Raw genomic sequence first — 57,671 nt, 5'->3', positions numbered from 1 at the left:
TCAAAAGGATATGATGTTAAATTCCTGTATGGTGGATACAGTTATTTCGATAATATGCAGGACTTCTTCGGAGGAAATGGCTATGGAATTGTAGACAGAAATAACTTTAAGCCGGAGGAAATCACTTTCGCCAACGTTTGGGGAGTTGCTGATGAAGATATGGCCAGAAAAGCAATTCAGGTGATGAATGCTGAAGCAAAATCCGGCAAACCGTTCTTTAACCACTGGATGACTGTTTCCAATCACAGACCTTTCACCTATCCGGATGGAAGAATTGATATCCCGGGAACCGCAAAATCCCGTGAAGGAGGTGTAAAGTATACAGACTACTCTCTAAAACTGTTTTTTGACATGGCAAAAAAGCAGGATTGGTATAAAAACACAGTCTTTGTAATCATTGCAGACCATTGTGCATCCAGTGCAGGAAAAACAGAGCTTCCAATGGATAAATATAGAATCCCTGCTATGATCTTTTCGGAAGGATTTATCCAGCCTCAAAAGTTTGATGCATTGATGTCACAGATTGATGTAATGCCTACTCTTTTTGGATTATTGAACTTCAATTATCAGTCTAAATTCTTAGGTCAGGATGTTTTCAAAAAAGAATTCCAGCCTAAGGCTTATATTGCTACTTATCAGGATTTAGGATTTGTAAAGGATGGTCGATTAACAATCATTTCACCAGTAAAAAAGGCAAAACAATACTCTCTAGAGCTGGAAAAAAGCACTCTGGCTCCTGAATTTAAGCTTTATTATGACGAAAAGCTATTAAAAAATACAGATCAAAAGCTGGTAGATGATGCCATTTCAGCATATCAATCTACATCTTATTGGCTGAAAACCAAACAACTTAACCGATAAAAATCTAGATATTTTACTCTAATAATTTTTACAGATTAACTTAAAATATTTAAATTCACAAAAAAAGATATTACTATGAGATGGACAGACGACAGAGGCGGAAACGTTGAAGATCGCAGAGGCTCCGGAGGCGGAGGTGGCGGTATGATTGTAGGCGGTGGTCTCGGAACTTTAATTATAGCTGCAATTGTTTTCTTTTTGGGAGGTGATCCCTCCGGTATATTGAATTCCGGCAGCATACAAACCTCAGGAGGCTCTGGTGAAAAAAGAGAACTTACTGCCGATGAGAAAAAGATCGGTGATATGGTAGACATGATGACCACATGGAATGACCAAACCTGGAACCAAGTCTTTAAGGAAAATGGCATGACTTATACAAGGCCCGCTGTAGTCCTTTTTGAAGAGACTACACAATCAGCTTGTGGAACTGCTCAGTCTGCAATGGGACCTTTTTATTGCCCTGCTGACCAGAAAGTTTATATGGATATGAGCTTCTTCAATGAACTTCAACAGAGATTCGGAGCCAAAGTCACTGAATTTACAGTAGCCTATGTCCTTGCTCATGAAATAGGACACCATGTGCAGACCCTCCTGGGGACTACGCAAAAGGTAGATGGCCTTAGAAGAAGCGGAAGATATTCTGAAGCAGAAATGAACAAAGTATCTGTTGCTACAGAATTACAGGCAGATTTTTATGCCGGAGTTTGGGCCAGACGTACAAATGATTCCAAACAGATTCTTGAACCCGGAGATATTCAGTCTGCAATAGACGCAGCAGAAGCTGTAGGAGACGACAATATTCAAAAAAGAGCACAGGGATATGTTAATCAGGAAAGCTTTACCCATGGATCTTCAGCACAACGTAAGGAATGGTTCATGAAAGGATATAATACCGGAGATATCAGACAAGGTGATACTTTCAACCAGCTTTTAAAATAATTAGTCTTAAAAATCTTTACAAATACAAAAAATTGGCTGTCTCAAAAGTGAGACAGCCTATTTTTATTTATTGTAATTCAATTGGATTCGTATTCTTCTTAGCCTCTTCTTTCACCCTCTCCTCCATTCGTTTTCTCATCTCAGCAGGATCTTGATTTCCTCCTCCTTGACCTCTTCCTCCACCAATTCTTGTAATAGCAGCCATTCCACCAGGCCCACCACCGCTTTGATTCATAAATGACATTGGATCAGTTTTAAATTTTTGCTGTTGCTTAACAAAATCTGTTCTTTTTACTTTCAAAGTATTTCCAAACTGATTTAATGTTGGAAGCTCCGCAATCTTGTAATTCTTCATTAGATCAAAAGAATAATCTCCTTTATCATCTTCCACTTTTACAATTAAACCCGGCAATCCTCCAAATTTATAAGGTCCATCCTGATAAGGCAGGTCTGTAGTAAACCAGGCCGTCCATTTTCTTCCTGCAAAATCCGTTTCAGCTTTTTGAACCTTGTACTCTCCTATTTTAGTTGTTTCTGAGGAAATTTTCCACGCCAATGGTCTATCCTCTTCATAAGAATAGATGTCACGTCCTATTCTATCTTTAAAATAAGTCTTTTGATTCGTCTTATCTTTTTCCACAGAATAATTGATGTTGGTTCTTAAACTTTCCATCTGATCCCTGTTGATATTTCCTCTTCCACCACCACCTTGAAAGGCTTTCTGCATAATAGAATCACGCTTAATTCTGTTTTCAGAGTAAAAAATTGATTTCTCCTGAGAAATATCAAGATATGTATTTTCTGTTTTAATATCAGTTTTATTTTCAGCATCCGGCTTCATTGTTACCTGATATACAAATCTGTTCGTCTGTGCCGAAACATGCTGTATAAAGAGCGCCAGTGCGATAATACTTAATTTTTTCATTCTAAGTCTATTTATGTTTTGGATTTCAAAACATTACCAAGGTTAAACTCATCAATGATAAAAATCGATAAAATAAAAATGCTGATTTTTATATCCTGATTTTTGTTCGTATTTTTGCATCATTAAATCATTCTAAATAAATACAATGATAAAAGTATCAGACTATGCAAAGGAGAAAGCCATCCAACTTATGACGGAAGATGGTTTTAACCCTGCTGAAGATTATATAAGAGTTGGGGTAAAAAGCGGCGGATGCTCTGGTTTAGAGTATGTTTTAAAGTTTGATAACCAAAAAACAGACACAGATCAGATTTTTGAAGATAATAACATTAAAATTATTATAGATAAAAAATCCATCCTCTATTTAGCTGGAACTACTCTTGAATACTCAGGAGGATTGAACGGAAAAGGGTTTATTTTCAACAACCCGAACGCATCTAGAACATGTGGATGTGGAGAGTCATTTAGTCTTTAGAGAAAAGACATAAGATACCAGATTCCTGGATTCAGACTTATTTCTGAGCCTTGAAATCTAAAATCTGAAATCTAAAAAATAATAATGAGTAAATATACTGAAGACGATTTAAGAGTCGATCTAGAAAATAAAAAATATGAATTCGGTTGGGAAACTAAGATTGATTACGAAGATTTTCCAATTGGTTTAAATGAGGATATCGTCCGTGCCATCTCTGCTAAAAAAGAAGAGCCGGAATGGATGACTGAATGGCGTTTGGAATCTTTCAAAATCTGGTTAAAGATGGTTGAGCCTAATTGGGCAAATATCAAGTATGAAAAACCAGATTTTCAAGCTATCCGTTACTACGCAGCACCAAAGTCAAAACCTGAATTAGAAAGCCTAGATCAGGTAGATCCGGAATTATTGAAAACTTTCGAAAAGCTAGGGATTAATATTGAGGAACAAAAAAGACTTTCAGGGGTAGCGGTAGATATCGTAATAGACTCAGTTTCTGTGAAAACAACTTTCCAGGATACATTGGCAGAAAAAGGAATTATTTTCTGTTCAATCTCTGAAGCTATTAAGAATCACCCAGATTTAGTAAGAAAACATCTTGGAAAAGTAGTTCCAAGAGGAGACAATTTCTATGCAGCATTGAATTCCGCAGTATTTTCTGACGGAAGCTTCTGCTATATTCCAAAAGGGGTAAAATGCCCAATGGAACTTTCTACTTACTTCCGTATCAACCAAGCAGGAACTGGACAGTTTGAAAGAACTCTTGTAATTGCAGATGAGGGAAGTTATGTTTCTTATCTTGAAGGATGTACAGCACCATCAAGAGATGAAAACCAGCTTCACGCAGCAGTGGTGGAACTGATTGCTATGGATAATGCAGAAATTAAATATTCAACTGTACAGAACTGGTACCCGGGTAATGAAGAAGGAAAAGGAGGTGTATTCAACTTTGTGACGAAAAGAGGCCTTTGCGAAAAAAATGCAAAAATCTCATGGACTCAGGTTGAAACAGGTTCTGCAGTAACATGGAAATATCCATCTTGTATCCTTAAAGGTGACGGAGCTATCGGAGAGTTCTACTCTATCGCAGTAACCAACAATCATCAATATGCAGATACAGGTACTAAAATGATTCACATTGGAAAAAACACCAAGTCAACGATCATTTCAAAAGGTATTTCTGCAGGAAAATCACAAAACTCATACAGAGGACTGGTAAAAGTAATGCCTTCTGCAAAAGGAGCCAGAAACTTCTCCCAGTGTGACTCTTTATTGATGGGTAACGAGTGTGGTGCACACACATTCCCGTACATTGAAATCAAAGATCCTACTGCACAATTAGAACATGAAGCAACTACTTCAAAAATTGGAGAAGATCAGATTTTCTACTGTAACCAAAGAGGTATCGATACGGAAAGAGCAATTGCTTTGATCGTAAATGGTTTCAGTAAAGAAGTTTTAAATAAACTTCCGATGGAATTTGCTATTGAAGCACAAAAACTATTGGAAATTTCATTAGAAGGCTCAGTAGGGTAAGACAATATGATAGCTACGGAAAGACTAATTTTAAGGAAACCTACAAAAGAAGATTTTGAAAGATTCTTTGAAATTAATCATGACCCTCAAACCAATATTCATAATCCAGGCGGACCAATGAGTTTTGAAAAAGCAGAAAGCACATTTGCAAGAATGCTTGATCATTGGAAAAAGCATAATTTTGGAAGCTGGGCAATTGCTGAAAAGAACAGTCCAGAAAATATAATAGGTTTTGGAGGAGTGAGCTATAAATTCTACGGAGAAGAAGAAAAATTGAATTTAGGCTACCGTTTTGCTTCCCAGGCATGGGGGAAAGGATACGCCACAGAATTCACAAAGAAAACTATAGATTTTGGGTTTAATGAAGACAATAAAGATGAAATATTCGCCATTGTCCGTCCCAGCAATATAGCTTCTGTTAAAGTTTTGGAAAAGGCAGGCATGACACAAATTGGGACACTTGATGATGTTCCTGGTCAACCTGAAAGTTTAGTATATAGAATTCAAAAATAATTTGTTTAAGCAAATAAAATGTTAGAAATTAAAAACCTTCACGCCAAAATTGAAGATGGCGCAGAAATATTAAAGGGTATTAATCTTGAAATAAAGCCAGGCGAAGTTCATGCTATCATGGGGCCGAACGGAGCAGGAAAATCCACTCTTTCTTCTGTTATCGCAGGAAAAGAAGATTACGAAGTGACTGATGGGGAGATCCTTTTCGAAGGAAAAGACATCAGCGAAGATGCTCCAGAAGACAGAGCACACAAAGGAATCTTCCTTTCTTTCCAGTATCCAGTGGAAATTCCGGGAGTTTCTGTAACGAACTTTATTAAAGCTGCTTTAAACGAAACAAGAAAAGCAAACGGATTAGCAGAAATGCCCGCAAAAGAAATGCTTGCATTAATCCGTGAGAAGTCTGAAAAACTAGGAATCAAAAAAGATTTCCTTTCAAGATCATTGAACGAGGGATTCTCAGGAGGTGAAAAGAAAAGAAATGAGATCTTCCAGATGATGATGCTTAATCCTAAATTGGCGATCCTTGATGAAACAGATTCAGGATTAGATATTGACGCTTTAAGAATTGTTGCAGATGGGGTAAACCACTTTAAAAATGAAGGAAATGCAGTTCTTTTGATTACCCACTATCAAAGATTGCTTAACTATATCCAGCCTGACTTCGTTCACGTTCTTGCCAACGGAAAAATCATCAAAACAGGTGATAAATCTTTAGCATTAGAGCTTGAAGAAAAAGGGTACGACTGGCTTCTTAACTAAGAAGGAAATCGATTATTTCGGAGATCAAAAATTTTTCGCTGTCATTCTGAGTGAAGCGGGGGAAAATGAAGAATCTCTATTATTAAAAATTTGGATTCCTTGTTCCTTGGAATGACAATATTTTAGTTCAAATAAAAAGAAAAAATGGTGCAAACCACAGATATACCAGTAATGGCATTAAAAGAACAAATTATAGAAAACCATAATGAGTTTTTGGAGAGTCTTCGTCACAGATTTCTGGATGATGATAGAAAAACTGCTCTTCAAAAATTTGAGAATCTTGGTTTTCCGACAAAGAAAGACGAAGAATATAAATATACCAATCTAAAGGAGATCACGGAGAAAAACTATAATTTCTTTCCGAATGAGCACCATAACATCACCAAAGAGCAGTTCGATCAATTGCACCTAGGTGAGGAAAATTTCGATTGGATTGTTTTTGTAAACGGCAAGCTTCACAAAGAACTTTCAAAGGTTTCTATTGAAAATGTAGAATTCCTTTCATTCAATTATGCATTGAATGATGATAAGCATAAAGAAGTTTTTGAAAAATATTTCAATACAATTGCTTCCAAAGAACAAGCTTTCACTAATTTAAACCTTGCATATTGCAAATATGGTTTCTTCTTGAAAGTTCCTAAAAATGTGGTGATTGAAAAGCCAATCCATGTTTTCTATATTTCTCAAAATCAAGAGGAAAATACGTTCTACAACACGAGAAATTTATTAATCGTAGAGGAAGGAGCAAAAGTAGAAGTGATTGAAAGCCACCATAACTTTGACAGTACGTATGTGTTGACAAACTCTGTAACGGAGATCTTCACTTATCCTAATGCAAAGGCTGACTGGCATAAGCTTCAGAATGATAACAATACATCATATCTTATCGACAGTACTTTTGCAAGACAGGAGAAAGACAGCTTAGCCACTGTAAATACATTCTCTTTCGGAGGTAAACTGGTAAGAAACAATCTGGATTTCATTCATAATGGATCAAATATCAATTCATTTATGAATGGTATTACCATTATCGGAAAAGATCAGTTGGTTGACCATCATACAGCTGTTCACCACAACTTCCCGAACTGTGAAAGTTACCAAAACTATAAAGGAATCTTTGACGGAAATGCACATGGTGTATTCAACGGAAAAGTTTTTGTTGATAAAATTGCTCAAAAAACGAACGCATATCAGCAGAATAACAACGTTTTACTAAGTGAAGGGGCAAGCATTGATACAAAACCTCAATTGGAGATTTTTGCTGATGATGTAAAGTGTTCTCATGGATGTACCGTAGGGCAACTGAATGAAGATGCTTTGTTCTATCTGAGAGCTAGAGGAATTTCTAAGAAAAAAGCTCAGGCATTGCTTTTATATGCATTTGCTAATGACGCGATGCAGAATATCGACATTGAGCCTTTAAAAGAAAAAATTTCGAAGCTATTAGCTGAGAAATTAGAAGTAGATATAGAGTTTTAAAAATTATATATATTGATACACAAAAGCACTTCAAAATGAAGTGCTTTTTTATTTTTATGATATTCAATTTATTTTTTTAACCAGCTTTGGTTATCCTTATTCTCGGAACGTTTCTTTCCGTTATCAAAGTTATAAGCCAAACCTACTCCCAGCGTTTGTTTCAACTGTGTTTTCCAGATCTGGTTGTGATCGTATAGCAAATCCAGAGTTACATTCGTAGAAATATATTTATTGATCTTCATGCTTAAAACTCCGCTATATCCAAGAACCAATCTATCAGGATGATCCAGATAGTTTGAGAAGACAGAAGCAGTATTAAGTAGGCTGATATTCTCCATGATCTTCAACTTATACATGGCTGTTCCCAAGAAACCGAACTGGAAAAGAGAAGAATCACCATCATTTTTAAGTCCATAAGTCCCTGCTTTCTGAAGATCCTTATCCAAAACAAAAGTCCATCTGGCATTTGCAGGACGCATAGTCACTGTAAAATTATCATTTGGACGATAAGTAACCCCTACCCCTACATTTAGATATCCCGGAGCCATAAAGTTTGAGATTTTCTTCGCATCAGGATTATTACCATCTTCATATCCCGGAGCAAACTGGGTTTGAAAACCTACTCCTCCAGAGAGATACCAGTTTTTAGCAAATTCTCTACCATAGTTTGTAGAAAGATTAATTACATCCTGCGTTTTTCTTACTCCTGTTCCTTGTGTGTTGTTTTGCCCATACCCTAGAATAATGATATTTTCCCAAAGATCCTTATTCTTTTCATAAGTCAGGTTATAATTAACACCGGCAAGCCATCCTACGTTGTTGGCTCCACCTCCTACCCAATTGGAAAAAGCCGCCTGATTAAGCATTAATGTGTTTTGTCCTTGAATAGACCAAGCTTTAACGGTATCTGTTGCGGGAGCATCAGTTTTAGTCTCTTGAGCCATTGCAAAAGCTCCAAAAGAAATGGAAGCGATCAATAAAACTTTTTTCATAATTAACGATTTCCTACAAATGTATAAATAATAATTTATGCCTGATGAAAATTCACTTTAAAATGAATTTAATAATAGAAAAATATTCTTTATAACACAATGAAATTTAGCCGTTTAAAAAGGGGGTTTTTCACCTCCAAACTTAAACCAACTTAAAATAAAAATAAAAAGTGCCCCATTAGTGAAGCACTTTTTTAGTTAAATATAGTATTTGTAACCTTATTTATTTTTTTATCCACCATTGGCTGTCTTTTCGCTCAGACCGCTTTACACCATTGTCCAGGGTATAAGCAAAACCAATTCCTAATGTTTGCTTTAACTGGGTTTTTGCAATTTGATTATGATCATATAGCAGATCCAACGTGATATTAGAAGAAATATACTTATTCACTTTTAAATTCAAAATAGCTCCATAGGCAAGAACCAGCCTGTCCGGACGATCCAGATAATTTGAAAAGACCGAAGCTGTATTTGTCAAATGAATATCTTCCATTATTTTCAGCTTATACATTGCCGTTCCCAAAAAACCGAACTGTAGTAATGACGAATCTCCATCATTTTTCAGACCATAGCTTCCTGCAAATTGAAGCCCCTTATCCATTACAAAAGTCCATCTGGCGTTGGTAGGGCGAAGAGTCACCGTCAAATCATCATTAGGCCTATAAGTGATACCCAGACCGACGTTAACGTAACCGGGGGCCATAAAGTTTGAAATTTTCTTTGCTTCCGGATTATTTCCGTCTTCATATCCTGCTGCAAACTGAGACTGTAATCCCGCACCTAAAGACAAATACCAACTTTTGGAAAATTTTCTCCCGTAATTGGTAGAAACATTAATAACGTCCTGGGTTTTTCTTATCCCCAGGCCTTTGGTATCATTTTGACCATATCCAAGAAGAATAATGTTTTCCCAAAGATCATTATCTTTCTCATAAGTAATATTGTAATTGATACCGGCAAGCCAACCTACATTATTGGCTCCACCACCTACCCAATTCGAAAAGGCAGCCTGGTTTATCATTAAGGTATTTTTCCCTAATACCGACCAGTATTTTACCGTGTCTACTTTCACGGAATCTTTTTTTAATTCTTCTTGCGCACTCGCATAAATCCCCATAAAAGAGGAAAGAATCAGTAAAAACTTCTTCATTACTCTAAATAATTTTCAATGCAAAAATATTAATATAATTTTTTTTAAAAGACAAATTCAGCCTTAAAGTATCTAATTTCATTAAATAATCTGATAACAATAAGATATTTCAATAAAATTGATGCCAAATAATAAGCTTAAAAGTTAAAATTGATACCTTTTGTCTTAAAATCAGGGAGGTAGAAACCTATTCATCGACAAATTTTCCGAAATTTATCGTTGGCTTTTGATTTGACGTACAACTCTCATGTTTAAAAATGTAATTTCCAAAAAAGCAATTATATACCCTTTGCTGATGCTTTCTGCAATGTGGTTCGGATATTTTTTACAAATGCAAGGCTTTTTTGGAAGTTGCTTCGGAGCCATTATTCCCCTCGTTCCCGAAGGGCTTCTTGGGATATTTACATCCCCCCTATTGCATGGTAATATTGATCATATCATTGGAAACTCCATTCCAATTGCTGTTCTGATGTTTCTCTTGTATCAATTCTATCCATTGGTGGCTAATAAGGTTTTCATTACCGGATGGATCGCAACAGGGTTTTTGGTATGGCTTCTTCCTCCTATTGACATCATGACTGGACAGTATATGTACACCTGCACCATTGGAGCCAGCGGTGTAGTTTACGTTCTTGCTTTCTTTCTTTTTTTTAGTGGTGTATTTAAGTGGAATACGAAGCTGCTCACCATTTCAATGCTTGTTGTATTGTATTATGGTAGTTTGGTTTGGGGAATGCTTCCTGAAGAGCTTTTCTACAATATGCAGGAGCCAAGTAAAATTTCATGGCAAGCTCACCTTTCCGGAGCATTAGTAGGAAGTATTATCGCTTTTATTTTCAAGAATGTGGGTGAAAAAAAGAAGAAATTTATTTGGGAATTTCCTAATTATTATAGTGAAAAAGACGATAAACTATGGCAGGAATACAAGGAAAATCATCCCGACGATTTTCTAGAATTACCCTATAAAAAAAGAGATGATATTTGGGATCATTTGGATGAATTAAGGAGAAAATAGAACTTAATTCATTACATTTGATAAAAAACACACATGATTTCCGAAGAACATTTTTACGCAATCGCCCTACGCGAATGCAGCCAAATTGGTGATATCAATTTCCATAAACTTATTCGAAACTTTGGAAGTGCTCAGGAAGCATGGAAAAGAGGTAAGAAAGAGTATAAAAAACTGGATGGAATGGGCCTTAAAACTGTTTCTGATATTGGCAATGAAGAACATCTGAAGTTTGCAGAAAGAGAATTGAAATTCTGCGAAAAGAATACCATTCAGATAAAACTAAAACATCTTGGCGAAACTCCTACTCTTCTTAATGAATGTATAGATGCTCCGGCTATCTTATATCAAAAAGGAAACATCAATGATTCACTTCGAAGATTAAGTATTGTAGGCACACGGAATATGACAACTTATGGCCAGCAGTTTATCGAAGATTTTTTCGGGGCTACTCAATCCTCAAAATATGTATCTGTAAGTGGTTTAACTTTAGGGATAGACAAGGAAGTTCATGAGCTGTCTATTCGTTACCAAAAGCCAACCATCGCAGTTCTGGCCCATGGGTTTCATTTTTTATATCCAGCAAAAAACAGAAAACTTTCTGAAAAAATAGTACAGGAAGGAGGTTCTTTATTAACAGAATTCAGTTCATCCAGAAAGCCAGACCGGGAAAACTTTATACAGAGAAACAGAATTGTGGCAGGACTTTCCCTGTCTACTATTGTTGTAGAGACTGGTTTTGGAGGAGGATCCGTGAGTACTGCAGCCTTTGCCAATGATTACAACAGAGATGTTTTTGCTCTTCCGGGAAAAATTACTGATGTCTGCAGCCAAGGTTGTAATCAATTGATTTTCCATAACAAAGCGACAGCCATTTCAACAGTAAAAGATCTAATCAATATGCTTGATCTTAATAATCCTCAGGAAAAAATTGAAGAGTTGTTTCCCTACAGCGAGACTTTAATACAATTAACTGAAAATCAAAATTTTATTTATCAAAGTATTAAAGAGAATCCACAGATTACTTTGGATGATTTGGTACAGAAAATCGACATTCCTTCTCATAAAATTTTACCAATAATTTTGGAATTGGAACTTTTGGGGAAAGTAAAATCATTTTCCGGGAGGCAATTTATTGCAATTTAAGAATTAACGATTTCTTAATATTGCATTATTTCATACATAACATTTCATTTTTAATAAAATTTGATCATAAATTATCAATTTAATAATATTCCGAAACATTATTATTTAATTTTTAACAATGTTGAAATAGAGTGTTGTGAATCTTGAAAAAAAAATTAAATTTGTTGACAATAATATTCAACCTTAATATATGGAACAATATAATATTGACCAGAAAATCCAAGAGTTTATTGCAAAAATTGAAGCAAAAAATCCTAATGAACCGGAGTTCTTACAGGCAGTAAAAGAAGTTGCCGTAACTGTAATTCCATTCATTGCTACGAGAAAAGAATATACAGGAATGAAGCTGCTTGAAAGAATGGCTGAAGCTGAAAGAATTATTATTTTCAGAGTTCCATGGGTTGATGATAAAGGTGAGATTCAGGTTAACAGAGGTTTCAGAATTCAAATGAACTCTGCTATTGGTCCATACAAAGGAGGAATCCGTTTCCATCCTACGGTAAACTTGTCAGTTCTTAAGTTCTTAGCTTTCGAACAAGTGTTTAAAAACTCTTTAACTACTCTTCCAATGGGTGGTGGTAAAGGAGGTTCAGATTTCGATCCACAAGGAAAATCTGATATGGAAGTAATGCGTTTCTGCCAGGCTTTCATGACAGAATTATGTAAGCACATCGGTCCTGAAACAGACGTACCTGCAGGAGATATCGGTGTAGGAGCAAGAGAAATCGGATATTTATTCGGACAGTACAAGAAAATCAGAAATGAATTTACCGGAGTTCTTACAGGAAAAGGTCTTGCTTACGGAGGTTCATTAATCCGTCCTGAAGCTACAGGATACGGAGTAGTATACTTCGCTGAGCAAATGCTTAAAACAATCGGAGAGAATTTCCAAGGGAAAACAGTAACAGTATCAGGTTTCGGAAACGTAGCTTGGGGAGTTATCAAAAAGGCAACTGAGCTTGGAGCTAAAGTTGTAACTCTTTCTGGTCCTGATGGATATATCTATGATAAAGATGGTATCAGCGGAGAAAAGATTGATTATTTATTAGAACTTAGAGCTTCTGGAAACAACAGAGCTGAGGACTATGCTAAAAAATATCCATCTGCTGAATTCCACGCTGGAAAACGTCCTTGGGAAGTGAAATGTGATGTAGCATTCCCATCTGCGACTCAAAACGAATTAGATTTAGATGACGCAAGAAAATTAGTTGAAAACGGATGTGTTTGTGTAACTGAAGCTGCTAATATGCCTTCTACACTAGACGCTATCAACTATTTCTTAGATAATAAAGTATTATTCTCTCCTGGTAAGGCTTCCAATGCTGGAGGTGTTGCAACATCAGGTTTAGAGATGACGCAAAACTCTATCCGTCTTAACTGGACTTCTGAAGAGGTTGATGCAAGATTAAAGGAAATCATGATCGGTATCCACAAAGCTTGTAGAGACTACGGAAAAGATGAAGACGGTTATGTAAACTACGTAAAAGGTGCGAATATCGCTGGCTTCGTAAAAGTAGCAGAGGCAATGTTAGCTCAGGGAGTTGTATAACACGAAAAAAAACAAAGGTTGGGATAAACTCCCGACCTTTTTTGATACAGCCTGTTCCCGGGATAATGGGAAAAAAGTAAAAAGTGAAAGGAGAAAGTGCTGCTATATGCAGCACTTTTTTTATTTTTATAATAATGAAAAACACCTTTAAAAACATTGACGAATATATCCTTATGTTCCCGATAGATGTTCAGGAAAAACTTCTTGAACTGAGAAAGGCCATTCACGCTCAGGTATCAGATCTTGAGGAATATATTGGATATCAAATGCCTGCTTTCAAATATATGGGAAGACCTCTGGTCTATTTTGCAGGGTATAAAAAACATATTGGCTTCTATCCCGGAGCCGAGGGAATCAGAAATTTTGAAAAGGATTTTAAGGAAAAAAACTACAAATTCTCGAAAGGTGCTGTACAGTTTCCTATCGGTGAAAATATTCCACTGGATCTTGTTAATAAAATTGTAGAATTCAGAAAGGGGGAAATCATGCAAAAAAAATCCTGAAATACAAGATTTCAGGATTCCAACTAGAGTTTACTAAAGTACGATCACTTTTTCTTTTTAGATTTCTTTTCTTGTTTTGTAGCTTCTGCAGGTGTAGTTGGTTCCGTTGCTGTTCCTGTGCTTGTAGTGGCTTCAGCTACCGGACTTGCTGTGGAAGATCCCGTTGTTGTATTTTGCCCACTCGTAGTAGAAGATGTATTCCATTCTGTTGTGGCTTCAGCTTTCTGAGGTGGATTTTGGGTTGTTGTTTGGGTATTAGTCGTGGTTTCAGTAGGCTTTTTCGTGTCTGTTTGGGCTGATACTGCGATTACTCCGACTAATGTAAATGCCGCCGTTAAAAATAACTTTTTCATAATGTAATATTTAAATGATTGTTTAAAGTAAACGGGTCATCATTTATAAAATTATGTGTAAGTATTTTATTTAACGGACTTTATAATTATTTAAGAGGATTTTGCAAAACAATATTGAGTCCTGGATTTTACTACTAAGTGTAAAAACATATCCTATCAAAACACAATTAATAGACCTTTATTTGGCTATATTTTTCATCATTTTCTCTACAAATACAAAGGCAGCCGGACAGATTACTGTATTCTTCAGCATCAAATGATTGATCTGATAAATCTTTTTACGATCTGTATGCGGATATTCTCTGCAAGCCTTTGGTCTTACTTCATAGATAGAACAGGTATTGTCATTATTCAGGAAAAAACAGGGAAGGTTCTGCAATACTTTGTCATCATCTTCATCTACCCTTAAAAACTTAGCTTCAAAATCAGCGGACTTCATACGAAGATGCTTGGAGATTCGTTCAATATCCTTTTCCGTATAAAGAGGACCTGTTGTTTTACAGCAATTCGCACACTGCAAGCAGTCTATTTCTTCAAAAACTTCGTCATGGGTCTCCTGCACCACATAATCAAGATTCTTGGGTGGTTTTTTCTTTAATCCATCCAAAAACTTTTTATGTTCTTTCTGCTTTTGTAAAGCCTGCTTTTTATAAAAATCTAAATTCATTTATTCTTTATTTCCTGCCTGAACAGGAAGTTCTGCTTTCTGATGTTCGTTGATCTTATCCAAATCTAAAATTGTGGCAAGATTACCTTTATTAGGATAATACATCGGGACAAATTTTGCTCCATAAATAATCTCACCCGTAACATAGGATGATCTTTGAACTACCGTATTTGAAAAAACTTCATCAAATGCACGTATCTGTACAATAATTTCAATATCAATGTTATTAAAATCATTCTCTGAAAATCCATAAAACGGTGAGTTTTCATCAATTTTATGAACAACTGTCCAGTTCAGAGCCAGGGTATTTATTTTACTCAAATGAGTATCCAGTCTGTAAAAATTACTCTTGGGAACATCATTTTCAATCACTTCAATAGCTGTAGACACAATGACATCGGCGTCCGTAAGTGCATTATTTTTATAAGGAGCTAATCTGAACATTAAAGCTGTAGAATCCTGAAAAGGGGCTATCACCGCGATATCAGAAAACCTTAAATAAGCCCTTGGCCTTGAAAATCTCCCATAGAAAAGACCCGTTGCAATGGCAAAGGTAAGCAATCCTAAAAAAGCCTCAAAAGTAGCAACCAGACTAGCCATGAAACCAACTGGGGCAATTCTTCCGTATCCAACTGTAGTAAAGGTCTGAGAACTGAAAAAGAATACATCAATAAATTCATTTAGCGGATCACTCTTGTCTATTCCTGTAAGATGCTCTACCCCGATCAGGTAATAGATCATTGCAAATACAAGATTAATCAGGATATAAGCCACTACTAGATAAGAAATAAAGCGAAATGAAGACAAATTCAACATGGTATGATACCAACTCAACCTGTTGAAAACATTAACTCCTGTTCTCCTCACATTCGGCAGCCCATCTTTATTGATGAATCTTCCTGAGGCATTGCTTCCAAACCCGCTGTTCTCAGTATTTTTCTGACGGATTTTTTTTCTGAATCCTCTTGCCATCTTTATATCATTTGTTTTTTAATCGTTTAATCAGAACAGATTATTTTGTCATCGATTTTTTTTCTATTCTCAAATGCAAAGATAAAATATTGTTTTCATGAATTTTATCAATTGAATCATTACTTATTCAATTTGATTTTGCTGTACATTTGAATTATGAAAAAGCTGGAATCAAGAGAGGACATTGAACATCTTGTCAATTCATTTTATAAAAAGGTAGTAAAGGATGAAACCATTGGTTTCTTTTTTAATGATGTAGCCAAGGTAGATTGGGACAAACATCTTCCCAAAATGTATTCTTTTTGGGAGTCTATTCTTTTTGGCCAGATGAGTTATAAAGGCAATCCTATGGGCGTTCATTTTCCAATCAATGAAATTCAGGCGATGGAGCAAAAGCACTTCGACAGATGGCTGGACCTATGGAGAACTACCATTGAAGAGAATTTTGTAGGTGAAAATGCAGACATGGCAATCTATAAATCTGAAAATATTGCTAAACTGATGGCTTTTAAAATGGAATTAGCGAGAAGACTTTAGCAGAAATTATACTATTTGGAGATACAAACAGGTTTTCTATTATAATCTCTATTACATTCATTAATATCTCCTTTTCAAAGAATTATCCCTTAAGTTTATTTGAAAATCAAATTTATTCATCTCTTCATTTTTAATTTTGAAGCTTTTTTTGATTACTAAACACAGGCTCATTTTTAATTAAAAGTTGGAAAAGGCCATCAATAATCAAAAAAAATAAAATATTTCACCATTTCGTTAATTTTATAAGTAGCTGATTTTTAAGTATTTCTACTGATGCGAGAGCTGTTTTTAATCTCTACCTTTACCTTATCAAAATTATTACAGACGTCTTAAAACAACATTTTGATTGCGGTATCCGAAAAGCAATTAGAGTAGGAAACTAAAAAACTCAGAAATCATGGAACTTATCAAAGAAAACGTAAAAACAGCTACAGTAGTATTATTACAAGCTCAAGGAAAAGAAAAAGGAAAATTCTTAAGTCATGGGAATGGAAATGTATTCCTTCAAAACGGCATTCAGGGATTAGGAGAAGTCTTTATTCTTGAAGAATTATCAAATAATAGAGTTGCTCTACGATGCATTAGTAAGGAAAGTGGATTATACTTAAGCCATGCTTTTGATAAATTATGGCTTCAGAAAGGCATCCAGGGAGAAGGAGAAGAATGGGAAATGAAAGTACACAGCCCGAATAAAGTTTCTTTTAACTGCTATGGTAAAGAAGTAGGTAAAACACTTAGCCATGCATTTGATAAAATGTGGTTACAAAATGGCTATCAGGGAGAAGGAGAACTTTGGGAAATACAAGATTAATAGTGATATACAGTCAATAAAAAAGGGGCTTACAATCGGAATAAAGATTGTAGGTCTTTTTTTGTTACTTAAACATCTGAAAAGTGCGATAAAGCAGTATTAAATAGCATTACCCTTAGACTTTAAATTCTTTGTGAAATCAGTTTTTAAGGAACAATCACTGTAAATATATAGGCAGCTAAGTTCACCAATAAAACTGTACCGTAAAGGATATTGGTTTTTCCACGGCTCAAGGAAAGCATTACAATAAATACAGATAAGGAAAGCAGAATTACATCTTTTTTATCTAATCCTAAAACCAAAGGAATATCATACATGATGCAAACGGTAGATACTGCAGGAATGGTAAGTCCAATACTTGCAAGCGCTGATCCTAGTGCCAGATTTAAGCTAGACTGAATTTGATTACTTCTTGCTGCTCTAATGGCTGCAACTCCCTCCGGAAGAAGAACTACAGCAGCAATAATAACTCCTACCAAGGATTTTGGTGCCCCAAGGCTTCTAACCATATTTTCAATTGTTCCAGATAAACTTTTTGCCATAAGAACGACAATAACCAAACAAACCACCAAGAAAGCAAAGCTTATAAGGGTTTTTGTTAATGATGGGATATAATGTTCTTCAGGATGCTCGTCAGGAACTATAAAGTAACTTCTGTGACGCAGTGTTTGTACCATCAGGAAAACACCATAGATTACAAGACAGGCAATGGATATAAAAATAAGCTGAGCCTCATTATAAAAAGGTCCATTAACGCTTGATGTAAAATTAGGAAGGACCAGAGTAAGAATCAGAATTGAAACAATACTCACCAGATAAGTTGTAGCAGAGGTTCTTGCAAAGAACTGCTCATGATATTTAACGCCACCTACCAGAATACAGATTCCCAAGATTCCGTTAAGAATAAGCATGACGGCTGCAAAAACGGTATCTCTGGCCAGCGTGATCGCCTGATCTCCGCCAGCCACCATCAGTGAGATGATAAGCGCTACTTCAATAATGGTGATACAAAGGGCTAAAATAATTGTACCGAAAGGCTCCCCTACTTTATGAGCAACGACTTCTGCATGATGCACTGCCGATAAAACGCTTCCAATAAGTAAAATCCCAGCAACAACGTCATGAATAACGTCGCTTCCCATCAGTCCGGAAAAGTAGTAACCTACCGCAAGGACAGGAAAAATATAGGTGTAATGTAAAAGTTCTCTAAGTCTCATAAAGTGACTACAAAATACAAAAAATCTATAACTTTTGAAATATTAAAAGAAAATATTAATAATATTTTAATGAGGCCAGAAGTTAAAGTCCTGATAATCTGTGAACATATGAAACAAAAGCCCAATTCCTATAATTCTTATATTTCCTTTAAAGAACAGCAGCAAAAAATACACCGCAATGGCATAATAGGAATGTAAAAAATGAAAACCTATACTTCCTCTTGATGGATCAAAGATCGGATTGGCAAAAAGATGGTCCAGATCTACCAGCATTGTGGCAAGAAGAATGAAATATGCCTTTTTCCAATTCTTACGATAAAAAATCAATGCAATAAAGACAGGAAAAACAAGATGTAAAAAATAATGAGTAAAGGTTTTGAGCAATGCGATGTCTGATGGAGCCATTAACAATAATTTTATTCGGTTTTTAAACTTACCATCGTAAAATTAAGGGTAATTCTCCATTTTTTGCTTTTATTTTCACCCAATAATCTTTTGATTTATTCCCATACAGCACGTAATCGATGTCCGAAATGATCTTTTTCTCGGTGTTACTCAGTGTTTTCAAAGAAGAATACAACAAAGTACTATTTCTGATGAGGATGTAGTTTTCTTTTAGCTGGGGAGATAGTGATACGGGTTTTCGGGTTGATTTTATGATAATCCCTTTGCTGTTTCGGCGGATTTCGTTTGGCAAGAAAGGAATTGCCGTGAATTGATTTTCTTCATTGATCCATTTTTTAGACTGGAAATATTCCCATATTTTATTGGGATCATCACTTTTGATATCAATGGTGTAATTCGGTTGAGTAATTTTTTGAAAGCTCTTTTTTTCAACTTCATTGAAATTATCATCATATTCATAGCTGATAATGGTGTCATTGACTTGCTCGAGATTTGAGGTAACCATTAAGGAAGTGGATTGTAAGGAGTCCTCAATATTTTTATTGAAAAAACGAGTAAAGTTCCTGATGTTTTCCTTGTCTAGTTCCAGCTCCAGAAATTGATTTCCTTTTTGAAGTTTTGAAGCAATCGTATTTAAAAATTGCAGGTTTGAGTTGTTTTTTATTTCAATTTCATCATCTTTTAACTCAATAGAAAAATTTTGGATTTTCTGCCCGGAAAGAAAAGAAATACTCCCTGTCGTGCTTTGAATAAACTGATCTGCATTTAAAATATTTTTTGGGGAACCTTGAAAAATCTCTTTGTTTATGACTTTAAAACCCGAATCGGAAGTCCCTACAATACATTTATCACCTACTATACTAAGAAAAACATGATCCTTTTGAAAAAGATTCTTCCCTTTATCGGTAAACTTTTGCTGTTTTAAAAATGCAATAAATCTCTGAGGATCTTTAAGTTCTATGGCGCTGTACCATTCTGAAGCCCCCGTCCCTTTAAGGTGGAAAACCTGTAAAAAATCCGGGATTATAATTCCCGATTCCCTCAGGGAAACCGCATTTTTCCCTTTTGTTTTACTACCCCATTGTGAAGGGTTGGTGATCAGGCCGAAAATATATTGCCTCGTCAGATTCTTCACGTCTATTAAAACAACTGTATCAGCACTTTCAGGAATGAATCTAAGCTTCTTATCTTTATAAAAAAGCACAAAATAAGCCATAACAGCCAGTAACAGAATTAACGAGGCAATAACTTTCTTTTTATTCATCTACAATATCTGTGGTTTTTTTTCCGAATCTTTTATTTTAAAAATCTCATTAAACAGATCAAAGAAATACATCAGACTGTTTTCAGAAGAATTTTTAATATTGTAATTCATTTCTGTTTGTATGCTCTCTCCTTTTACTTCAGTTTTATAATACAGTTCACCTACATTTTTTCTAAACAGATCCAATGTTTTTCTTTCCGAAGGACTTTTGAACTCTTTATCTAAACCGATTAAAAGTTTCTGTAGATCCAATCTTCCGGATAAAGGATATTTGGATGAATCTTTTGCCCATTTTTTAGAAATATCAGATTGAGTTGTAGGAAGAATATTTTCTGTAGAGCTCATTACATATACAATACCGTCTTTTATTGTAAAGAACAATTGATCAAGGTATCCTGCTGCCTTTTCATTGTCTTTAAAAGAATAAAACTCTCCTGTTTTTGTAAATTTCTTAGCCAGCTTTTTATTTGTTATCAATAGATTAAAAATACGTTTCCAGTAGCCTTCATTCTCCGTTGCAAAAGCGAACGTAAAGTTAGGAACCGCTACATCTTTGATTTTCTTTACTTCTTTTTCATTATAATCCTCATCGTATTCGTAATCCGTATATTCTACTTTTTTGGATTTCAGCTCATTTAAAACAAAGATTCCGTTTCCGGGTGCAATTTTAGCAATAGCTTCTTCATCCAGAATAATTTTCATGGTCTCCATGATCAGTTCCATCTCTTTTTTGTACTTACTGTCACTCTCTCCTGAATCCTGAAGAAGACTGTACATCAAATCAAAACACTTCCCTCCACTTACATTGACTGCATAGTAACCAACGCTTTTTTCATTGATGAGTTCCAGCAGCTTTTTATTTTTCTTGCCTTTGTAAATTGAAGCGATATTTTTCTGAATCTCGGTATTCTTGTGCTGATAATTATTGATCAGCTTTACTTTGTCTTTATCAAAATACAGGTTATATGCAGAATTTGAATTGTACATGTTCTGGAAAACCTGTCCAAAATCGTAGCGATTGATCATTTTACCGTAGATTCCGTCATTAACGATTCTTCCATAATCTGTATAAATGAAAACGTCAGAATTCGCATCTCTGAAAGTCAGCATTTCTTTAGAGGCTTCCACTTCGAGATTAGAACTGAAATATCTGTCAAAGTGATCTTCAGCATATTTTTTTACAATCTTGAAGTTCTCTTTGCGAATAGAATCCTGCTCTTTTTGATAAGCTTTTTCTGATTCGGCGTCATCATATTCAGAGCCATAGTTCTCCTCTCCCTCTTCTTCCGGAGTTAAAACATTTTCCTTTTCTTTAGGATATTTATGATGTTTCTGCAGGTATTTGATATCTTTCTGAATTCTTGCGATCTCCCGATTGTTATCTTTGATGCTTTCTTTCAAGTATTGAATATCTTCTTTCAGACTCTTTATTTCATCTTTATAATCAAACGGTTTTTCCAATGCTTCGGCATATGCTTCGTCAACAGCAACAGTATCAACCACCATAGCAGTACTGTCTGCAACCGTTGCAGCTTCATCTTTCCAAAGGTCTTTATAAGTCTTCGTATAACTTATCAGGCTAAGAACTGCACGGCTTCCATTCCATGCAACAAAAGTATCATCATCTATATCAACGTAAGAATAGTTATTCTTTCTGGAAGTTTCCTGTCCCTCTTTCTTTACGGAATTAATGAATTCCTGAAACTTCTCTTTATTATCGATGATAAAATGAGTATTATAATTCTTTATGGAATCATTAAAACTGGCGTAATGATACTGGACAGCATCATATTTAATTCCCGTTTTAGAATAATCAGTCCATGAAAGTTTTTCTTTGCTCTTTTTAGTTAGTTCATGCAACAAAGGGTTAAGTTTATTCCAATCTATTTTGTTATTAATCTGTTTCCCATTGACTTCCATATAAAATATAGCATCATTGGGAACTTTCATACTATTTTGAGCTAAAGCGATGGTAAAGCCAAAGAGTAATACAATAATTTTTTGTGTTTTTAAAAATATAGATTTCATGGTTGATTGTTAGAAATTTATTGGAAAAGAATTGTGTTTTGTAATTGTTTTTTCTGAAGAATTACATCTAAAATGTCAGCGTCCATTTTTACAGCTTTTTTATTTGGAGAAAGCTGATAGGCATTATTAGTCTGAGATTTTACAACATTTTCAAACTGCATTACAGAAGTATATGTGGCCCCATTAAAAACCTCTTTGTCGGCCTTACTCATCTTATCGTAATCTGTTTTGAATGTACTCACCTTATTTCTTGTTAATACCTTTTTTTCAAGATTCTGACTGTAGATCTGTGTAGGAATCATTTTACCCAGTATATTTTGGGCTTTCAGCTTCTCTAGTCCGGCATTGATATTTTCAAGTTTCTTAAAGTTACAGCTCAGCTTGATGATATAATTATCAAAGTCCATAGAGGTTTTAACATTACTGATTCCAGGTGTTCCTTTGAAAATTTTAGAGGCTTCATTGATTTTATTTTCAATTTCTGACTTCTTAGGAACCTTTTTTCCATTAATGGTTTCCATTTTAGAAATTGAAGCGAGTCTTGTTTTGCTTTTACTCGCATTAAGAATAACAGTATATTCTCCCGTTCCGTCAGCTTTTAGATTAATCTTGTCCAGAATATCAAAACAGCTTGTCAGCAATAGTAAGGGTAGAAACAGAAGGCATAACTTAAGAATATTTTTCATGATTGGGCTTAAGGCAGCAAAATTACTCAATTTCGGTCTTAAACCTTTACAATCTTTGATTTTTTGGATATAAATAGCTGTTTTCAGGTAGTTTTTCAAGAAGTGAAATGATACTACTGTGGCTTTTATTTTTAAATACGCCCTTTTAAATAATCCTGCCTTACTTCTTCATCCAGCTTTTCGATAGCATATCGCAGGCAGGTTCTCGGCATTTCTTTATAATATGTATTCAGATAACCAATTAATTCTTTTTCATTTTTGTTTCCCATTTCCCGAAGCAACCAGCCATTGGCTTTATGCATCAGATCGTGGGAATGCTTTAGATTTCTGGTTACAAATTCTTTGGTAAGATCATAAGATCCCTTTTTTACGTAATGCATTGTTCCTACCACAGCAATTCTTTTATACCACATCTCTTCTGCTTCTGAAAGTTCTCTCAAAAGACTTTCTTTCTTATTTTCAAAGGCATATCTCCCTAAAATTTTATAGCAGCTGGAATCTACTAAATCCCAATTGTTAACATATTTAAGGTGATTAAGATAAAATTTTACAACTTCATCTTTTATAGCATTGTCTTTTGTTTTCTCAAACTTCGAGATGAGCATGAAAAGAGCCGTCAGCCTATGTTCATGGTATTTTGAAGAAAGCAGTTCGCTCAATTCTTCTAAATTGAGCCTTGAGTAGTATTCTTTGGCTACGGATCTCTGATCAGGAACTTTCACTCCCAGAAACAAGTCTCCCTCACCGTATTCTCCTTTTCCTGTTTTGAAAAATCTCGGAAAGAATTCTGCTTTTTCAGGAATGGATAAAACGGCTAATGCTTCCTTTATTTCTTTAACAATGCTGCTCATTTTGAATTATTGTTAATTTTCTATTATCAACATTATGCCTTTTCTTCCAGAGCAATGCTTTCCTGCTCCTCCTCTTCCTTGGCAATTTTATTGGGGTTTGCCACCTTAGCAATGGTAAGCCCCTGAACAATGATTGAGAATACAACTACACAATAAGTAATACTTAGAATAATTTCACTGTACTCACTCTTAGGAATAGACATAGCCAGTGCTATGGAAACACCTCCACGAATTCCTCCCCAAACCAGTACTTTTACAGTTTGTGGGCTAAAACTTCTTCTTAAGGATGTAAACTTCGTAGGTCCCCAGATTGAAATAAACCTTGCAAATAGAACTACAGCAATGGCTAATACTCCAGGAATCATAAAGTGTTTCAGATCTTTAATCATCAAAAGTTCAAATCCTATAAACAGGAATAACACAGCATTCAGAATTTCGTCAATCAGTTCCCAGAATTTAATCAGATAATCTTGGGTTACAGACTTCATTTTGAAGCTTCTATTGAAATTCCCCATGAATAGTCCTGCCGCCACCATCGTTAGTGGCCCAGAAATATGCATCTGTCTTGCAATAAGGTAACCACCCATCACAACAGAAAGTGTAACTAACACAGAGATAATATAATCATCCACTTCACGCATAAGCCTTGAAGTAACCCAACCCAGTAAAACTCCTAGTAGAATACCTCCACCAGCTTCTTTAAGTAAAAGTAATCCAATACTTTCAACACCCAGATCCACTTCTTTTCCTACTGCCAATTGAAGAACAACTGTAAAGACCACAACTGCCATACCATCATTGAAAAGAGATTCTCCGGCAACCTTTGTTTCCAAGGATTTAGATACCTTAGCCTGCTTCAGTACACTTAATACCGCCACCGGATCAGTAGGCGAAATTAAGGCTCCAAAGACCAAACAGTAGATAAAAGGAAGATTCACTCCTAAATAAGGCAGCAAATAAAACATCCCAAAACCTACCACAAATGTGGAAATTACAACTCCTACAGTGGAAAATATCAGTACCGGTCTAAACTGTTCTTTAAGGTCATTAATATTAATATGAATTCCTCCTGCAAAGAGAAGGAAGTTCAACATGGCCCCCATCAGAATCTCTGTGAAATCAATACTTTCCATCAGATTATTAAGATGTCCGAATGTTCTTGGAAGTACCGCTTCTCCAAACATAACCAGGAAGATGGAAACCACAATGGCAATCACCATAATTCCGATGGTACTGGGAAGTTTTAAGAATCTGTAATTAAGATAGGCAAATATGGATGCTAATACGATTAATGCTGAAAATGAATAATATAATTCCACTAAGTGTTTTTTTAATTAATTTGTAGTTCTAAATATCTAAATAAAGGACCTTAATATAGATTTTCTGCCCCTCCTTTTCCCAAACATCAAACATTCCGTCTTTAGATGGTTTTGATCCTCTTGTATAATCCTTTCCTATATTCAGAATATTCAGCAAGATATATTCATCTCCTACAGAATTAACCAAATAGGCTGTCTTTTCAGATTTCCCGTCTCCCGAACTCTTCATGCCGTCAGCAAGTGATCGAAACTGACTCAGATGGTGCATAAAATTACTTCCATCCTTTACAGAATCATATGCTCTGAGAAGAATCAGCAGGAGATCCAGATTGGTAGGGTCTTTATCATACAAAGCCTTTCCCTGCTTGATACATTCTTCGAAATTATTTTGCTTAAAGGCTTCCGCCAGACTCTTGAAAGCTTCATCTGAGGTAGTTACCTTATCATTTCTGAAATTTCTTCCATAATAAAGATATTGAGATTCTATACTATCCAGAGACTTTGGATAACCTTTATATTTAAAAAGAAGCTTCTCATACTTGTATGGAGAATCAGAATTTTTGAAACTTTTCTCAATAGCTTTAAAATCCACTTTTGATTTCTGGCTGAACCCAAAAACCGAAAACATAATGAATAAAAGGAAAAAGTAATATTTCATTAATTGTTGTTTTCTTCTTCCTCTTCGTTATCAAAATACTCGAAAAGGAAATCATTGTAAGGAAATCTTGAAATATGGATTTTCATGACCTCATCATAGATCATCTTTTTCATTTCCGGAAAGTTCTCCTTTGTAAGTGCAGAGATGAAAACCGTTGGATACTTGGATTTTGCCATCCATGTTTTTTTCCATTCTTCAAGAGAAATATTTTTCTTTGAACTTGGGGTCAAATCATCTTCATCTTTCTTCTCATAGCTGAAATCGTCAATTTTATTGAACACCATGATCATCGGTTTCTGATGAGCGTTGATATCCATTAAAATCTGATTAACAGAAGCAATGTGGTCTTCAAAACTTTCATGGGAAATATCTACCACATGAATAAGAAGATCTGCTTCACGAACCTCATCCAATGTAGATTTAAATGACTCTACCAACTGAGTAGGTAATTTTCTGATGAATCCTACAGTATCGGTAAGCAGAAACGGTAGGTTTCCAATCACCACTTTTCGTACAGTCGTATCCAGTGTTGCAAATAATTTATTTTCTGCAAAAACCTCAGATTTTGAAAGAGAATTCATCAAAGTAGATTTTCCAACATTGGTATACCCTACCAAAGCCGCACGAACAACCTTTCCGCGATTGTTACGCTGAGTGGCCATTTGCTTGTCAATAGTCTTTAATTTATCTTTCAATAAAGTGATTCTGTCACGAATAATACGACGGTCAGTTTCAATTTCTGTTTCCCCGGGACCTCTCATTCCAATACCTCCTTTTTGACGCTCCAAGTGAGTCCACATTCTGGTCAGTCGAGGCAAAAGATATTGATATTGAGCCAATTCTACCTGAGTTCTTGCATAAGAAGTTTGTGCTCTCTGTGCAAAAATATCAAGAATAAGATTGGTACGGTCCAAAATTTTAACTTCCATTTCTCTTTCCAGGTTTTTAAGCTGTGAAGGAGAAAGCTCATCATCAAAAATTACCGTTCCTATTTCATTTTCTTTTACATATTCTTTTATTTCGAGTGCTTTTCCGCTCCCAATAAAGGTTTTGGAATCAGGCTGTGTTAATTTTTGAGTGAAGCGTTTTTCTACAGTTGCTCCAGCAGTGAAAGCCAAAAATTCCAGTTCATCCATGTACTCAACCAGTTTTTCTTCGTCTTGATTTTGGGTAATAATACCCACCAAGACTGCTTTCTCATAATTATGTTCTTTCTTTTCTAACATTAAGTTCTGTCTATGTTTATGATTTTTACAAGATAATATTTTTCAGAAAAAAAACAAAATCAATTTTTATTTAATAACACTTTTTAATATAAATTTAAGATTACCTCTTTATTATTGTATAAAAATCAATAACTTTATATAGCAATTTTCTGATTTTTAAATATTTAAATTAATATCCAGAAGATCATGATTACCCATATTAGATGTATGATTATTGATGATGATGAACTGGACAGACTGGTTCTTCAGCGTTATATCAAACAGTACGAGAACATAGAAATTGTCGCATCTTTCGATTCGGCCGAAAAAGCAATACCCTATCTTGAACTCCCCATTGATCTTCTTATCACTGAAACCAATTTAAAAGGAATGAATGGCTTGGAACTCAGAAAACTAGCCCATAAAATACCCGCTTGCATCTTCGTAAGCTCACATCCCGAACTGGCAGCCTGTGTTTTTGAAATGAATACTCTTGATTTTATTACAAAACCCTTAACCACGGAACGGTTTCATTATTCCATGGAAAAGCTTTTTGATTTTTTTAAAGTTAAAGAAAAATGTGAATGTTATGATGCCATTCTTGGACAGGATTTCATTAATCTAAAGGAAAGCGGAAATATTTTTCAGGTCAGAAAGACAGATATCCTCTATCTGGAAGCACTAAAGGATTATACCCGAATCATTACCCTTGAAAAAAAACACTGTATTCTCGACTCTTTAGGTAATCTTCTTCATAAAAGCTTTTTTGATTCTTTTGTGAGAATACATAGAAGCTACGCTGTACCTCGGCACCTCATCCGTGGAAAAAATTGTCATGAAATAGAATTGACACACCAGATCAAGCTTCCTATCGGCAGAGCCTATAAGGACAATCTCTCTTTTTTTAAGCCTTAACATCCCACTGAATTTCTATAATAATTCACAAATCGACATTGGTCGATTATTTCTGTCGTTGGTCTATTTTTCTATTATTCGATCATGATAGGGAGTAATTTAGTCTTCCCAAATTCAACATGGAAAATGACTTCCAATTAATAATTTAAAAACTGTTATCCATGAAAAAAATATTTATTTATTGTCTCACCCTGCCTCTCTTTTCCCTCTCTTTTCTGCAGGCTCAGTCAGCAGTATTGGCAACCGGAATGGATGCTTCAGGCGGAAATGGTTCAACTTCTTACAGCGTAGGCCAGATAGCTTATCTTTATAAAGGAGCCGGAGACCAAGTTCTGGAAGGCGTACAACAGCCTTACGAAATCATTGCACTTAACACCCGTGAAACATCATCAAATTTGGAGGGTATCTTAATTTACCCTAACCCTTTCAAAGACTTTTTGTATCTGGATTTTACCACCGGTAACTATAAAGACGCCGAATATCAACTATTTGATGCCCAAGGCAAACTCATCAAAAAGGATGTGATTGTACAGTCGAAATCTGAACTTAACTTCTCTTCCCTACCCTCTGCCATGTATATCATTAGGATTACTCAGCATGGAGGAAACCTCAAAACATTTAAAATCATCAAAAAATAAACACCATGAAAAAAATATTATTATTGTTTGGAATCTTGTCTGGTCTCTTTATGGGACTTTCACAAGCTCCAGAAAAAATGAGCTATCAGGCCGTTGTAAGAAATGGTTCCGGACAGATATTAAGCAATCAGGCTATTGCTATAAGATTAAGCATATTACAAGGATCAGCAGCCGGACCCTCTGTTTATTCTGAAAGACTTACAGGAAACACCAATGCCAATGGGCTTGTTACTTTGGAAATAGGAACAGGAACAGTTCTTTCAGGTACATTTTCTACCATCGACTGGCCTTCAGGAAACTATTATTTAAAAACAGAAACTGACCCTTCCGGAGGAACCACTTACACTATAACAGGAACCTCTCAATTATTGAGTGTGCCTTATGCCATGTATGCAAAATCTGCAGGAAGTAGCGGTGGAACCTTTACAATCCCCTACGCAAATACAGTAAATAATGCCTCTACTTTATTTTCATTAACCAATGATGGTGATGGAACATCTTTAGAGGGAAATAATAATTCAGCAACTTCAAGTATTGCAGCCGTAAGAGGTGTTGTTACCAGCACGGCTCCCGGTGGATTTTCTTCTGGGGTACGTGGGATCAATAACGGAACCGGTGGACTTGGTATAGGAGTCTGGGGAAGCCAGAACGGAAGCGGATGGGGAGTTTACGGTGTAACCCCCAACGGATTAGGAGTATATGGAAACTCCAGCGCCAGTGGAACCGGAGTTTATGCCAACAGTAACACAGGTACCGGTCTTACAGCAACCAGTAACAATGGAATTCCTGCCAGTATTTCTATTTTGAATAATGCCAATGCTAACAATGTTCTTAATGCTTCTACTGTAGGAAATGGAGTTGTTGTAAACGTTACGACTTCTGGAAGCGGAAATGGAGTAGCAAGTTCAACAGGAGCAGGTATTGCCCTTCGTGGAACAACCACTGCTCAATCCTCTGCTGGGGTTCTGGGTAGCAATACAGGAAACGGAGAAGCCGTAGTAGGATTAACAACCAGTGATATTGCCGGAGCTGTAGTAGGACGTAATGATGGTGGCGGATATGGTGTGAGAGGATTCATTTCAACCAATACATCCGGAACAGGTATCGGCGTTTTTGGACAAGTTGGATTAAATAGTAGTACAGGACGTGCAGGAAGATTTGAAAATTCTAATCAAACCAATACTGTCGCAAATATTTTGGAGGTAGAAACCAATGGGAATGGAAATATCCCCGACAATACTCAAGGTAATGCAGCCTCTTTTCTTGTTGATAATACCAACAGCGTTGGAGCAGCAGTAAGAGGAGAAGTAAATACTATTTTCGGAAACTTTGGTGCCGCTGCTATTTTCGGGGTTTCTTCCGGAACAGGAGGACGCGCAGGTTTGTTCTATGCATCAAATCCATCCGGAAACGGGGCTTCATTAATAGCTTTAACTGATGGAAATGGGAATGCAATAACAGCCAATGCAGGTAAAGACGGAAATGGTGTTGAAACCAATATTGATGGCAACGGAAATGCCCTTTATGCATGGGTTCCTACTTTTTCAACCGGACGTGCAGGAAGATTTAATATTTTCAACGAAGACAATACAAGTGATGCTATAACAGTAACAACTGTAGGAAATGGTATTGCAGGAAATTTTAAAGTAGATAAAACTCAGGGAACCTCTGCTGCTGTAAAGGGTGAAGTTAATTCAATCTTTGCTAATTTCGGAACAGCGGGTATTTATGGTGTATCATCTGGAACAGGAGGATTTGCAGGTTTATTTCATGCCAGCAACCCTTCCGGAAACGGTCCTGCAGTGGTTGCTATTGCAGACGGAAATGGAAATGGGATCACTGCTAATGCTTCAAATGGAGGCGATGGTGTTGAAACTACTGTAGACGGAACAGGAACAGCCATCTTTGCCTGGGTACCTAATTTCAGTAACGGACGTGCGGCAAGATTTATCAATTTTAATACGGCTAATACCAATCCCGCTCTTACTGTAGAAACCCATAGTACAGGATCTTTAGCTTTGTTCAAATCCGGAAATCCCAGTACTGCAAATGTTGCGCGTATAGACAATACCGGAAGAGGATTCTTTAACGGAGGAACTCAGAATAGCGGAGCAGACGTTGCTGAAGCATTTGATGTAGAGGGATCTATTTCCGAATATGAATCCGGTGATATCCTTGTGATATCCACCAGTTCTGACAGAACAGTAGAAAAATCCTCCAAACCCTATTCTAATCTAGTTGCAGGAGTATATGCTACCAAACCGGGAGTACTTCTTACTGAGGAACATATTGACACGGATCTTTCTGGCAAAGTACCCATGGGGGTAATTGGCGTTATACCTACCAAAGTATGTTTGGAAAACGGTAAAATAAAACGAGGAGATCTTTTGGTAACTTCATCTAAATCCGGGATTGCGATGAAAGCTGATCTCAAAAAGGTAAGAATAGGACAGGTTATCGGAAAAGCACTTCAGGATTATGACCAAAAAGAGAGTGGAAAAATTCAAGTATTAGTCAACATAAAATAAACCGTCATGAAAATAGCATATATCATCCCATTATTGTTTTTAAGCACCATTATCTATGCTCAGGAAAGCAAAAAGGCAACTCCGGTGGAAGATCAGACCCTGGCTGTAAAACAAATTAAAGAACAGGAAGCAAAAAGCCTGAAAGAAACTCAGGAAAATGTAGAGAAAAAAACCACTCAGACAGGACTTGTTTCTGATCATGGACTGGAGGTGAAAGAGCAGGCTTCAAAGTCTAAAACTACAGCTAATAGTAACTCAGGTCAGCTGCTTCCCAATACAGCTAGTCTTGAAGACATAAAAAAAACTATTCCCAATAGACAGGCAAATCATAGTATAAAAAATTCTAGGAACACAAATAATACAATGATTGGGTTACCCAATACAGCAACCCTCGAGGAAATAAAAAAAACAATTCCCAAAAACTAATGACCCCTCAAAAACTAATAGCCCAAAAAGCTGATAACCAAACCAGATTTTTCAAACCAAAAAGAAGTCCGCTACACAGCGGACTTTTATATTTCGATCTCGGAACATTAGTCCCAATCTGCGGCAACAAACTTCATGGAGTTTCCGCTATCATCAGACAGGGTGAGAAGATGTCCTTCAATTGTATATTTTGTCATGGTTTCAAATTTCTTCTGAAAAGAGGTTTCCAGACTCATATCCTGACAGGCTTTCATGGTGCTTGCTCCTTGAGAAATTTTTACTTTTCCGGCTTTTTTAAATTCGGAAGTAAATGACATTTGGTTACATCCCATAGAAGCGCTTCCTTGAATTTTACCGTTTTCCATCTTAGCAGTCAAATTAATTTCAGCTCTATTGGCAACTAATTGTTCTTTGGAAAATCCGTCGAAAGAAATCATCATCCATTGTCTTTGGAGATAAGGATTTTTATCGGGTACTGCGGAACAATTTAAAGCAAGCCCTAAAAATAAAACTGCAAAAAGGGATAATAGTATCTTTTTCATGCGGATTATCATCCCATTTTCATACCAATCTGAGACAGAATCTCGTAAAAATTAGTAAATTAGCGACACAAAAATTTTTTTATAAAATGAAAAGACTATTTCTACTATTCACTTTCTTATTGGGCTTTGCTCAAATGAGGGCGGATGAGGGGATGTGGCTGCTAATGCTCATCAAAAGACTTAACGGTGTTGATATGCAAAAAGAGGGTCTACACCTAACGCCTGAGGAAATTTATTCAGTAAATAATTCTAGCTTAAAGGATGCTATCGTAAGCTTCGGTGGTTTCTGTACGGGTGAAATTGTTTCTGATAAAGGACTTTTATTCACGAACCACCACTGCGGTTATGGTGCAGTTGCTGCTGCTTCTACTCCAGAGAAAGACTATTTAAAAAATGGTTTCTGGGCAACGAAACAGAAAGACGAATTCAACGCAAAAGATCTTTATGTAAGATTTTTAGTGAGAATGGATGATGCTACTCAAAGAATCTCTTCCAAGCTAAACAACAATATGACGGGAGCAGAGAGAAAAGCTATTATTGATGCTGAAACAAGTGCAATTCAAAAAGAAAACTCTGAGAACGGAAAATACACTGTAGTTGTAAAAGATTTCTTTAACGGAAACGAGTTTTATTATTTCGTATACCAAGACTACAAAGATATCAGATTAGTAGGTGCTCCACCTTCCTCTTTAGGAAAATTCGGTGGTGATACCGATAACTGGGAATGGCCAAGACATACTGCAGATTTCACAGTATTCAGAGTATATGCTGACGCTGCAGGAAACCCGGCGGAATATTCTCCTAGCAACACTCCTTTGAAGCCTAAGCACTTCCTGCCGGTTTCTCTTAAAGGAATTAAGCCTGGTGATTTCTCAATGATCTTAGGATATCCTGGTAGAACAAACCGTTACCTGACTTCTTACGGAATTCAGCAAATGGTAAACAAGGACTACCCGGCTTGGGTTGAGGCTTCTAAGACTGCTATGGATGTTATGAAGAAATATATGGATAAGGATAAGGCAACTCAACTTAACTATGCTTCTCAATATGCTTCTGTAGCTAACTATTGGAAAAACAGACAAGGAACGATTGATGCCGTAGATAAAAACGGAACAATTACTGATAAGAAAAAAATAGAGGAAACCTTCAAAGCATGGGCAGCAATGCCAGAAAACACTATGTATGATGGTGTTTTAGAAGAAATTGGAGCTTACTACAAGCAAACTTCTGACAGAAATGTAGAAAAAAACTATGCTTCTCAATTCTCAAGAAATGCAAAGTATACTTCTCTAGCTCTAAATGTAGGTTCTGTGCTTAAGGCTTATGCTGCTCAGGATCTGCAGGGAAGATTGGCCATGAAAGCAAAAACAGAAGCTGCTATTAAAGCTGCTTACGAAACTTTCAGCCCATCTTTAGAGGGAGAAATGCTTGCTGCAATGACCAGCCTTTATCAGGCAAGAGTAAACAAAGATGTGGCTTCTGCTACTATTTTAGGTTTAGATGCAAAAACTGTTTCTAACCTTGCTTATTCTTCAATTTTTGCTAATAAGACTTCTGCTACTAACTTTTTATTGAATCCTGATGCATTAAAGCTTGACGCTGATCCACTTTGGAAAGCGGCTAACGGTATTGCAGCAGACCAGAAAATGAGCAATGAAAGATTCGTTAAAGTAGATGATAATTTTGCTAAAAATAGCCGTCTATTCTTAGCGGGTCTAGTGAAAGCTATGCCTGAAAAGAAATTCTATCCGGATGCTAACTCTACTATGAGATTAACTTATGGTACTGTAGATAAACTTCCTATCAGAACTGATAGAAACTACTTCGGAGTTACTGATAACTATTATACTGATATGTCTGGTCTTGTTGGAAAATACAAGAAAGGTGACGAAGAGTTCGATCTTCCTCAAAGAGTGATTGACCTTTACAACCTTAAAGATTTCGGACAATATGCTGATGCTAAAGGTTATATGCCTGTAAATTTCCTTTCTAACAATGATATTACAGGTGGAAACTCTGGTTCTCCGGTAATTGATGGAGATGGAAACCTTATCGGTATTGCATTTGACGGAAACAGCGAAGCATTAAGCGGAGATATCGTATTCGAGCCTGAGTGGCAGAAAACAATCAACGTGGATGTTCGTTTTGTTCTTTGGACAATTGACAAATACGCGGGTGCAAGAAGATTAGTTGATGAATTGAAGCTTGTAAGAGATGAAAATACTCCGGCTGATACAAAAACTAAAAACTCAGGTACTACAGCAACACCTAAGAAAACAAAGAAAAAATAATCTCCTTAGATATATTTTTAAAACCGTGAAAGTAAATTTCACGGTTTTTTTATTTTTATAGCAAAATATTGATCATGAATTCACCTATAAAATTCACTGCTGTTATTAAGCAAAATGGAGAAATGAATGCTGCATTTGTAGAATTTCCTTTCTCTACGGAAGAACTATTTCATACAAAGGGACAAGTAAAGATTAAGGCTACATTTGACAATAAGATTGAATACCGTGGAAGTTTGGTCAAAATGAAGTCTGATTTCCATATTCTGGGACTAACGCAGGAAGTCAGAAAGCAACTCGGAAAAACTTTTGGAGATGAGGTTTCTGTTTCCCTTATTGAAGATAAAGAAGAGCGTGTGGTTGAAATAGCCAGTGATATTACCTTAATCTTTAATGAAAATCCCCAAGCAAAAGAATTATTCGATAAAATGAGCTATACCCACAAAAAGGAATATATCCGATGGATTGAGGAGGCAAAAAAAATCGAAACCAGGGAAGCCCGAAAAATTAAAATGATTCAGATGATTTTGGATGGAAAAAAAGGAATTTAATCTTTTATTCATCATTATTATATTAAAAATTCAGCTTCTAAATATTGTCCACCTCCACCATTTGTAACGGTTATGAATCCGTCGTAGTGGGCTATTTTTACTCCAAGATCATTCATTACTTCTTTAAAATAACCTTTCTTTTCTACATCGTTAGATTGCCAGAGGAACTTTGCCAGTTGCCCTGTTTTATTTTGAAAGACTAACTTACTTCCAAACCCAAATGGTTTAATGTCTACCACTGCACTTTCATTAGCCACAAAATCCTTTGCTAATACAATAAAATCATTCATTTAATATTCCGATTATTGATTTAATAAAAAATGACTTATCTCTTTTTTATTCTGAAGCAAATATCTCTCGATACGACGACAAAACTCGACGTATTATTTACAAAATAAAACCTCCTTGAACAATCTGGGTTTCATTATTTTAAAAAGTATTTAATCTTTTTTGTCAGGATTTTTAAAAGCGTGCGACTATACTTTCAACTATAAAAAATTATTTTTATGAAAAAGACCTTTTTTAAAATGACAGTATGTGCAGCTGGAATTATGACAGCATTTACTCTTTTATCCTGCAATGATTCGGATAATAACATGATGGACATGTCTTCCCAAAGAACCATCAGTTTTGAAAATGTTGTTACTCCTAAAGATTTTGTAGAAAGCGGAAGTTTTCAGGGAACAGGAACCGCTCCCGTCATTATGCCAGGCCAGTCAGTATCCATTAATTTCAGTGCAGGAAAAGCTCAATCTTTGATGTTTGCTACCATGTACGGACTTTCCAAAGATTGGTTCTTTGCCTCTCAGCAACCGGGAATAAAGTTGTTTGATGCCAATGGAAAAGCCATCACCGGAGATGTTTCTTCAAGTGTATTGCTGTGGGATAACGGAACGAAAGATAATGTAACAGGACAAACCGAAAGCAAGCCTATCGCCCAAGTTCCTAATATCAATGCCTCACAGCTGATGAAACTTAACCTTAATTACAATGAGATAACGTCTGAGTTTACTTTAACCATTACCAATACTTCTGGCGGGACAGCAAATGAAACGCCTTTCTCTCCCGGTGTTTGGGCTGTTTCCAATTACAATGGCTCTCAACTGCTGAATAGCGCTCCGTTCTTTACTCCCAATTCTTTATCCAATCCTGAAATTACAGATATAGCTCAAATGGGAAATATTGAGAAGATGAAAGTAAAGCTTACCACGAATACAGGAATTATGACAGGATTATCACCTGCTTTGGTGGTAATTTATCGCGGTGATAAAAATCCAATCTATGAATTAGGAAAAATGGATAATGGAATGGGGTTAAAAGAAATTGCACAATTTGGAAATGTCAGCAAACTTCAAAACAGCTTACAATCCTTCCCGGGCATTAAAGGAATTTACGTTGCCGGAAATGCTCCTGTTTCACCGGGCAGTAAGATCATGACTAATTTCAAGGCAGATCCGGGTGATAAAATTGCTTATGTTACCATGTTTGGTTTTTCCAATGATTGGTTTTATTCTAATGAGGTAAGTATTGATGCTACTGTGAAAGGTGATCTTAGTTCAAAAACAACTTTATTTGATTCCGGCACAGGAGTAGATCAATATCCAGGTGCAGGAAACCGTCAGGCTTTATTCGGAGGAACTCCACAAAGTGAAAAGATGATTATTTCAAAGGTTGGAACTCAATATCCTATTCCTCCTGTACAAAACGTGATTAAAGTGACAGTAAATTAAATTTGTAATAGAAATAAAAAAAACCAGACGAATTTTTGTCTGGTTTTTTTATAACCATTGTTTTTACTAAGCATTCCAAAACTCTCGGTCTAGGCTTCTGTATTGTATGGCTTCGGAAACGTGATGAGAAAGGATTTTCTCAGATTCTTCAAGATCCGCAATGGTACGGGATACTTTTAAAATTCTATCATATGCTCTGGCAGAAAGATTCAGTTTTTCCATCGCCAGTTTTATAAGGCTGAAAGATGTTTCATCCAAATCACAAAATACTTCAATTTCTTTAGGTCCGATCTGGGCATTACTACTGATCGTAAGATTTTTATATCTCTCATTTTGAATTTCTCTCGCTTTCTGGACTCTTTCTCTTATATCCTTACTTTTTTCGCCTTTTCTCTTCTCGGAAAGCTGTTCAAATTCTACTTTCTGAACTTCAATATGAATGTCTATCCTATCCAACAATGGCCCGGAAAGCTTATTCATGTAGCGCTGCATTTCGTAAACAGAAGATGTATTGTTAGGATCATCCGGAAAGAAGCCACTTGGACTGGGGTTCATGGAGGCCACAAGCATAAAACTTGCTGGATAATTTACCGTAAATCGGGCTCTTGAAATGGTGACTTCCCTATCCTCTAGGGGTTGTCTCATTACTTCCAGTACCGTCCGTTTAAATTCCGGCATTTCATCAAGAAACAATACCCCGTTATGAGCGAGAGAAATTTCTCCTGGTTGAGGATAACTACCACCTCCCACAAGGGCCACGTCAGAAATTGTATGATGAGGTGATCTATAGGGGCGAACAGTCATTAATGATGCTTCCGTGCCTATTTTTCCCGCCACTGAATGTATTTTCGTGGTTTCTAAGGCTTCTTTCAGTGTTAATGCAGGTAAGATGCTGGGAACCCTTTTGGCCAGCATTGTTTTACCACTTCCCGGAGGACCAATCAAAATGATATTGTGTCCGCCGGCAGCAGCCACCTCCATTGCCCTTTTAGCAGTTTCCTGTCCTTTAACTTCAGAAAAATCAAATGGGAAATCATTAATCTTTTCATGAAATTCTTTTCTTGTATCCAGAATAATTTTTTCAATGGGTTTTCCTTCATTAAAAAAATCAATGACCTCCTTAATATTTTCTGCACCATATACATCCAGATCATTGACAATGGCAGCCTCCCTAGCATTTTGTATGGGAAGAATAATTCCTTTAAATCCTTCTTCTCTAGCCTGTATGGCAATAGGTAAAACTCCTTTTATAGGCTGCAGGCTTCCATCCAGAGAAAGCTCTCCCATAATAATGTAATTCTGAATTTCTTCAGCCAAGATTTGATCTGATGCCGCCAGAATACCAATCGCGATACTGAGGTCATAGGCAGATCCTTCTTTTCTAAGATCAGCCGGAGCCATATTAATGGTGATTTTCTTTCCGGGAATTTTGTAACCCACATTTTTCAATGCAGCAGAAATCCGATAACTGCTTTCCTTGATAGCATTATCGGGAAGCCCAACCAAATGGTACCCAACTCCTCCGGTATCCACATTTACTTCAATAGTTATCGTTTGTGCAGCAACTCCATGAATGGCGCTGCCATAAATTTTGATCAGCATGGTGTGTTTTTGAAGTAAATGTAATTAATATATCATTTTGAAAACATGACGCTTACATGAATAATATTATACCCCAAAATAGATATTGGAAAAATATATTAATAAAAACAGACATCGAAATTGACTGCATTGGTTTCACACATCTGTCAAACATTTATTGAGGTTATGGATTAACAATGATAAAAATTATTGTATAAAATAGAAATTTTAAATACGTCGAGTTCTGTCGTTGTCGCACAGTAGTTTTGCAATAACAAACAAATTAAATAAATATGAAAGTTAGCGACGTAAACGGGGATCTAGCCCTAGCATTAAGTTTAAGTAAAGTAGTAACAATTGATGTGGAAACCGTGACTCTAACCAGTACACTTTCCAGAGAGTTGTTATATGATGCCACAATCCTAGGAATAGGCGATCTGTCAGTTATAAAAGTAGTGGGTAACATTAATCCCTTTGATTTACAGGGAACTCAACGGTTTACTATTAAAGGGGTAAAAATAATAGTTGATAAAAACAATGAAAAGGATATTTTCAAAATTACAGGGAATGGACTTGGTGAGTGCATTAATAATACCATTTCATGTACAATCACTCCGGTTCCTGAGATTATTGATGCTGTAGGTAATACCCTACTTCCACAAGGTAAATTTACCGGAGTAAGACTTGTTTCTGAGACAAGTGGGGTGCATAATAATAATATCAATGTAAATATTGAAAATTGTAAAAATGGTATCGTCATGGAAGCGGCTACAGCCGATGCCTGGGTAACTCATAATCTTTTCTATGGATGTTATATAAAACAATTTACAGGAACTGCTTTTTCTATTCAGGAAGGAGGCTCAACGTCTATCATTAACAATATAATTTCTGATTTAAGGATTGTAGATCTGGTAGAAGGTAATATTGAAAAAACAGGAATCAAATTGTCCGGAATGGCCAATGTTTTTTCCAATCTTCAAATTTTTAATGACTCTAAAACCGGTACTTTCTACTGGCTTGATTTATCTGCAACCGATATCAGAAGTTATAATAATTCTTTTATTGGAGGAGGTGTAGAAGGGCTCATTAAGGATGAAACTAAGATGGTTGACCATTATTTCAATTTGAATATAGTTAAAAGGGCACATTCACTTACAGAATTTGACAACAAATTCGCACCTATCAGATACGGAAAATCATTTATTTCTAATATTTTAGATAATAACTTTAATAGGATAGAAAACTATATCGGACAAAACTGTAGTTTTGAGAGAACCAGTAATGGAGTTAAAGTAACGCAAACTTCACAGTTTGGAAAGTTTTATGTTAATTTATTGGAACCTTCAAAGTATTTTGGAAAATATGTAACTGTTACTATGAAAGTTAAATCAAGTTATAAGGTGTTTCCTGTCATTGTAAACTCTGATGTATCTTTCCTACATGGTACTCCCAATCACACCCAGGATTATGAAATTATAAGTGTTTCAAAAAGAATAGACAATAATAATTTAACCCAGATTGGGTTGGTTTTTGATGTCAATGCACCCATAGGATCTACTGCCGAAATTGACTGGATCGTAGTGAATGAAGGCCGATTATCACCTAATGAAAACGTTCCCAATATTCCATATAAAGCAAAAGGAACAGCAGACATTATAGCTACAGAAAATAAAGTTATTGTAAATCATGGACTTCCTTTTACCATCCCATTAGATTGTATAAATGTTTCTCCTACAAATAATTTAGGGCAAGCAAAAAAATGGTGGATTGATCAGAGTTCAGAAGGAAAATTCTCCATTTTTGTAGACTCAGCTCCGGGAACAGGACTAGCAAAGTTTGCTTGGAATATAGAATATTAGAAATGGCACTTGAGATAGACTGGCTTTAGACTAAAACGTCTTATTTAAAGCTTATAAGAGGGATGATAAAATCATCCCTCTTATTGTTTTATCAAAATTTTGCTCCAAATTTTCTATGGTTATCGTCTGTGCGGCAACTCCAGGAATGGCGCTGCCATAAATTTTGATCAGCACGGTGTGTTTTTGAAGTAAATGTAATTAATTTTCTATTTTAAAAAAACACATATTTAAATTGATAATATTCTAATAATCAGAATCATTAAAGAACAAACAATAAAAAAATCTTCCGGAAATTAATCCGAAAGATTTATATACTATCTATATGAAACTTTTCTTTTTCTGGTTATGAAATTTCAATAAAATTTCCCCAGGTTGTTTGATTGATCGCCTGTCTTCTCCAAATTTTACCATTATTATTAGGAGACGGATATAGCGTCTGATACACATGAGGGTAGTAATTGTCAGCTATATTCTCACGAGACATTTTTACTATGGCAGTTGGGTCTCCCACAAAACCTGTTGGCATATTTCCTGTCATCTGAGATTGACTTTCGCCATACATTACCTTGTTAGGCGTAATGTTTTCGAGTGTAGGGTTATTATTTCCATTTACGAAATAATACAAGTTTACAGACGGAATATTGGGACCATAAACATTGTCTTTTACCATGCTGGTGATAAGCTTTTCAGGAGTTGCTGAAGAAGAAGTAATCAATGGAAATTGAACATTGATTGCTGAAGATATAAATTCATTTTCTACAATTTTTCCAATTCCTTGGGGATCGTTAATCGTAATAAATGTACCTGAGAAGTTATAAAATTGATTTTCAATGAGATTGATGTTTTTAGTCGTTCCAACAAATGCCAGTCCATCCGGATTTTTGAAATTATCAAAAGTGTTTTTCTCAAAAGTTATATTTTTACCTCCATCAGCACGTATTACCGTCATGGTTTCTGAAGTCACATTTTTGAAGAAATTGTTATAGAAGAGTACACCATATGCTTTTCTTAAATCTCCAACACCCTCTGTATTAAGGATTCTATTATTTTTGAATATCACTCCATAGTTTGAAGTCTTCGTCATAAAATTATCATTCCCTATTACAGACAAAGGAGCTAGCACATCTTGAAAATCACAATTATCAATAATATATCCTAAATGAGAAATTTTTTCTGCTGTCCCTTTATAATTTCTCAAAAATAAAGTAACCGCTCCGTTAGCTCCTCCAATGTTTCTAAAACTACAGTTTGAAATTACTCCTCTTCTTGAAATGGTATTATCTGTATCGGGTTCTATATCAACAGCGCCTATCATATCGGGTCTGCAAATATTTTCAAAATTGCAGAAATCAATACTGAATCCATCACAGTAGTATAAAGAGATACCCTGTCTGTTATCATTATTTACTCCGTCAAAATTACATTTGTAAAAATTAACATCTCTATTATAAGCATCTCTGATGATAACACCTTCCTCTTCTTCCTTTAGTCCTCTACAAACAGCCACTCCATCTCCCATAAATCCTACAAAAGAACAATATTCAAAAGTCACATTAGAAACACCATGCATACAAACCAGATGAAGTAATTCATCAAACCCTTTTTCATTAACATTACCACTAAACTTAGCTCCTATAAACTTAATATTCTTAATGGAGTTAGAATCATCGGTTTGGTTAGAGACCTGAGCATCAAACACAAACATCCCATCTGCTGCTCTATATCTTCCGTATGTCTTAAGTATACCATTTGGATCCTTTGGAGTAGGGTGAGGAAATTGAATTTGAGTGCCCAAAAGTTGAATAAACTCAGCGTCATATGCTAATATGGTAATATTTGAATATTTTTTAGTTAAACAATCTACATGGCTCAATTTGTATTTTCCGGCAGGGACAAATAGGGTTCCACCACCAATATCAGCGATAAATTCCAATGCTTTATTAAAATAAATGGCTTCATCATTGATTCCATTTCCTAAAGCCCCAAACCATTTCACATTAATTTTTCCATCGTGAATTATCCTACGGTAGTATTTGTTATTGATTTTCTTATACATTTCACCGTTCTTCTCACACATAATATCTGTAATTGGATTACCATTATATGTTACTGTTGTTTCTAAAAAAGAGATCCACTCTCCTGTGAACGGATCATTTAATTCTATACAATTCATTTTTTAATATTTAATAATTAAGGTTTTACAAATATATTCCTGTGGCACGCCAAAACTTGACGTGTTATCAATAACTTAAAAATATATAGAATGAAAAAGCTATTATCATCACAAAAAAAACGGCACAAAATTATGTGCCGTTCAAACCATTATTAAAAACTAACGAAAAGATTATTTAATCCTATTTTTTTATAAATTTATTTCTATAGACTTCTCCATTTTTACTTTTGGAAACGATGATGTAATTTCCCGGAACCAAATGACTCACATCAACAGGTTGTTTATATTGGTGATCATTTTTCTTCAGAACCAGCTTTCCGGACATATCTATGATGGCAATCTCCTTATATACCTCTGATTCTTTACCAATATAAAGGAACTGTGCTGTAGGATTTGGATATATATTAAGTGTATTGCTTTTCATTTTGGTCTCTCCTGTTCCCAGATCTCCACAGAAAGGCCAATTACCAAAGTTCAGCTGTACAAATGAAAACGGATCTAACATTTGGCATTGATTAGGGCAATATTCTGTACAGGCATAAAAGCCGTATTTACCACTCTTTTCAGCCTTATAAGTATCTCCTGTTGCACCAGGAATAACACATGAATCTCCAGTAAAGGGAGCAGATGTAGTGGGAACGCATTTAAACCAGGTATGGGTTCCGTACACTACAGGAAATACATTCTCAAATGTCACAGAAGCTCCGTCACAGATATTAGCTTCTCCTGTATCTGTAATTTCATAAGTTCCGGGGATAAATGTAGAAATCATAGCCGGAAGACCATACATATAGCCATCTGCCATCACTTCCGGACTTTCGGCAGCACAATCACCATCGGTAACTTTTACCTTAAAGTAAAAAAGCTGATCTCCTCCATTAATGGTTAATTGTTGTGAGGTAGCTCCTGGAATGGCAACCCATGGGTTATTATTGGGAGTCTGCCACGTCCATTCCTGCTTGTACCATTGGTAAGTGCCAAAGGCTTGTGTAGAAAGTACTTCATCTTCTCCCTCACAGAAAAGAATCTTCTCTGAAAATATGGCGCCAAGTCTGGGACTGGTAATGGTAGGATTACATTGGGCTTTTATATTCAGAAAGCTGAACAGTAAAAACGTTAAAAAAATTAGTTTTGTTTTCATATGTTGACATTTAAGTTTGATGTCCTTTGTAAACCCCCATTCACTTCCTTTCTAATCAATCAATAATCTAATCCCAAATTTCACATTAAAATGCAGAGGTTTTTCCTTATAGATTGTATTGGGAGAATTGTCATCCTTAAAATGATATCCTATTCCCGGTTCTGCATAGATTCCCAATCGGTTGATGACTTTTAGCTGAAGTCCCACAGCCGTATTCACCGAAAACTGAAGAGGCTTGTGATCAATACTTTCCTTAGAAGTCTCTTTTACTTCATCATCCACAACATAGGTGGTTGCAATGCTTCCTGCCACCTGTTTCTCCACCAAAGTACCTCCTGTTACATATCCTGTAAATTTTCCTTTCTGAATCACGTTATAATTAACCTGAACCGGAATTCCTATATAATGAACAGTCTGGTTTCCTTTAATATAGTTAGCACTGGTTCCTGAATGAAGCTCAGAAGCTAGTTTTGTGTAGTTCAGCCCCGTTCCTATCCCCCATCTTTTGCCCAAATTATAATAAACGGATAATCCAAATGTTACAGGAACCTTATGTCGTATTCTTGCTTCTACTGGCTTACTTTGGTTCGCTAGTAATATTTCCGTCAAAGGATCATCCACATACTCGGAGGCGCTCCATACCGCTTCAATATTCATGGGCTTTCCATCCATAGAGGCATATCCCGGGAACTGTTGTTCCGCAGAATTGGAAGAAGCATTTCCTGTAAGCATGCTCAGCATCCAGGATTTATCTTTATGAGATTTTAATGCCTTATCTTTCTTATGATCAGCATATTTTTCTTCTATTTTTTCCTTTTTAAAAAGACTTTCATCTGTTTCCTTTTCATCAATCTGAGCCTTTCTCGTTTCATTCGCCAAAGGCAAAGCAGATAAAGTTTTATCCTCCTGCCGGAACGGTTCTACGCTATCAGTATTGTGTGTAATTACCTGAAAATCTTCATTATTTCCTGTTTTCTTTCTCTCTATATCTTCAAGATTTATGGTATGTATGCTTTTCTCTGATCTTACTCCATTAAAATTATTTTGAACAAGAGGAGTACTCATGATGGGCTTTCCCTCAACATTTTTATCTTCCTGATCTTCTGAACCTTTTAACACTGAATTTCTATTGGCACCCTTATTTAAATCTAAATGATTTTTTGAAAAAGTCTTATTATTATCATCTTGTGGCAATATCTTCACGATCATAAAAACCAAAGCTGCCGCCGCTGCGATCCCTCCAATACGATAAAACAAGGACTTATATCCTACTTTTTCACCTCCTTTTCCATTTTCTTTTTCCACATCATCATTGACTACCGGAGTAACACCAGCTATGATCTTGCTCTCTTCTTCCGAGAACAATTCATCTCTAATGTCATCCCACAACCCCTCCGGAACACCCTCTTCATGGTCTTCCATTCTGCTTCGCAGGGTATTGAGCCATTCGTTATTCATATTGTGCTTTTTTTGACATTTTAAACTCTTTTATTTTCTGAACAAGCAGCCCTTTTGCACGATGAAACTGTGAGGCAGAAGAATTTTCTGCAATTCCCAACAACAATGCAATTTCCTTATGACTCTTCTGTTCAAACACATACAGATTAAAGACCGTTCGGTATCCATCCGGAAGTGACCGGATGATTTCCATAATATCAGCCTTTGGAATTTCCTCAAAATCTGGTTCCTCTTCATTGGGAAGGTCGGGAAGATCATCTACCTCAACAGTTGATTTAAAGTCTCCTTTCTGCTTGATGTACTTTAGGGATTCATTTACCGTAATACGGGTGATCCAGGCTTTCAAAGAGCCAGCTCCTCTGTATTCAAATGATTCTATAGAGCGGAACATTTTGATAAAACTGTTTTGAAGCACATCATGCACATCTTCTCTTTCAGACACATATCGGGAACATACATAGGTCAGATTACCGGAAAAAGCTCCAAAAAGCTCTTTCCAGGCGGCTTCCTCCTTTTTCAGAAGGCGCTTTACCAAAATCTGTTCTTTACTTTCTTCCATGTACTGCTCCAGTATCCGATATATTGATTAAAATTTTAAAGCAAAAATAGATTGCATCTTATAAATGCAATCCATTTATAGTAGTAACTATTCATTAAATCTTCACGCAGAACGGGAAATTATAATTAATAGCTTCATAAGGGGCTAGTACTGTACCATCTACGGTAATCTTATCTGCTATCAGAGCAAACCTCAACGATCCGTCCAGACCTACATAAAATCCTTTCTGCTTTGCCACCAACGTAACTTCTGTCTTTTTGGTCACGCCATCCACAGGAATACGAATTTCCATTACTTTGGGTGCGAAAAGCAATTCTACTGCATTACTGGAAGTATTTACTGAAGCTGTATATTTAAGATCATACTTCACTTTTCCTATTGCCTTGATTGCAGCTTCTGCCTTTACCGGATCCTTTACTACTGTTTTCACAATTTCATCTACCGGAAATTCTGCAAACGCTATGGTATCTTTCTTTACTTTAAAATCCTTTATTTTTTCTGTTTTTACATTTCCTTGTATGGTAATCAGTCTACCTTTATAATTTCCTTTAACATCATCAAGCTTTACCGGCGGAATCTCCGGGCCGTCATTATTACATGAGTAGAAAGTGAAACCTGTGAATACAAGTAAAATAGCTATCAAGAATTGAGATACTGTAAATTTCTTCATTACATTATTTTTTTCATTAAACATTAATTATTTCGAGTACTCATTGATATAAACCCTCTTTTTTAAAAATCTTGCACATATTTTTCAAAAAAAAGCAATATTTTTCATAACTACCTGATTCAATGAATGTAAAAAATTACTTTCAAATAAAATTTTTCAATTAAAAAACAAAAATTCTTCTCAATATTATATTTTAAAGTTTGATTTAATGAAAAAAGGAAGCTGCATGATACAACTTCCTTTTATAATTTATTATTTAAGTATTATTCTACTCCACCGCCGAGCGCCCTGTAAAGGTCAACCTCAGCATTTAATCTTTCAAGGGTAACATTAATGGCTTCCAGATCATTCTGAAGCTTATTGTTCTGGGCTGTGATAACTTCCAGATAGGTCGCCATTCCGCTTTTATACAGCTTTAGTGCATCATTGATGCCTTTGTCTAAAATAGCCGTTCTCTGATCTAAAAGATGTAGTCTTTCCGATGAACCCTGAGACTTTGCCATGGCATCAGAAACTTCTCCAACAGCAGTCATTACTGATTGTTTAAAATTAATTGCCGCTTTTTCCTGTTCAATTAAAGCCGTTTCATAAGCTGTTTTCAACTGTTTTTTCTGGAAAATAGGGGCGGCAAGGTTTGCGGCAACTGCCTTGGTAATAGATCCCGGAATATCAAACCATGAGCTAAATTTATTGGAATTCACTCCAATCTGTGGGCTCAGACTGATACTTGGGTACATCGCCGCTTTTGCCAGTCCTGTTTTTGCATTCAGGCTGATGACATTAAATTCTGCTACTTTTAGATCTGGTCTTCGACTTAACAACTGGGCAGGAAGTCCCTGTGAAAGTTTATTTTCAGGAATCATCATTTTCAGGTTTCCTTCTCTTTCGATTTTAGAGGGATATTCTCCACAAAGGATGCTCAGGGCATTTTCCTGAACGGAAATATTCTGTTTGGCTAGCGGAATCAAGAGTTCAGCAGTTTTTTTCTGCGCCTCAGATTGCTGTACCGCCAATGAGTTGATCTGCCCCGCCTTAAACTGAAGATCCATCATTTTAAGAGTGCTATTACTTAATTCAATATTCTGTTCTGCAATTTTCAACTGCTCATCTAAGCTTATCAGGTTATAATAAGCCTGTGCTACCTGAACAATAATCCTGCTTTTTACAGCATTTAGGTTTTCCTTTTGAGCAAAATATTCTGCAGCAGCTGATTCTTTCTGCATTTTGGCTTTCCCCCAGATATCAATTTCCCATGAAAGTCTTAGAGCCGCACTAAAGTCATCCATATACTTGGTTCCTACAAACTGCTCGTTCAACGATCCATTAAGGGTATTTGTAGATGCCCAGCTACGGTTGGCTCCTGCAGTAAGGTCTAAAGTAGGCATTAGAGATAACTTGGCCTGTTTGTAGACAAGATCCAGTTGTTCTATATTTTTCAGGGCAACATTCACTTCGTTGTTTCGGGTTAAAGCTCTATCTATTAATCCCATAAGTTTGGGATCCTTAAAGAAAGTCTTCCATGGAAGTACGACTGTATCTCCCGTTACCTGTACAGATTCTTTATAGGTTTCCGGTACCTTAAGGTCTGTTCTTGTATAGGATTTCCCTACGGCGCAGGACACCAGTACTGATGCCATTGCGCCTGAAATAAGGAAATTTTTTATATTAAATATTCTCATTTGTCAATTTATTTTTTCCGATTTTTTATGTACTCTCCGGTATCGGATTATTTTTGAACTACAGGGGCTTCTACTGTGTTATATTTCTTCTTGGATGAAAATTTTTCATCTAGATATTGGAAGAACATATACAGTACAGGAATTACAAATACTCCCAGAACTACTCCACTCAACATTCCTATTGCAGCACTTACACTGATGGATTTATTTCCTGAGGCCATTCCTCCAGTAGAAATCATCAATGGAATCATCCCTACAATAAAGGCCAATGAGGTCATAATAATGGGACGCAGCCTTGCCTTTGCTCCTTCCAATGCTGAATCCAGAATGGAAAGTCCTGATTTTCTTCTTTGGACTGCAAATTCTACAATAAGGATTGCATTTTTTGCCAATAGACCAATAAGCATGATTAATCCTACCTGCACATAGATGTTATTATCCAGTCCTATCGCTTTTATTCCAAGGAAAGCTCCTACAATTCCTGTTGGGATGGAAAGCATTACTGCTAACGGAAGAATATAACTTTCGTATTGGGCTGCAAGAAGCAGATAAACGAAAAGTAGACATAATCCCAGGATGACAACGGTCTGACTTCCTGCTGATTTCTCTTCCAAACTTAATCCTGTCCATTCATAACTGTAGTCGGATGGAAGTTTATTCAACGTTGGTTCAATTTTATCCATCAAGGCTCCATTACTGATTCCCGGTTTCGGCACTACGTTGATATTAAGAGAATTGTAAAGATTATATCGCTGAACGGACTCCGGACCATATACTTTTTTCAAAGTGATTAAGGTATTGGCAGGAACCATTTCGCCTTTATTATTCTTGACAAAAATATCATTGAACGCCTGTTCATCCATTCTGAAAACACCGTCAGCCTTTATATTTACTCTATAAAACTTTCCGAATCTTGAGAAGTTTTGAGACTGATCTCCTGAGAAATAGGTCTGTACTGTTCCCAATAAATTAGCAATGCTTACTCCTAGCTGCTTCGCTTTATCTTCATTTACTTCAAGCTCCAACTGAGGATAGTCTGCTCTAAACATGGTATAGGCGTAGGCAACTTCCGGAACCTGCATTAACTGTCCAATTACATCATCTGCTTTTGCCTTAAGAACCTGTGGATCTCTACCCATACGGTCCTGAAGAACAATTTCAGCATCATTTGTCACCCCATATCCTTCTACCGGAGGCATTCTGAAACTCATAACGCTTCCCTCTTTGATTACAGACAACTTTCCATTAACGATATTCATGATTTCGTCAATATCCTGAACGGCTCCTCTTTCCTTTTTAGGTTTTAATTTTACAAACCCCATGGCATAGGCTGGTCCCGCACTGTTACTCAACAGGTTGAATCCTGTAATGGATGTATTTTCCTCAACAGCGTCTACCGTTTTTAAAATGGCATTGATCTTATTGGAAACTTCGGTTGTTTTTGTCAATCCTGTTCCTGGCGGCATACTTAATGAATAGATAAAGAATCCGTCATCTTCCATTGGAACAAAACTCTTGGTTGTACTTGTCATAAGCCATGCTGACAGCCCAATAATCCCTGCTACCAAGCCCGCTGCAATCCATTTACGTCCAATTAAAAACCGTACCCCTTTTGCATAACGGTCTGTCATGTTACTAAACCCTGCATTAAATGCAACGGCAAATCTTTGTCCAAATCCTTTCGGCTTCCCACCCTCTTCTGCATGGTGATTTTTCAAGAATACAGCACATAAAGCAGGTGTTAAAGTAAGGGCGTTCACTGCTGAAATAATAATGGCAATGGCTAATGTATAAGCAAACTGCTTATAGAATAACCCTGCTGAGCCTGACATAAACCCGATAGGAATGAATACCGCAGACATTACCAGCGTAATTGAAATAACAGCGCCTGTAATTTCACTCATCGCCTTGTGAGTGGCATCTCTTCCTGAAAGATCTGTTCCTTCCATGTTACTGTGAACGGCTTCCACTACTACAATGGCATCATCGACGACAATACCAATGGCCAGTACAAGGGCAAACAATGTCAATACATTAATGGTGAATCCTAATACCAAAAGGAAGAAGAATGTACCAATAATGGCTACAGGCACTGCAATTGCAGGAATAATGGTAGACCTGAAATCCTGTAAAAAGATAAATACCACAATAAACACAAGGATAAATGCTTCTATCAGGGTAGATTTTACTTGTCCTGTTGCTTCATCCAGTCTTTCCTTGGTACTCATTACCTTGGTATATTTTATCCCGGGAGGAAATGATTTTGCCAGTTGGTCAATCGCTTTATTTACGCCTATTTCAATTTCATTGGCATTGGATCCTGTAGTCTGCATAATGGCCACCGTAACCGCATTTTTACCATTGGAAAGGTTATCTCCACTGTTATTGATGGACCCAAACTCTACACGGGCCACATCTTTAAGCCTGATTACATTGGTTCCGTCATTTTTAACAACGATATTTTCATATTGTTCCGGCTTATTCTTTTTCCCTTTATATCTGATGACATATTCTAAAGCTGCATTAGATTCTTCACCCAATTTACCAGGAGCAGATTCTAAACTATGATCTGCAATAGCATTGGAAACATCCGAAGGTTCAAGTCCGTAAGAGGACATTTTCTGTGGATTAAGCCAGATTCTCATGGAATAATCCTTAACTCCGAAGATCTGCGCCTGCCCTACTCCTTTTACCCTCTTGATCTGTGGGATAAGGTTGATATTGGCATAGTTCTGAAGAAAGGTTTCGTCATACTGCTTATTGTCTTCAGTATAAATATTGAAGATCAATACCATACTGTTCTGCTGCTTGGAGGTTGTTAATCCCATCCTTACCACTTCCTGAGGCAGTATCGGAGTAGCCTGCTGTACTCTGTTCTGTACATTTACTGCTGCCTGATCGGCATTGACTCCTTGCTTGAATATAACAGAGATTGTAAATGTTCCGTCATTACTTGCTGTGGATTTCATGTAGCTCATGTCTTCCACTCCATTGATTTGCTCTTCCAGAGGAGTTACCACGGAACGAATGACCGTTTCACTGTTTCCTCCCGGATACGAACCGGAAACCGTAATGGTAGGCGGAGAAATATCCGGAAATCTGGTAACTGCCAGCTGGTTCAGCCCTATGATCCCCAAAATGACAATAATAAGGGATATTACTGTCGCCAGTACTGGACGATCTATTATCTTTTTTAACATTTTCGAATTTTCTAAGAATGATTATAAAATTATTTTGAAGGAATCACTTTAGCTGCAACCGGAGCTCCATCTGTAAGGGCATCTATTCTGTTGATTGCAATTTTATCTCCTGCATTCACTCCATTTTTCACAAAGTAATCCTGAGATGTGCTTCCTGATACTTCAATCTGGGTCATCTTCACTTTATCTTTACCTTCAAGTTTATAGACAAAGAATTTATCCTGAATATCTTTTACAGAAGTCTTCGGAAGCTTAACAACCCCATCCAATGCATTGTGAAGCATTACTCTGGCAGTTCCTCCTGATCTTAGCAACTTATCCGGATTTTGGAAAACGGCTTTCATCTGAATACTTCCTGTATTTTTATCAAAGTTTCCACTGGCATTTTCCAGCTTTCCTTTGAATGAGTAGGTGGATCCGTCTGCTAGAATAAGTTCTACATTGTCTACACTTCTGCCCGAAGCTGCAGCTCTGCTATGGGCAATAAAGTCTGCTTCGTTCATTGAGAAGTAAACATTCACGCTGCTGATGTTTGAAAGCGTCGTTAATGGAGATGGATCAGACGGGCTGATGAGGTTTCCTACCCTGTTTGGGATTCTTCCTATGTATCCACTCACTGGTGCCTTGATATAGGTAAAGTTCGCGTTGATCTTTGAGGAACCCAATGAAGATTGTGCCTGTGCCACTTGTGCTGATGCTGCCTTAAGACTTGCCTGCGCCGTTTTCAGCTGCATATCAGAAACTACTTTTCCTTCTACCAGAGGTCTTAATTTTTCAACTTCCAGTCTTGCTGTTTCCTGAGAAGCTAAAGCGGCCTTTACTGCTGCTTCATTGGTATTAACCTGTTCATTGTATACGGATGGGTTAATTCTAAATAATGTCTGCCCCTTGCTCACGTATTGTCCTTCTTTTATATATACTGCTTCCAGGTATCCCGTTACCTGAGCCTTAATGTCTACATTATCCTGTCCCTCTATACTTCCGGGGTATCCCGTAGAAACATCTGCATCTCCGGATTTCACGTGGATAAAGTCGGTAGGAAGTGCCGGCTGCTGCTGGGCATTTTCCTGACCGTTCCCAGAACCGCAGGAGTACAATATTGCTGCAGCTGTAAGTGAAAGTGCCAGATATCCTTTTCTGTAATTCATAACATTTGATTTTAAATTTTACAACAGCAAAATAAATTCATATAATAGGGATATTCATCTAAAAATCTGGTGAAGCGTAATTAATCGCAGGTGAAGCGTATGATACCAAAAATGAAAGGAAAGGGAGCTTTTCACTCTATTCAGAACCATAAAAAAGTGCTTTCTACTTACGTATTGAAAGAATAAAAGCTGCCTTAATAAGACAGCTTTTTATATAATGTATGTTTATTTTCTAACTAATAGTCCATCCAGGATTTGAATATGGACGCCTTTTCTCTACTAACAATGACTTCTATTTCCGGTTGTTTTCTGAGTTCCAGTTTAAGCTTACCATTGAAGTGATTGAAAATCTGTTTTACAGAATCTATATGGATGATAAATTGTCTATTGGCTCTGAAAAAAAATTTCGGATCCAGTTGTTTTTCAAGCTCTTCCAGCGTTTGCGGGATATTCTCTACAACACCTGTATTTAGCATCGCCCTACTCATTCCTAATTCTGTATAAAAGTATAAAATATCTTCTGCTAAAACAGTTTTATAGCCATCACGATGTGTAATGAGAAAACGTTTCCTGTAATCTTTCGGCTGGATATAATTGAGTAAACCCTCTATTGCTGAGCCTACTACGGGAACAGATTCCATAAAGGTTTCGTAGCGCTTGAGAGCGGCATCCAGTTCTTCTTCATCTATCGGTTTTAAAAGATAATCTATACTGTTATATTTAAAAGCCTGTACAGCATATTCATCATAGGCTGTTGTGAATATCACGGCACTTTTAATTTCATGCTTATTAAAGATCTCAAAGCTTAGCCCATCTGCCAGACGAACATCCATCATAATGATATCCGGTACCACATTGTTTTCCAGCCAGTTTACCGTAGATGTAATTGAATCTTCTACGGACAATATTTCAATATGGGGTCTCAGCTTTAGCAATAGTCTTTTCAGCCTATCTGCATTGGGTCTTTCATCCTCGACTATTAAAATTTTATTAATCTTCATATCAATGGAAGTTTTACAATAAATTTATCTTCAGTTTTCTCTATTATTGGTTTTGTATACCCAAGAATCTCATATCTTGTGATGATATTGGTAAGCCCAACTCCTGAGGAATCCGGCTTATTAATCAGTGGTAAGAAAGTATTGGAAACAACCAGTTCGCCGATAGAATTTGTATATACATGAATCTCCAACGGATTTGCCTTTGAGGTTTGGTTATGTTTTATGGCATTTTCAACCAATAACTGCAGGGATAGTGGAAGGGTGTACATGGATCTGTACTTATCCTGAATGTCAATTTTAAATATTACACCTTCTCCTATTCTTTTTTCAATCAGGAAAATATAAGAATCTAAAAACTTCAGTTCCTCTTCTACAGCAATGATATCTTTTTTGGAATTCACCAGAAGATATCGATATACTCTTGCAAATTTTTCTGAATATTCATAGCCCAATTGCTGGTCTTCCAGAATAAGTTCTGACAAAACACTGAGATTATTAAAGATAAAATGGGGATCTATTTGCAACTTAAGTGCCTGAAGTTCTGCGGCCATTGCAGCCTGCTTATGCTTGGAAGCCCTAATTTTGTGCTGGGCAGCTTCTACGGCTGTTTTTTTCCAGTTTTGGAGTAAATAATCTACCGTGTTAAATCCACTGATGATAAGAGATATCACAATATTGGTAGCCACCCATTGTCCTAATAATGTATATTCTTTTCTGGAATCTATTTCCGGTAAGTTATCTGAAGTACAATCGACAACAGCATTAATGATCATAACGATCAGAACACTTCCCACAATCTGAAGAAACCCCTGGATAAGCAATCGTTTTATCGTACGATCTTTCCAAGGAAGTAACTTATTAAGAGTCAAATCTATAAATATACTAACCTCTGAGATGATTACAGAAAAAAGAAGCACCCAAAGAGCATCTTCAATTACCATTTGCAGCGGAGTCTCTAAGTATCCTTGCCAAACCGGATCAAAAGGATCAATCAGATAAGAAAAGCCACAAAAAGCAATGACGGCTACAGCCCAGATCACCAGCCTCCTTTTCATTGCAGAAAGGATCTTTTTACTCCGTACTATATTTTTTCTAATGGTCGAAACCCTACTCATATCCGGGACTTTGTGAGTGTAAATATAGAAATAGATTTTAGAAGAGTCTGACCTATTTTGGACGAGACCGCCAAAACAGTACCTGAAGCGTAAAATAGAAAGGTTCAAATGGAAACTAACGTTTCATCACCTGAAAAAGACATTTCATCATCACTTTATGCAATGTCACCATATTTTTAATAAGATGAAAAAGCCCACTCCCTTAGTTTTGCACTATCAAATCCGGTACAATGAAAACTATAATTGTCTGCACAGATTTTTCTCAGGAAGCTGAAAATGCCACTCATTATGCGGCCTCCATGGCTAAGGAAAACCAATATAAGGTCGTCCTGTTCAACTTACAGAGCATTTCCATCCATGCTCTAAATGCCCAGGTTTCTGCTGATTTTTTTTATGAACAAACCCTTAAGAATCAAATAAAACTTACTGATAAAGCAAAAACAATCAGTACATTATATAATATAGAAACGGAATATTATCTGGCTTCAGGAAACTTTATTGAAGAGCTTAATAATTGTATACAAACCACCAAAGGTGATTTTATTGTCATGGGGATGGCAGAAAAAACGCTTGAGCAAAGGCTCTTGGGAAATACGGTCACGAAAGCCATCCACAGGATCAAAAGCCCTATATTGATTGTTCCCGGGCATATAGAATACACGGGCATCCGAAAAATTCTTTTTGCTTATGATAACCACAAGTCCATGACCTGGTCTGCCATGAATGATATTTATTATTTCATCAGTGAATTCAGTTCTGAGATAGAGGTATTCAATGTAAGTGAAAGTCTGGAGGATTTTACTGAAGTCATTGAAGACATCGACTTAAATTCGGGATATAACATGGATGATATCAAATACAGCTTTAAAATGATCCAGTCTATGGAAATCATCAAGGCTATTGAAGAAGAAGTTAAGCTTACCAATGCAGATCTGCTGACGATGATTCCCTACAAATACAACCTTGTAGAATCTCTTTTTCACCGCAGTAAAACAGCCATCATGGCGTACAAAAATAAAGTGCCTTTATTATCAATTCCTTTAAACATAGATTAAGAATCAATAAAAATCTGTACACTTTTGAATTATCCTTTTGCCTTTAAAGGCTAAATTTTACACTTAATCTTGTTTAATATGGCCGGAAAATATTTTCCGGTCATATTTTTTGCAGAGTCAACCTATTAAAGTTAAGAAATCATAGCTATTAAAGCCTGATAATAGTTATCCAATAAGTTCTTGTCCCCGTTCAGAAATAGATAGGGTTCAATTAATTCCAGCTCCATCAGGTAAAATGAATTATTGATTAAAACACCATCTACTCTTGCATACAGCGTAGATTGTGGTAAGCTTTTTAAATAAGCTCCTGCCTGTTCTATATGCAATGGCTCCGGAGTTGGATAGCTAATGCTTCCGCCATGATAATGCTGCACTCTGAAATCACCCTGTTTAGGAGTTTTTAATGAGCAGTGGCTATATTTTCCATTGAAAAACAGGAATGACCATTCTCCATTTTTAATTTCTTCTACAAAAGGCTGTACCATATAATCCTGCTCTTTCAGAAGCTGTTCAATTTCTCTGGATCGTTCATCAAAATTACTTTTGCTAACGGTGACTGTATTTTGTGCTCCTGCGCTTACGCAAGGTTTTACCACCAATTTCTCAGTTTTAAAAAGATCGAAAAAATGATTATCAAAAGATGAGTTTTTTTCCAGATATTCTGCAGGAATTACAGGAAGACCTTTTTCAGCAATGTCCTTTAGATAATGTTTATCACTGTTCCACTTAATGATTTCTGCGGGGTTTAAAATACTAACACCTACATCCTCAATACGTTCCAACCAGTTCAAAAACTCTTCCAAATGGTTATGATAGTCCCACGGAGATTTAATAATTGCAACATCAAAACCGCTCCAGTTTACATTTTCGTCATTCCAGATTGTGGGAACAACGTCTAATCCTTTGTTAATTAAAAAATTAATGAGTTCTGTATCTTCATCATTAACCACTCCCTGCGAAAGTCTTTCTTCTTTTTTATAGCCTACTACTGTGATTTTCATGCGTCTGTTATTATGATTTTATCTTAAGTAAATTTCGGAAGATAGCATGAATAAGTACAGACACAGATTTTTTTATTTGGATGGATACAATTGTAGGATTTAAAAATTATTTAATCGTTCTCTATTTGCCCCCTTTATAAACATTACTAATATTCTCAATATTTTAATACATTTGTTATAAAACATACTTCAAATGAATTTCGAACAGGTTAATCTACACCTTGATGCCTACAAGGAACATAACCAGATTTTGGATGCCGCAAAGTATCTAATCCATTCTTTTAATCTGGAGCATGAGAATTTTGCAGGATTTGGATTCAGGGAAGAGCTTTCTCCTACCTCAATGCTTCTTACGGCAGAGGGAGAATTGGGAGGACCACAAACAGTGATGATTCCGAAAAATTTATTTGATTTTGACCTAAATCTTGTCCTGAATATGGTGGCCCACGAAATGCTCCATGTAAGACAAAAGGCTCCCGGACATGTAATAGAAGACAAAAATGAACGGGAATTTCAGGCCTATTACGAGATGCTTTTTCATAAGGTTTTCCCACAGGTCCCTGAGGTTTCAGATTTTCATAAAAAATTCTTTGGAAACAAAGCTTTGGAGTATTATAAAAGAATGGGTGAAAACTCAGTCTTACAGCAAAAATATGAAGAACAGAAAACAGAAGTAGAACATTTAATTAACGCATTACCATGACAGCAAAACCAGACATCACTTGGGCAGATTTTGAAAAAATAGACATCAGATGTGGAACTATCCTTTCAGTAAATGATTTTGAAAAGGCAAGAAATCCGTCTTATCAGCTGGAAATAGACTTCGGAGATCTTGGAATCAGAAAATCCGCCGCTCAGATTACTTCTCTTTATGAAAAAGAAGAACTGGTGGGAAAACAAATCCTAGCAGTTGTCAATTTTCCTAAGAAGCAGATTGCCAACTTTTTTAGTGAATGCTTAGTCTTAGGATTATATGGAGAAGACAAAAAAGATGTCACCCTTTTAAGTCCCTCATTACCCACAAAAAACGGAATGCAGGTAGGATAGCAAATAAAAAACACACATGATACAGAACATACCATTAGAAAGAATCTTATTCCTTGATATAGAGACCGTTCCACAGGCGGGATCCTGGGAGGAATTATCAGAAACAGAGCAATATCTCTGGGACAAAAAAACAAAATTTCAGAGAAAGGAAGAAGTTTCTGCAGAAGAATTCTATGACAGGGCCGGAATTATGGCTGAATTTGGAAAAATCATCTGCATCACCATCGGAATGCTTGAAAAGAATGAAACTTTGAAGATTAAAAGCTTTTCAGGGCATGATGAAAAAAAGATGCTACAGGAATTTGGAGAAATCTTCAATAGCCCGAGGCTTCATAATGTAATTCTCTGTGCACACAATGGAAAAGAATTTGACTTCCCATGGATTGCCAGAAGATACCTCATCAATGGAATGCTGCCTCCCGCACCGTTCCAAATGTTTGGAAAAAAACCTTGGGAGGTTCCTCATATAGATACAATGGAATTGTGGAAGTTCGGGGATTATAAAAGTTTTGTATCATTAGAATTATTGGCTCATGTCTTTGGTATTCCTACTC

54 protein-coding genes (2 of these 54 running past the window's edge) are annotated in these 57,671 nt (G+C 36.3%); 25 read left to right on the top strand and 29 right to left on the bottom strand.

Annotated elements, in window-relative coordinates; all coding sequences use genetic code 11:
- Together C1638_RS11610 and ypfJ are read left to right on the top strand one after the other, a co-directional pair.
- A protein-coding gene (locus tag C1638_RS11610; protein WP_109621118.1) for an LTA synthase family protein crosses the window boundary here: on the top strand, nt 1-861 show its 3' portion. It extends 1,218 nt beyond the left edge of the window; only the last 861 of its 2,079 coding nucleotides appear in the window; its start codon lies off the left edge, out of view; it ends in the stop codon at nt 859-861.
- Between the two features lie 75 nt (nt 862-936).
- Nucleotides 937-1,800 carry a KPN_02809 family neutral zinc metallopeptidase gene (gene ypfJ, locus C1638_RS11605; RefSeq protein WP_109621116.1) on the top strand — a complete coding sequence of 288 codons (864 nt, stop codon included), beginning with the start codon at nt 937-939 and terminating at the stop codon, nt 1,798-1,800.
- 67 nt (nt 1,801-1,867) lie between these two features.
- Here ypfJ and C1638_RS11600 read toward each other — a convergent pair whose 3' ends face one another.
- Entirely contained in the window at nt 1,868-2,725 is an 858-nt protein-coding gene (locus tag C1638_RS11600; RefSeq protein ID WP_109621114.1) for a GLPGLI family protein, read from the bottom strand.
- Between the two features lie 145 nt (nt 2,726-2,870).
- Between C1638_RS11600 and C1638_RS11595 the strand changes: the two genes are divergently transcribed.
- The 5 genes from C1638_RS11595 (at nt 2,871) to sufD (ending at nt 7,487) form a co-directional block, all read left to right on the top strand.
- Complete coding sequence (locus C1638_RS11595) at nt 2,871-3,200, top strand: HesB/IscA family protein (protein ID WP_109621112.1); 330 nt, start codon at nt 2,871-2,873, stop codon at nt 3,198-3,200.
- Nucleotides 3,201-3,284: 84 nt separating this feature from the next.
- Nucleotides 3,285-4,733 (top strand): Fe-S cluster assembly protein SufB, encoded by a 1,449-nt coding sequence (sufB, locus tag C1638_RS11590; RefSeq protein ID WP_109621110.1) that lies wholly within the window; start codon nt 3,285-3,287, stop codon nt 4,731-4,733.
- A 6-nt stretch (nt 4,734-4,739) separates the two neighbouring features.
- A complete protein-coding gene (locus tag C1638_RS11585; protein WP_109621108.1) occupies nt 4,740-5,246 on the top strand; it encodes a GNAT family N-acetyltransferase in 507 nt (168 codons plus the stop codon).
- Between the two features lie 18 nt (nt 5,247-5,264).
- The gene (gene sufC / locus C1638_RS11580) at nt 5,265-6,008 is read left to right on the top strand and encodes a Fe-S cluster assembly ATPase SufC (RefSeq protein ID WP_109621107.1); all 744 of its coding nucleotides are present in this window, start codon (nt 5,265-5,267) and stop codon (nt 6,006-6,008) included.
- Nucleotides 6,009-6,179: 171 nt separating this feature from the next.
- Nucleotides 6,180-7,487, top strand: a complete 1,308-nt coding sequence (sufD, locus tag C1638_RS11575; RefSeq protein WP_109621757.1) for a Fe-S cluster assembly protein SufD — start codon at nt 6,180-6,182, stop codon at nt 7,485-7,487.
- 68 nt (nt 7,488-7,555) lie between these two features.
- Here sufD and C1638_RS11570 read toward each other — a convergent pair whose 3' ends face one another.
- Both C1638_RS11570 and C1638_RS11565 read right to left on the bottom strand, forming a co-directional pair.
- Nucleotides 7,556-8,479, bottom strand: coding sequence for a DUF3078 domain-containing protein (locus tag C1638_RS11570; RefSeq protein WP_109621105.1), 924 nt, complete (start codon nt 8,477-8,479; stop codon nt 7,556-7,558).
- A gap of 223 nt (nt 8,480-8,702) precedes the next feature.
- Nucleotides 8,703-9,629 (bottom strand): DUF3078 domain-containing protein, encoded by a 927-nt coding sequence (locus tag C1638_RS11565; protein WP_109621103.1) that lies wholly within the window; start codon nt 9,627-9,629, stop codon nt 8,703-8,705.
- A gap of 247 nt (nt 9,630-9,876) precedes the next feature.
- Here C1638_RS11565 and C1638_RS11560 point away from each other — a divergent pair, with 247 nt between their 5' ends.
- The 4 genes from C1638_RS11560 to C1638_RS11545 all read left to right on the top strand — a co-directional run bounded on the left by C1638_RS11560 (nt 9,877) and on the right by C1638_RS11545 (nt 13,839).
- Nucleotides 9,877-10,644 (top strand): rhomboid family intramembrane serine protease, encoded by a 768-nt coding sequence (locus C1638_RS11560; protein WP_109621101.1) that lies wholly within the window; start codon nt 9,877-9,879, stop codon nt 10,642-10,644.
- Between the two features lie 33 nt (nt 10,645-10,677).
- A complete protein-coding gene (gene dprA / locus C1638_RS11555; protein ID WP_109621099.1) occupies nt 10,678-11,787 on the top strand; it encodes a DNA-processing protein DprA in 1,110 nt (369 codons plus the stop codon).
- A gap of 190 nt (nt 11,788-11,977) precedes the next feature.
- The gene (gene gdhA / locus C1638_RS11550) at nt 11,978-13,336 is read left to right on the top strand and encodes an NADP-specific glutamate dehydrogenase (protein ID WP_109621097.1); all 1,359 of its coding nucleotides are present in this window, start codon (nt 11,978-11,980) and stop codon (nt 13,334-13,336) included.
- A gap of 134 nt (nt 13,337-13,470) precedes the next feature.
- The gene (locus C1638_RS11545) at nt 13,471-13,839 is read left to right on the top strand and encodes an iron chaperone (protein WP_109621095.1); all 369 of its coding nucleotides are present in this window, start codon (nt 13,471-13,473) and stop codon (nt 13,837-13,839) included.
- 44 nt (nt 13,840-13,883) lie between these two features.
- Here the strand turns inward: C1638_RS11545 and C1638_RS11540 are convergent, their stop codons facing one another.
- The 3 genes from C1638_RS11540 to C1638_RS11530 all read right to left on the bottom strand — a co-directional run bounded on the left by C1638_RS11540 (nt 13,884) and on the right by C1638_RS11530 (nt 15,831).
- Nucleotides 13,884-14,192, bottom strand: a complete 309-nt coding sequence (locus tag C1638_RS11540; protein WP_109621094.1) for a hypothetical protein — start codon at nt 14,190-14,192, stop codon at nt 13,884-13,886.
- 178 nt (nt 14,193-14,370) lie between these two features.
- Nucleotides 14,371-14,859 carry a YkgJ family cysteine cluster protein gene (locus tag C1638_RS11535; RefSeq protein ID WP_076352998.1) on the bottom strand — a complete coding sequence of 163 codons (489 nt, stop codon included), beginning with the start codon at nt 14,857-14,859 and terminating at the stop codon, nt 14,371-14,373.
- Complete coding sequence (locus C1638_RS11530; protein WP_109621092.1) at nt 14,860-15,831, bottom strand: ion channel; 972 nt, start codon at nt 15,829-15,831, stop codon at nt 14,860-14,862.
- A gap of 156 nt (nt 15,832-15,987) precedes the next feature.
- On the opposite strand from C1638_RS11530, the gene C1638_RS11525 reads away from it, so the two are divergent.
- Both C1638_RS11525 and C1638_RS11520 read left to right on the top strand, forming a co-directional pair.
- Nucleotides 15,988-16,368, top strand: a complete 381-nt coding sequence (locus C1638_RS11525; RefSeq protein WP_109621090.1) for a group III truncated hemoglobin — start codon at nt 15,988-15,990, stop codon at nt 16,366-16,368.
- 397 nt (nt 16,369-16,765) lie between these two features.
- Nucleotides 16,766-17,179 (top strand): fascin domain-containing protein, encoded by a 414-nt coding sequence (locus C1638_RS11520; protein ID WP_106917080.1) that lies wholly within the window; start codon nt 16,766-16,768, stop codon nt 17,177-17,179.
- A 146-nt stretch (nt 17,180-17,325) separates the two neighbouring features.
- Here the strand turns inward: C1638_RS11520 and C1638_RS11515 are convergent, their stop codons facing one another.
- The 9 genes from C1638_RS11515 to hflX form a co-directional block, all read right to left on the bottom strand.
- Complete coding sequence (locus C1638_RS11515; RefSeq protein WP_109621088.1) at nt 17,326-18,396, bottom strand: calcium:cation antiporter; 1,071 nt, start codon at nt 18,394-18,396, stop codon at nt 17,326-17,328.
- Between the two features lie 66 nt (nt 18,397-18,462).
- The gene (locus C1638_RS11510; protein WP_047376129.1) at nt 18,463-18,801 is read right to left on the bottom strand and encodes a DUF6122 family protein; all 339 of its coding nucleotides are present in this window, start codon (nt 18,799-18,801) and stop codon (nt 18,463-18,465) included.
- Nucleotides 18,802-18,829: 28 nt separating this feature from the next.
- Nucleotides 18,830-20,065, bottom strand: a complete 1,236-nt coding sequence (locus tag C1638_RS11505; RefSeq protein WP_109621086.1) for a hypothetical protein — start codon at nt 20,063-20,065, stop codon at nt 18,830-18,832.
- A complete protein-coding gene (locus C1638_RS11500; protein WP_109621085.1) occupies nt 20,066-22,093 on the bottom strand; it encodes a hypothetical protein in 2,028 nt (675 codons plus the stop codon).
- Between the two features lie 17 nt (nt 22,094-22,110).
- The gene (locus C1638_RS11495) at nt 22,111-22,779 is read right to left on the bottom strand and encodes a hypothetical protein (RefSeq protein ID WP_109621755.1); all 669 of its coding nucleotides are present in this window, start codon (nt 22,777-22,779) and stop codon (nt 22,111-22,113) included.
- A 131-nt stretch (nt 22,780-22,910) separates the two neighbouring features.
- Entirely contained in the window at nt 22,911-23,630 is a 720-nt protein-coding gene (locus C1638_RS11490) for a DNA alkylation repair protein (protein WP_109621083.1), read from the bottom strand.
- 32 nt (nt 23,631-23,662) lie between these two features.
- Nucleotides 23,663-24,949, bottom strand: coding sequence for a cation:proton antiporter (locus C1638_RS11485; protein WP_109621081.1), 1,287 nt, complete (start codon nt 24,947-24,949; stop codon nt 23,663-23,665).
- A gap of 28 nt (nt 24,950-24,977) precedes the next feature.
- Nucleotides 24,978-25,607: a DUF4919 domain-containing protein gene (locus C1638_RS11480; protein ID WP_109621079.1), complete on the bottom strand. Its 630-nt coding sequence runs from the start codon at nt 25,605-25,607 to the stop codon at nt 24,978-24,980.
- Entirely contained in the window at nt 25,607-26,833 is a 1,227-nt protein-coding gene (gene hflX / locus C1638_RS11475) for a GTPase HflX (protein ID WP_109621076.1), read from the bottom strand. The genes C1638_RS11480 and hflX overlap by 1 nt, the downstream gene beginning before the upstream one ends.
- A 186-nt stretch (nt 26,834-27,019) precedes the next feature.
- On the opposite strand from hflX, the gene C1638_RS11470 reads away from it, so the two are divergent.
- The 4 genes from C1638_RS11470 (at nt 27,020) to C1638_RS11455 (ending at nt 31,319) form a co-directional block, all read left to right on the top strand.
- Nucleotides 27,020-27,727 (top strand): LytR/AlgR family response regulator transcription factor, encoded by a 708-nt coding sequence (locus C1638_RS11470; RefSeq protein WP_228428131.1) that lies wholly within the window; start codon nt 27,020-27,022, stop codon nt 27,725-27,727.
- A gap of 161 nt (nt 27,728-27,888) precedes the next feature.
- Entirely contained in the window at nt 27,889-28,365 is a 477-nt protein-coding gene (locus C1638_RS11465) for a T9SS type A sorting domain-containing protein (RefSeq protein WP_109621074.1), read from the top strand.
- A 5-nt stretch (nt 28,366-28,370) separates the two neighbouring features.
- Nucleotides 28,371-30,893, top strand: coding sequence for a beta strand repeat-containing protein (locus C1638_RS11460; RefSeq protein WP_109621073.1), 2,523 nt, complete (start codon nt 28,371-28,373; stop codon nt 30,891-30,893).
- Nucleotides 30,894-30,899: 6 nt separating this feature from the next.
- Nucleotides 30,900-31,319 carry a hypothetical protein gene (locus C1638_RS11455; protein ID WP_109621071.1) on the top strand — a complete coding sequence of 140 codons (420 nt, stop codon included), beginning with the start codon at nt 30,900-30,902 and terminating at the stop codon, nt 31,317-31,319.
- A 107-nt stretch (nt 31,320-31,426) separates the two neighbouring features.
- Here C1638_RS11455 and C1638_RS11450 read toward each other — a convergent pair whose 3' ends face one another.
- Nucleotides 31,427-31,861 (bottom strand): META domain-containing protein, encoded by a 435-nt coding sequence (locus tag C1638_RS11450; RefSeq protein ID WP_165826529.1) that lies wholly within the window; start codon nt 31,859-31,861, stop codon nt 31,427-31,429.
- 86 nt (nt 31,862-31,947) lie between these two features.
- Between C1638_RS11450 and C1638_RS11445 the strand changes: the two genes are divergently transcribed.
- Both C1638_RS11445 and C1638_RS11440 read left to right on the top strand, forming a co-directional pair.
- A complete protein-coding gene (locus C1638_RS11445) occupies nt 31,948-34,152 on the top strand; it encodes a S46 family peptidase (RefSeq protein WP_109621069.1) in 2,205 nt (734 codons plus the stop codon).
- Between the two features lie 74 nt (nt 34,153-34,226).
- Entirely contained in the window at nt 34,227-34,700 is a 474-nt protein-coding gene (locus C1638_RS11440; RefSeq protein WP_109621067.1) for a YdeI/OmpD-associated family protein, read from the top strand.
- 17 nt (nt 34,701-34,717) lie between these two features.
- On the opposite strand, the gene C1638_RS11435 is transcribed toward C1638_RS11440, so the two are convergent.
- Entirely contained in the window at nt 34,718-34,990 is a 273-nt protein-coding gene (locus tag C1638_RS11435) for a hypothetical protein (protein ID WP_109621065.1), read from the bottom strand.
- 216 nt (nt 34,991-35,206) lie between these two features.
- Here C1638_RS11435 and C1638_RS11430 point away from each other — a divergent pair, with 216 nt between their 5' ends.
- The gene (locus C1638_RS11430) at nt 35,207-36,430 is read left to right on the top strand and encodes a spondin domain-containing protein (RefSeq protein WP_109621063.1); all 1,224 of its coding nucleotides are present in this window, start codon (nt 35,207-35,209) and stop codon (nt 36,428-36,430) included.
- A gap of 66 nt (nt 36,431-36,496) precedes the next feature.
- On the opposite strand, the gene C1638_RS11425 is transcribed toward C1638_RS11430, so the two are convergent.
- A complete protein-coding gene (locus tag C1638_RS11425; protein WP_109621061.1) occupies nt 36,497-38,032 on the bottom strand; it encodes a YifB family Mg chelatase-like AAA ATPase in 1,536 nt (511 codons plus the stop codon).
- Between the two features lie 272 nt (nt 38,033-38,304).
- On the opposite strand from C1638_RS11425, the gene C1638_RS11420 reads away from it, so the two are divergent.
- Entirely contained in the window at nt 38,305-39,870 is a 1,566-nt protein-coding gene (locus C1638_RS11420; RefSeq protein WP_109621059.1) for a hypothetical protein, read from the top strand.
- Between the two features lie 343 nt (nt 39,871-40,213).
- Here C1638_RS11420 and C1638_RS11415 read toward each other — a convergent pair whose 3' ends face one another.
- From C1638_RS11415 to C1638_RS11370, 10 genes are all read right to left on the bottom strand, one after another.
- The gene (locus tag C1638_RS11415) at nt 40,214-42,043 is read right to left on the bottom strand and encodes a hypothetical protein (protein WP_109621057.1); all 1,830 of its coding nucleotides are present in this window, start codon (nt 42,041-42,043) and stop codon (nt 40,214-40,216) included.
- A 181-nt stretch (nt 42,044-42,224) separates the two neighbouring features.
- Nucleotides 42,225-43,184 (bottom strand): T9SS type A sorting domain-containing protein, encoded by a 960-nt coding sequence (locus tag C1638_RS11410; RefSeq protein WP_109621055.1) that lies wholly within the window; start codon nt 43,182-43,184, stop codon nt 42,225-42,227.
- A gap of 51 nt (nt 43,185-43,235) precedes the next feature.
- Nucleotides 43,236-44,642, bottom strand: coding sequence for an outer membrane beta-barrel protein (locus tag C1638_RS11405; RefSeq protein ID WP_109621053.1), 1,407 nt, complete (start codon nt 44,640-44,642; stop codon nt 43,236-43,238).
- Nucleotides 44,635-45,201, bottom strand: coding sequence for an RNA polymerase sigma factor (locus C1638_RS11400; protein ID WP_109621051.1), 567 nt, complete (start codon nt 45,199-45,201; stop codon nt 44,635-44,637). The genes C1638_RS11405 and C1638_RS11400 overlap by 8 nt, the downstream gene beginning before the upstream one ends.
- Before the next feature lie 94 nt (nt 45,202-45,295).
- A complete protein-coding gene (locus C1638_RS11395) occupies nt 45,296-45,871 on the bottom strand; it encodes a DUF4840 domain-containing protein (RefSeq protein WP_109621750.1) in 576 nt (191 codons plus the stop codon).
- 263 nt (nt 45,872-46,134) lie between these two features.
- On the bottom strand, nt 46,135-47,550 hold the full coding sequence (locus C1638_RS11390) for an efflux transporter outer membrane subunit (protein ID WP_109621049.1): 1,416 nt from the start codon (nt 47,548-47,550) through the stop codon (nt 46,135-46,137).
- Nucleotides 47,551-47,597: 47 nt separating this feature from the next.
- Nucleotides 47,598-50,750 carry an efflux RND transporter permease subunit gene (locus C1638_RS11385; RefSeq protein WP_109621047.1) on the bottom strand — a complete coding sequence of 1,051 codons (3,153 nt, stop codon included), beginning with the start codon at nt 50,748-50,750 and terminating at the stop codon, nt 47,598-47,600.
- A gap of 29 nt (nt 50,751-50,779) precedes the next feature.
- Complete coding sequence (locus tag C1638_RS11380; RefSeq protein ID WP_109621045.1) at nt 50,780-51,898, bottom strand: efflux RND transporter periplasmic adaptor subunit; 1,119 nt, start codon at nt 51,896-51,898, stop codon at nt 50,780-50,782.
- Between the two features lie 236 nt (nt 51,899-52,134).
- Nucleotides 52,135-52,899 (bottom strand): LytR/AlgR family response regulator transcription factor, encoded by a 765-nt coding sequence (locus C1638_RS11375; protein WP_109621044.1) that lies wholly within the window; start codon nt 52,897-52,899, stop codon nt 52,135-52,137.
- Nucleotides 52,896-54,014: a sensor histidine kinase gene (locus tag C1638_RS11370; RefSeq protein WP_109621042.1), complete on the bottom strand. Its 1,119-nt coding sequence runs from the start codon at nt 54,012-54,014 to the stop codon at nt 52,896-52,898. The genes C1638_RS11375 and C1638_RS11370 overlap by 4 nt, the downstream gene beginning before the upstream one ends.
- A 230-nt stretch (nt 54,015-54,244) precedes the next feature.
- Between C1638_RS11370 and C1638_RS11365 the strand changes: the two genes are divergently transcribed.
- Complete coding sequence (locus C1638_RS11365) at nt 54,245-55,069, top strand: universal stress protein (protein ID WP_109621040.1); 825 nt, start codon at nt 54,245-54,247, stop codon at nt 55,067-55,069.
- 131 nt (nt 55,070-55,200) lie between these two features.
- On the opposite strand, the gene C1638_RS11360 is transcribed toward C1638_RS11365, so the two are convergent.
- Complete coding sequence (locus C1638_RS11360) at nt 55,201-56,070, bottom strand: ATP-grasp domain-containing protein (RefSeq protein ID WP_109621038.1); 870 nt, start codon at nt 56,068-56,070, stop codon at nt 55,201-55,203.
- A gap of 193 nt (nt 56,071-56,263) precedes the next feature.
- Between C1638_RS11360 and C1638_RS11355 the strand changes: the two genes are divergently transcribed.
- The 3 genes in view from C1638_RS11355 to C1638_RS11345 are tightly spaced (at most 16 nt apart) and all read left to right on the top strand, a layout consistent with a single transcriptional unit that may run on beyond the window.
- Nucleotides 56,264-56,773, top strand: coding sequence for a hypothetical protein (locus C1638_RS11355; protein WP_109621036.1), 510 nt, complete (start codon nt 56,264-56,266; stop codon nt 56,771-56,773).
- Nucleotides 56,770-57,117 (top strand): tRNA-binding protein, encoded by a 348-nt coding sequence (locus C1638_RS11350; RefSeq protein WP_109621034.1) that lies wholly within the window; start codon nt 56,770-56,772, stop codon nt 57,115-57,117. The genes C1638_RS11355 and C1638_RS11350 overlap by 4 nt, the downstream gene beginning before the upstream one ends.
- 16 nt (nt 57,118-57,133) lie before the next feature.
- Nucleotides 57,134-57,671, top strand: the 5' portion of a protein-coding gene (locus C1638_RS11345) for a 3'-5' exonuclease (protein WP_109621032.1). 164 nt of this gene lie beyond the right edge of the window; only the first 538 of its 702 coding nucleotides appear in the window; it begins with the start codon at nt 57,134-57,136; the stop codon falls past the right edge of the window.

Source organism: Chryseobacterium oncorhynchi (assembly GCF_002899895.1).
Classification (GTDB): Bacteria; Bacteroidota; Bacteroidia; order Flavobacteriales; family Weeksellaceae; genus Chryseobacterium; species Chryseobacterium oncorhynchi.
Note: the sequence above shows the minus strand (reverse complement) of the source record. Positions and strands in the feature narration are given on the sequence as shown.

Bases quoted from the DNA above. Each gene is read 5' to 3' on its own strand.
- ypfJ (WP_109621116.1), top strand. From the start codon at position 937: ATGAGATGGACAGACGACAGAGGCGGAAACGTTGAAGATCGCAGAGGC.
- C1638_RS11600 (WP_109621114.1), bottom strand. From the start codon at position 2,725: ATGAAAAAATTAAGTATTATCGCACTGGCGCTCTTTATACAGCATGTT.
- C1638_RS11595 (WP_109621112.1), top strand. From the start codon at position 2,871: ATGATAAAAGTATCAGACTATGCAAAGGAGAAAGCCATCCAACTTATG.
- sufB (WP_109621110.1), top strand. From the start codon at position 3,285: ATGAGTAAATATACTGAAGACGATTTAAGAGTCGATCTAGAAAATAAA.
- C1638_RS11585 (WP_109621108.1), top strand. From the start codon at position 4,740: ATGATAGCTACGGAAAGACTAATTTTAAGGAAACCTACAAAAGAAGAT.
- sufC (WP_109621107.1), top strand. From the start codon at position 5,265: ATGTTAGAAATTAAAAACCTTCACGCCAAAATTGAAGATGGCGCAGAA.
- sufD (WP_109621757.1), top strand. From the start codon at position 6,180: ATGGCATTAAAAGAACAAATTATAGAAAACCATAATGAGTTTTTGGAG.
- C1638_RS11570 (WP_109621105.1), bottom strand. From the start codon at position 8,479: ATGAAAAAAGTTTTATTGATCGCTTCCATTTCTTTTGGAGCTTTTGCA.
- C1638_RS11565 (WP_109621103.1), bottom strand. From the start codon at position 9,629: ATGAAGAAGTTTTTACTGATTCTTTCCTCTTTTATGGGGATTTATGCG.
- C1638_RS11560 (WP_109621101.1), top strand. From the start codon at position 9,877: ATGTTTAAAAATGTAATTTCCAAAAAAGCAATTATATACCCTTTGCTG.
- dprA (WP_109621099.1), top strand. From the start codon at position 10,678: ATGATTTCCGAAGAACATTTTTACGCAATCGCCCTACGCGAATGCAGC.
- gdhA (WP_109621097.1), top strand. From the start codon at position 11,978: ATGGAACAATATAATATTGACCAGAAAATCCAAGAGTTTATTGCAAAA.
- C1638_RS11545 (WP_109621095.1), top strand. From the start codon at position 13,471: ATGAAAAACACCTTTAAAAACATTGACGAATATATCCTTATGTTCCCG.
- C1638_RS11540 (WP_109621094.1), bottom strand. From the start codon at position 14,192: ATGAAAAAGTTATTTTTAACGGCGGCATTTACATTAGTCGGAGTAATC.
- C1638_RS11535 (WP_076352998.1), bottom strand. From the start codon at position 14,859: ATGAATTTAGATTTTTATAAAAAGCAGGCTTTACAAAAGCAGAAAGAA.
- C1638_RS11530 (WP_109621092.1), bottom strand. From the start codon at position 15,831: ATGGCAAGAGGATTCAGAAAAAAAATCCGTCAGAAAAATACTGAGAAC.
- C1638_RS11525 (WP_109621090.1), top strand. From the start codon at position 15,988: ATGAAAAAGCTGGAATCAAGAGAGGACATTGAACATCTTGTCAATTCA.
- C1638_RS11520 (WP_106917080.1), top strand. From the start codon at position 16,766: ATGGAACTTATCAAAGAAAACGTAAAAACAGCTACAGTAGTATTATTA.
- C1638_RS11515 (WP_109621088.1), bottom strand. From the start codon at position 18,396: ATGAGACTTAGAGAACTTTTACATTACACCTATATTTTTCCTGTCCTT.
- C1638_RS11510 (WP_047376129.1), bottom strand. From the start codon at position 18,801: ATGGCTCCATCAGACATCGCATTGCTCAAAACCTTTACTCATTATTTT.
- C1638_RS11505 (WP_109621086.1), bottom strand. From the start codon at position 20,065: ATGAATAAAAAGAAAGTTATTGCCTCGTTAATTCTGTTACTGGCTGTT.
- C1638_RS11500 (WP_109621085.1), bottom strand. From the start codon at position 22,093: ATGAAATCTATATTTTTAAAAACACAAAAAATTATTGTATTACTCTTT.
- C1638_RS11495 (WP_109621755.1), bottom strand. From the start codon at position 22,779: ATGAAAAATATTCTTAAGTTATGCCTTCTGTTTCTACCCTTACTATTG.
- C1638_RS11490 (WP_109621083.1), bottom strand. From the start codon at position 23,630: ATGAGCAGCATTGTTAAAGAAATAAAGGAAGCATTAGCCGTTTTATCC.
- C1638_RS11480 (WP_109621079.1), bottom strand. From the start codon at position 25,607: ATGAAATATTACTTTTTCCTTTTATTCATTATGTTTTCGGTTTTTGGG.
- hflX (WP_109621076.1), bottom strand. From the start codon at position 26,833: ATGTTAGAAAAGAAAGAACATAATTATGAGAAAGCAGTCTTGGTGGGT.
- C1638_RS11470 (WP_228428131.1), top strand. From the start codon at position 27,020: ATGATTACCCATATTAGATGTATGATTATTGATGATGATGAACTGGAC.
- C1638_RS11465 (WP_109621074.1), top strand. From the start codon at position 27,889: ATGAAAAAAATATTTATTTATTGTCTCACCCTGCCTCTCTTTTCCCTC.
- C1638_RS11460 (WP_109621073.1), top strand. From the start codon at position 28,371: ATGAAAAAAATATTATTATTGTTTGGAATCTTGTCTGGTCTCTTTATG.
- C1638_RS11455 (WP_109621071.1), top strand. From the start codon at position 30,900: ATGAAAATAGCATATATCATCCCATTATTGTTTTTAAGCACCATTATC.
- C1638_RS11450 (WP_165826529.1), bottom strand. From the start codon at position 31,861: ATGAAAAAGATACTATTATCCCTTTTTGCAGTTTTATTTTTAGGGCTT.
- C1638_RS11445 (WP_109621069.1), top strand. From the start codon at position 31,948: ATGAAAAGACTATTTCTACTATTCACTTTCTTATTGGGCTTTGCTCAA.
- C1638_RS11440 (WP_109621067.1), top strand. From the start codon at position 34,227: ATGAATTCACCTATAAAATTCACTGCTGTTATTAAGCAAAATGGAGAA.
- C1638_RS11435 (WP_109621065.1), bottom strand. From the start codon at position 34,990: ATGAATGATTTTATTGTATTAGCAAAGGATTTTGTGGCTAATGAAAGT.
- C1638_RS11430 (WP_109621063.1), top strand. From the start codon at position 35,207: ATGAAAAAGACCTTTTTTAAAATGACAGTATGTGCAGCTGGAATTATG.
- C1638_RS11425 (WP_109621061.1), bottom strand. From the start codon at position 38,032: ATGCTGATCAAAATTTATGGCAGCGCCATTCATGGAGTTGCTGCACAA.
- C1638_RS11420 (WP_109621059.1), top strand. From the start codon at position 38,305: ATGAAAGTTAGCGACGTAAACGGGGATCTAGCCCTAGCATTAAGTTTA.
- C1638_RS11415 (WP_109621057.1), bottom strand. From the start codon at position 42,043: ATGAATTGTATAGAATTAAATGATCCGTTCACAGGAGAGTGGATCTCT.
- C1638_RS11410 (WP_109621055.1), bottom strand. From the start codon at position 43,184: ATGAAAACAAAACTAATTTTTTTAACGTTTTTACTGTTCAGCTTTCTG.
- C1638_RS11405 (WP_109621053.1), bottom strand. From the start codon at position 44,642: ATGAATAACGAATGGCTCAATACCCTGCGAAGCAGAATGGAAGACCAT.
- C1638_RS11400 (WP_109621051.1), bottom strand. From the start codon at position 45,201: ATGGAAGAAAGTAAAGAACAGATTTTGGTAAAGCGCCTTCTGAAAAAG.
- C1638_RS11395 (WP_109621750.1), bottom strand. From the start codon at position 45,871: ATGAAGAAATTTACAGTATCTCAATTCTTGATAGCTATTTTACTTGTA.
- C1638_RS11390 (WP_109621049.1), bottom strand. From the start codon at position 47,550: ATGAGAATATTTAATATAAAAAATTTCCTTATTTCAGGCGCAATGGCA.
- C1638_RS11385 (WP_109621047.1), bottom strand. From the start codon at position 50,750: ATGTTAAAAAAGATAATAGATCGTCCAGTACTGGCGACAGTAATATCC.
- C1638_RS11380 (WP_109621045.1), bottom strand. From the start codon at position 51,898: ATGAATTACAGAAAAGGATATCTGGCACTTTCACTTACAGCTGCAGCA.
- C1638_RS11375 (WP_109621044.1), bottom strand. From the start codon at position 52,899: ATGAAGATTAATAAAATTTTAATAGTCGAGGATGAAAGACCCAATGCA.
- C1638_RS11370 (WP_109621042.1), bottom strand. From the start codon at position 54,014: ATGAGTAGGGTTTCGACCATTAGAAAAAATATAGTACGGAGTAAAAAG.
- C1638_RS11365 (WP_109621040.1), top strand. From the start codon at position 54,245: ATGAAAACTATAATTGTCTGCACAGATTTTTCTCAGGAAGCTGAAAAT.
- C1638_RS11360 (WP_109621038.1), bottom strand. From the start codon at position 56,070: ATGAAAATCACAGTAGTAGGCTATAAAAAAGAAGAAAGACTTTCGCAG.
- C1638_RS11355 (WP_109621036.1), top strand. From the start codon at position 56,264: ATGAATTTCGAACAGGTTAATCTACACCTTGATGCCTACAAGGAACAT.
- C1638_RS11350 (WP_109621034.1), top strand. From the start codon at position 56,770: ATGACAGCAAAACCAGACATCACTTGGGCAGATTTTGAAAAAATAGAC.